The organism is Streptomyces achromogenes subsp. achromogenes, from assembly GCF_000720835.1.
GTDB classification, from domain to species: Bacteria; Actinomycetota; Actinomycetes; order Streptomycetales; family Streptomycetaceae; genus Streptomyces; species Streptomyces achromogenes.
Window position 1 is genome coordinate 224,404 of record NZ_JODT01000001.1, and the last position, 57,017, is coordinate 281,420.

Annotated in this window: 51 protein-coding genes and 4 tRNA genes (2 of these 55 only partly in view); 13 read left to right on the forward strand and 42 right to left on the reverse strand. The window is 69.8% G+C overall.

The genetic code is table 11. The annotated features are described in order from the left end of the window. Both IH25_RS0101115 and IH25_RS0101120 read right to left on the reverse strand, forming a co-directional pair. Positions 1-230 carry the 5' portion of a DUF397 domain-containing protein gene (locus IH25_RS0101115; protein ID WP_030601230.1) on the reverse strand. Its footprint begins 22 nt before the window's first position, so the window shows 230 of its 252 coding nt (coding positions 1-230); the start codon lies at positions 228-230; the stop codon falls past the left edge of the window. After that, positions 227-1,072, reverse strand: coding sequence for a helix-turn-helix domain-containing protein (locus IH25_RS0101120; protein WP_030601232.1), 846 nt, complete (start codon positions 1,070-1,072; stop codon positions 227-229). Before IH25_RS0101120 ends, IH25_RS0101115 begins: the two co-directional genes overlap by 4 nt. A 151-nt stretch (positions 1,073-1,223) precedes the next feature. Here IH25_RS0101120 and IH25_RS37195 point away from each other — a divergent pair, with 151 nt between their 5' ends. The 4 genes from IH25_RS37195 to IH25_RS0101140 all read left to right on the forward strand — a co-directional run bounded on the left by IH25_RS37195 (position 1,224) and on the right by IH25_RS0101140 (position 3,669). Next, a complete protein-coding gene (locus tag IH25_RS37195) occupies positions 1,224-1,700 on the forward strand; it encodes an ATP-binding protein (RefSeq protein ID WP_107058293.1) in 477 nt (158 codons plus the stop codon). 200 nt (positions 1,701-1,900) lie between these two features. Beyond that, entirely contained in the window at positions 1,901-2,746 is an 846-nt protein-coding gene (locus IH25_RS0101130) for a helix-turn-helix domain-containing protein (RefSeq protein WP_030601237.1), read from the forward strand. Between the two features lie 3 nt (positions 2,747-2,749). Further along, positions 2,750-3,325 carry a Uma2 family endonuclease gene (locus IH25_RS0101135; protein ID WP_030601240.1) on the forward strand — a complete coding sequence of 192 codons (576 nt, stop codon included), beginning with the start codon at positions 2,750-2,752 and terminating at the stop codon, positions 3,323-3,325. Further along, positions 3,322-3,669, forward strand: a complete 348-nt coding sequence (locus IH25_RS0101140; RefSeq protein ID WP_030601243.1) for a hypothetical protein — start codon at positions 3,322-3,324, stop codon at positions 3,667-3,669. Before IH25_RS0101135 ends, IH25_RS0101140 begins: the two co-directional genes overlap by 4 nt. A gap of 98 nt (positions 3,670-3,767) precedes the next feature. Here the strand turns inward: IH25_RS0101140 and IH25_RS0101145 are convergent, their stop codons facing one another. The 7 genes from IH25_RS0101145 to IH25_RS0101180 form a co-directional block, all read right to left on the reverse strand. Continuing rightward, positions 3,768-4,796, reverse strand: coding sequence for a serine hydrolase domain-containing protein (locus IH25_RS0101145; RefSeq protein WP_030601246.1), 1,029 nt, complete (start codon positions 4,794-4,796; stop codon positions 3,768-3,770). Continuing rightward, positions 4,793-6,109: a UDP-N-acetylglucosamine 1-carboxyvinyltransferase gene (locus tag IH25_RS0101150; RefSeq protein ID WP_030601249.1), complete on the reverse strand. Its 1,317-nt coding sequence runs from the start codon at positions 6,107-6,109 to the stop codon at positions 4,793-4,795. Before IH25_RS0101150 ends, IH25_RS0101145 begins: the two co-directional genes overlap by 4 nt. A gap of 2 nt (positions 6,110-6,111) precedes the next feature. Continuing rightward, the gene (locus tag IH25_RS0101155) at positions 6,112-7,092 is read right to left on the reverse strand and encodes an LbetaH domain-containing protein (protein WP_030601253.1); all 981 of its coding nucleotides are present in this window, start codon (positions 7,090-7,092) and stop codon (positions 6,112-6,114) included. A 104-nt stretch (positions 7,093-7,196) separates the two neighbouring features. Next, positions 7,197-8,513, reverse strand: coding sequence for a helix-turn-helix domain-containing protein (locus IH25_RS0101160; protein WP_167346002.1), 1,317 nt, complete (start codon positions 8,511-8,513; stop codon positions 7,197-7,199). Between the two features lie 346 nt (positions 8,514-8,859). Next, positions 8,860-10,794, reverse strand: coding sequence for a helix-turn-helix domain-containing protein (locus tag IH25_RS38915; protein ID WP_157846917.1), 1,935 nt, complete (start codon positions 10,792-10,794; stop codon positions 8,860-8,862). A gap of 745 nt (positions 10,795-11,539) precedes the next feature. Continuing rightward, complete coding sequence (locus IH25_RS40405; protein WP_245172652.1) at positions 11,540-11,980, reverse strand: hypothetical protein; 441 nt, start codon at positions 11,978-11,980, stop codon at positions 11,540-11,542. A gap of 47 nt (positions 11,981-12,027) precedes the next feature. Next, positions 12,028-15,102, reverse strand: a complete 3,075-nt coding sequence (locus tag IH25_RS0101180; RefSeq protein WP_107058294.1) for a glycosyl hydrolase 115 family protein — start codon at positions 15,100-15,102, stop codon at positions 12,028-12,030. Between the two features lie 173 nt (positions 15,103-15,275). Between IH25_RS0101180 and IH25_RS0101185 the strand changes: the two genes are divergently transcribed. Then, complete coding sequence (locus IH25_RS0101185) at positions 15,276-16,277, forward strand: hypothetical protein (RefSeq protein ID WP_030601267.1); 1,002 nt, start codon at positions 15,276-15,278, stop codon at positions 16,275-16,277. Positions 16,278-16,365: 88 nt separating this feature from the next. On the opposite strand, the gene tuf is transcribed toward IH25_RS0101185, so the two are convergent. From tuf to IH25_RS0101265, 16 genes are all read right to left on the reverse strand, one after another. Next, positions 16,366-17,559: an elongation factor Tu gene (gene tuf / locus IH25_RS0101190; RefSeq protein WP_030601270.1), complete on the reverse strand. Its 1,194-nt coding sequence runs from the start codon at positions 17,557-17,559 to the stop codon at positions 16,366-16,368. Between the two features lie 156 nt (positions 17,560-17,715). Next, complete coding sequence (gene fusA / locus IH25_RS0101195) at positions 17,716-19,842, reverse strand: elongation factor G (protein ID WP_030601273.1); 2,127 nt, start codon at positions 19,840-19,842, stop codon at positions 17,716-17,718. Between the two features lie 39 nt (positions 19,843-19,881). Next, on the reverse strand, positions 19,882-20,352 hold the full coding sequence (rpsG, locus tag IH25_RS0101200) for a 30S ribosomal protein S7 (RefSeq protein WP_003998848.1): 471 nt from the start codon (positions 20,350-20,352) through the stop codon (positions 19,882-19,884). A gap of 2 nt (positions 20,353-20,354) precedes the next feature. Next, the gene (gene rpsL, locus IH25_RS0101205) at positions 20,355-20,726 is read right to left on the reverse strand and encodes a 30S ribosomal protein S12 (protein ID WP_003948652.1); all 372 of its coding nucleotides are present in this window, start codon (positions 20,724-20,726) and stop codon (positions 20,355-20,357) included. Between the two features lie 272 nt (positions 20,727-20,998). Further along, the gene (locus tag IH25_RS41065) at positions 20,999-21,421 is read right to left on the reverse strand and encodes a hypothetical protein (protein WP_157846918.1); all 423 of its coding nucleotides are present in this window, start codon (positions 21,419-21,421) and stop codon (positions 20,999-21,001) included. A 538-nt stretch (positions 21,422-21,959) separates the two neighbouring features. Then, entirely contained in the window at positions 21,960-25,859 is a 3,900-nt protein-coding gene (locus IH25_RS0101215; RefSeq protein WP_030601286.1) for a DNA-directed RNA polymerase subunit beta', read from the reverse strand. 99 nt (positions 25,860-25,958) lie between these two features. Next, positions 25,959-29,444: a DNA-directed RNA polymerase subunit beta gene (rpoB, locus tag IH25_RS0101220; RefSeq protein WP_030601289.1), complete on the reverse strand. Its 3,486-nt coding sequence runs from the start codon at positions 29,442-29,444 to the stop codon at positions 25,959-25,961. A 548-nt stretch (positions 29,445-29,992) separates the two neighbouring features. Further along, complete coding sequence (gene rplL / locus IH25_RS0101225) at positions 29,993-30,379, reverse strand: 50S ribosomal protein L7/L12 (RefSeq protein ID WP_030601294.1); 387 nt, start codon at positions 30,377-30,379, stop codon at positions 29,993-29,995. Positions 30,380-30,490: 111 nt separating this feature from the next. Next, entirely contained in the window at positions 30,491-31,021 is a 531-nt protein-coding gene (rplJ, locus tag IH25_RS0101230; protein WP_030601305.1) for a 50S ribosomal protein L10, read from the reverse strand. Positions 31,022-31,580: 559 nt separating this feature from the next. Further along, positions 31,581-32,510: a hypothetical protein gene (locus IH25_RS0101235; protein WP_030601308.1), complete on the reverse strand. Its 930-nt coding sequence runs from the start codon at positions 32,508-32,510 to the stop codon at positions 31,581-31,583. A 165-nt stretch (positions 32,511-32,675) separates the two neighbouring features. Further along, complete coding sequence (rplA, locus tag IH25_RS0101240) at positions 32,676-33,401, reverse strand: 50S ribosomal protein L1 (protein ID WP_030601310.1); 726 nt, start codon at positions 33,399-33,401, stop codon at positions 32,676-32,678. Between the two features lie 109 nt (positions 33,402-33,510). Beyond that, positions 33,511-33,945: a 50S ribosomal protein L11 gene (gene rplK, locus IH25_RS0101245; RefSeq protein WP_030601313.1), complete on the reverse strand. Its 435-nt coding sequence runs from the start codon at positions 33,943-33,945 to the stop codon at positions 33,511-33,513. 131 nt (positions 33,946-34,076) lie between these two features. Beyond that, complete coding sequence (locus IH25_RS38395; RefSeq protein ID WP_051753600.1) at positions 34,077-34,526, reverse strand: hypothetical protein; 450 nt, start codon at positions 34,524-34,526, stop codon at positions 34,077-34,079. Between the two features lie 26 nt (positions 34,527-34,552). Beyond that, positions 34,553-35,443, reverse strand: coding sequence for a transcription termination/antitermination protein NusG (gene nusG / locus IH25_RS0101255; RefSeq protein ID WP_030601347.1), 891 nt, complete (start codon positions 35,441-35,443; stop codon positions 34,553-34,555). Positions 35,444-35,523: 80 nt separating this feature from the next. Further along, on the reverse strand, positions 35,524-35,808 hold the full coding sequence (gene secE, locus IH25_RS0101260; RefSeq protein WP_030601348.1) for a preprotein translocase subunit SecE: 285 nt from the start codon (positions 35,806-35,808) through the stop codon (positions 35,524-35,526). A 106-nt stretch (positions 35,809-35,914) separates the two neighbouring features. Further along, a tRNA-Trp gene (locus IH25_RS0101265) sits at positions 35,915-35,987 on the reverse strand. Between the two features lie 259 nt (positions 35,988-36,246). Between IH25_RS0101265 and IH25_RS0101270 the strand changes: the two genes are divergently transcribed. Together IH25_RS0101270 and IH25_RS0101275 are read left to right on the forward strand one after the other, a co-directional pair. After that, positions 36,247-37,473, forward strand: a complete 1,227-nt coding sequence (locus IH25_RS0101270; RefSeq protein ID WP_030601350.1) for a pyridoxal phosphate-dependent aminotransferase — start codon at positions 36,247-36,249, stop codon at positions 37,471-37,473. A 127-nt stretch (positions 37,474-37,600) separates the two neighbouring features. Then, positions 37,601-38,641, forward strand: a complete 1,041-nt coding sequence (locus IH25_RS0101275; RefSeq protein WP_030601352.1) for an adenosine deaminase — start codon at positions 37,601-37,603, stop codon at positions 38,639-38,641. Positions 38,642-38,663: 22 nt separating this feature from the next. Here the strand turns inward: IH25_RS0101275 and IH25_RS0101280 are convergent, their stop codons facing one another. Further along, on the reverse strand, positions 38,664-39,287 hold the full coding sequence (locus IH25_RS0101280; RefSeq protein WP_030601355.1) for a TetR/AcrR family transcriptional regulator: 624 nt from the start codon (positions 39,285-39,287) through the stop codon (positions 38,664-38,666). A gap of 114 nt (positions 39,288-39,401) precedes the next feature. Here IH25_RS0101280 and IH25_RS0101285 point away from each other — a divergent pair, with 114 nt between their 5' ends. After that, positions 39,402-40,034, forward strand: coding sequence for an NAD(P)-dependent oxidoreductase (locus IH25_RS0101285; protein WP_030601359.1), 633 nt, complete (start codon positions 39,402-39,404; stop codon positions 40,032-40,034). 54 nt (positions 40,035-40,088) lie between these two features. On the opposite strand, the gene IH25_RS0101290 is transcribed toward IH25_RS0101285, so the two are convergent. The 6 genes from IH25_RS0101290 to IH25_RS0101315 form a co-directional block, all read right to left on the reverse strand. Further along, on the reverse strand, positions 40,089-41,144 hold the full coding sequence (locus tag IH25_RS0101290) for a UDP-N-acetylmuramate dehydrogenase (RefSeq protein WP_030601364.1): 1,056 nt from the start codon (positions 41,142-41,144) through the stop codon (positions 40,089-40,091). Positions 41,145-41,316: 172 nt separating this feature from the next. After that, positions 41,317-41,745 (reverse strand): MaoC family dehydratase, encoded by a 429-nt coding sequence (locus IH25_RS0101295; RefSeq protein ID WP_030601366.1) that lies wholly within the window; start codon positions 41,743-41,745, stop codon positions 41,317-41,319. Between the two features lie 7 nt (positions 41,746-41,752). Continuing rightward, positions 41,753-42,205 (reverse strand): MaoC family dehydratase N-terminal domain-containing protein, encoded by a 453-nt coding sequence (locus tag IH25_RS0101300; protein WP_030601369.1) that lies wholly within the window; start codon positions 42,203-42,205, stop codon positions 41,753-41,755. A 174-nt stretch (positions 42,206-42,379) separates the two neighbouring features. Continuing rightward, positions 42,380-42,544 carry a 50S ribosomal protein L33 gene (rpmG, locus tag IH25_RS0101305; RefSeq protein ID WP_003948671.1) on the reverse strand — a complete coding sequence of 55 codons (165 nt, stop codon included), beginning with the start codon at positions 42,542-42,544 and terminating at the stop codon, positions 42,380-42,382. A gap of 90 nt (positions 42,545-42,634) precedes the next feature. Further along, positions 42,635-42,707 (reverse strand) — tRNA-Met (locus IH25_RS0101310). 46 nt (positions 42,708-42,753) lie between these two features. Beyond that, positions 42,754-42,826: transfer RNA gene (locus tag IH25_RS0101315), tRNA-Thr, on the reverse strand. Between the two features lie 266 nt (positions 42,827-43,092). Between IH25_RS0101315 and IH25_RS0101320 the strand changes: the two genes are divergently transcribed. Both IH25_RS0101320 and IH25_RS0101325 read left to right on the forward strand, forming a co-directional pair. Beyond that, positions 43,093-44,364 (forward strand): amidohydrolase family protein, encoded by a 1,272-nt coding sequence (locus tag IH25_RS0101320; protein WP_030601372.1) that lies wholly within the window; start codon positions 43,093-43,095, stop codon positions 44,362-44,364. Between the two features lie 121 nt (positions 44,365-44,485). Then, a complete protein-coding gene (locus tag IH25_RS0101325) occupies positions 44,486-45,142 on the forward strand; it encodes an NAD(P)H-binding protein (RefSeq protein WP_030601373.1) in 657 nt (218 codons plus the stop codon). Between the two features lie 20 nt (positions 45,143-45,162). On the opposite strand, the gene IH25_RS0101330 is transcribed toward IH25_RS0101325, so the two are convergent. The 3 genes from IH25_RS0101330 to IH25_RS0101340 form a co-directional block, all read right to left on the reverse strand. Further along, a complete protein-coding gene (locus IH25_RS0101330; protein WP_030601379.1) occupies positions 45,163-45,375 on the reverse strand; it encodes a hypothetical protein in 213 nt (70 codons plus the stop codon). A 120-nt stretch (positions 45,376-45,495) separates the two neighbouring features. Then, entirely contained in the window at positions 45,496-45,720 is a 225-nt protein-coding gene (locus tag IH25_RS0101335; protein WP_030601381.1) for a hypothetical protein, read from the reverse strand. A gap of 98 nt (positions 45,721-45,818) precedes the next feature. Then, positions 45,819-46,544 (reverse strand): class I SAM-dependent methyltransferase, encoded by a 726-nt coding sequence (locus IH25_RS0101340; RefSeq protein WP_030601383.1) that lies wholly within the window; start codon positions 46,542-46,544, stop codon positions 45,819-45,821. A 92-nt stretch (positions 46,545-46,636) separates the two neighbouring features. Here IH25_RS0101340 and IH25_RS0101345 point away from each other — a divergent pair, with 92 nt between their 5' ends. Next, complete coding sequence (locus IH25_RS0101345) at positions 46,637-49,288, forward strand: SpoIIE family protein phosphatase (RefSeq protein WP_030601388.1); 2,652 nt, start codon at positions 46,637-46,639, stop codon at positions 49,286-49,288. Positions 49,289-49,361: 73 nt separating this feature from the next. Here the strand turns inward: IH25_RS0101345 and IH25_RS0101350 are convergent. Continuing rightward, a tRNA-Tyr gene (locus IH25_RS0101350) sits at positions 49,362-49,443 on the reverse strand. 226 nt (positions 49,444-49,669) lie between these two features. Here IH25_RS0101350 and IH25_RS0101355 point away from each other — a divergent pair. Then, positions 49,670-50,158, forward strand: coding sequence for a YajQ family cyclic di-GMP-binding protein (locus IH25_RS0101355; protein ID WP_030601390.1), 489 nt, complete (start codon positions 49,670-49,672; stop codon positions 50,156-50,158). Positions 50,159-50,287: 129 nt separating this feature from the next. On the opposite strand, the gene IH25_RS0101360 is transcribed toward IH25_RS0101355, so the two are convergent. Continuing rightward, on the reverse strand, positions 50,288-50,554 hold the full coding sequence (locus tag IH25_RS0101360) for a GlsB/YeaQ/YmgE family stress response membrane protein (protein ID WP_030601392.1): 267 nt from the start codon (positions 50,552-50,554) through the stop codon (positions 50,288-50,290). A 157-nt stretch (positions 50,555-50,711) separates the two neighbouring features. On the opposite strand from IH25_RS0101360, the gene IH25_RS0101365 reads away from it, so the two are divergent. Further along, positions 50,712-51,965, forward strand: coding sequence for an APC family permease (locus tag IH25_RS0101365; RefSeq protein ID WP_030601394.1), 1,254 nt, complete (start codon positions 50,712-50,714; stop codon positions 51,963-51,965). Between the two features lie 28 nt (positions 51,966-51,993). Here IH25_RS0101365 and IH25_RS0101370 read toward each other — a convergent pair whose 3' ends face one another. The 5 genes from IH25_RS0101370 to IH25_RS0101390 form a co-directional block, all read right to left on the reverse strand. After that, positions 51,994-52,386 (reverse strand): YccF domain-containing protein, encoded by a 393-nt coding sequence (locus tag IH25_RS0101370; RefSeq protein WP_030601396.1) that lies wholly within the window; start codon positions 52,384-52,386, stop codon positions 51,994-51,996. Further along, positions 52,383-53,243 (reverse strand): zinc metalloprotease HtpX, encoded by an 861-nt coding sequence (gene htpX, locus IH25_RS0101375; protein WP_030601398.1) that lies wholly within the window; start codon positions 53,241-53,243, stop codon positions 52,383-52,385. Before htpX ends, IH25_RS0101370 begins: the two co-directional genes overlap by 4 nt. 189 nt (positions 53,244-53,432) lie before the next feature. Continuing rightward, a complete protein-coding gene (locus IH25_RS0101380; RefSeq protein WP_030601400.1) occupies positions 53,433-54,950 on the reverse strand; it encodes an NADH-quinone oxidoreductase subunit N in 1,518 nt (505 codons plus the stop codon). Then, positions 54,947-56,521, reverse strand: coding sequence for an NADH-quinone oxidoreductase subunit M (locus IH25_RS0101385; protein ID WP_030601402.1), 1,575 nt, complete (start codon positions 56,519-56,521; stop codon positions 54,947-54,949). Before IH25_RS0101385 ends, IH25_RS0101380 begins: the two co-directional genes overlap by 4 nt. A gap of 6 nt (positions 56,522-56,527) precedes the next feature. Beyond that, positions 56,528-57,017, reverse strand: partial view of an NADH-quinone oxidoreductase subunit 5 family protein gene (locus IH25_RS0101390; protein WP_030601404.1) — the final stretch only. 1,505 nt of this gene lie beyond the right edge of the window; only the last 490 of its 1,995 coding nucleotides appear in the window; its start codon lies off the right edge, out of view; its stop codon occupies positions 56,528-56,530.

Below are 57,017 nucleotides of genomic sequence, written 5' to 3' on the forward strand. Positions count from 1 at the left end.
ACGAAGTCGGCCCAGGCGGCCGGGGCGACGGTGAGGCAGGGGCCGTCGGCGTTCTTGGAGTCGCGGATGTGGATGGTGGAGGGGGTGGGGGCTACTTCGAGGCAGTCGTGTCCGTTGCTGCTGTCGCTGTAGCTGCTCTTGGACCAGGTGAGAGCCGCCTCGATGCAGTCGTTGCCGTTACTGCTGCTGCTGTAGCTGCTCTTGAACCAGCGGAGTTCCGGGGTGCTCATAGTTCTCCCAGCGCTTTCTCGATGATGTCCAGAGACTCCTCTGGTGGGAGCGCCTGAGCCCGGATGATGCCATAGCGCAGGTCGAGGACGCGGAGCTGCCTCGGGTTCGAGACGGGTCGGCCCGAGAAGTCACCGTCGGTACGACCCATTCCCGTACCATCAGCGAACTTCAGCACTTGGATGCGGCCTCCCGTGCCAGGGTGATTCGCGCGACTGGTCGGCATCACCTGAAGCTCTACGAACGGCAACTGGGCCACCTCCAGCATGTGTTCGAGTTGTCGACGCAGCACCATTCTGTCTCCGACCGGGCGTCGCAGCGTCACCTCTTCCTGGACGAAACTCAGCTCGGGTGCGGGCGAGCGGTCGAAGACGGACTTGCGGGCCATCCGGGCACCCACCATGCGCTCCAACTGGTCGGGCGAGTAAGCCGGGCGCCAAGTGCGAAGCAGCGCTCGCGCGTACTCCTCCGTCTGCAACAGCCCATGGATGTTGTGGTTGCTATAGAGGAGCATCTCCACCGCACGCCCCTCCAGCTCCGCCAGCTCCCGTACCTTCTTCGGATACCGCGCCTTCCTCATGTCCTCCCGGAAGGCCCGTAGATGCCCCTGTGCCTTCAGGAACGTGTCCGCGTTGTCCAGGAACTCGGGCCTCGGGATACGCGCCCCGCGTTCGATCTTGCGGATCATGTCCTCGCCGTAGCCCAGGGCCTCCGCCAGTTCGGGGACGCTCACACCGGCCGACTCGCGGCAGACCCTGAGCAGTCGGCCCACCGCCTGGACCACCGGCTCGATCTCGTCGCCCGGCTCGACGTCCCAACCGGCCTCGTCCACACCCTCACCCATTGGCTCCTCCTTCGGCGCGCAGTCGTACCCGTACAACGCCGGAGACAGCCGAGACAGCCGAGACAAAACGGGAGACAGTGACTGTACGTACAGGCGTTGTCACTCCCCTACGGAACCAGCCTTCGCCACGCTCTGTGATGTGAACCAAGAAATGGGTGCCCCTGAAAACCACCTCACCGGCCACATCCCCACCTTCGACATCCGGCTGTCCCCCACACCCCGCGGTGCCCGACTCGCCCGGCTGCTCGCCGAACAGCATCTGCGGTCGTGGGCGCTGCCGGTGGAGCAGGTGACGCAGATCGTCGCCGAGCTGGCGGCGAACGCCGTCACGCACGGTCGCGTACCCGGCCGGGACTTCCAGCTCCTGATCTACGTCGTCGGCCACACGCTCCGTATCGAGGTCACCGACACCCGCGACGACCGCTTCCCCCGGCAACGCCCCCCGAGCGAGGACGGCGAGGCCGGGCGCGGACTGCTCCTCGTGGAGGCGCTGGCCGACAAGTGGGGCGTAGCCGTGGGCCGTCGCCCGCGCAAGACGGTGTGGGCCGAGGTGACCCTCTCCCACCGGGACCCGGCGGGCCGTGCTCCGGTGACGCGGGCGGCCACTACCCAAGGAACACCAGGGTGAAAGAACCCCACCAAGCCCCACCCCTCCCGCCCACGGCCCAAACTCACTCGCGGGGGTGAACATCACCAACTTGGCTGGATTTGGGGCTGGTTGTCTGCCCTACGCTCAGCGCAACACCACCGCAGACATGCGTCGGCCCTCGCCGGGAGTAGCGATCCCAATGCGAGGGCCTGACCACCGAGGAAGGCATCAACTTCCCGATGGATACCGAAGACCCTAGCGCGCCCGCGCGCGCCCAGTCCCGAGTTACCGCCAACAACCACCCGAACCGGGGCCGTCACACCGGCGGACTCGTCCACGACCACACCCGCCACACCACCCGCTTCACGGTGATCGGCAACCACCTGGTCCAGCACGCGGAGTTGTCCCTGCTCGCGATCGGCCTGGCGTGCCACATCCAGTCGCTGCCGTCCGGCGCCCGCGTCGACATCAAGACCCTGGCCGCCCGGTTTCCCGAGGGCGCGATCCGCATCGCGGCGGCTTTGCGGGAGCTGGAGACCCACGGCTACCTGCGCCGCGAACGCACCCGCGTCCCCGGCGGCCGGATCATCACCCGCACGATCTCCTGCAACCAGCCCGGCCGCCGCGCCGAGGAACCACCCGCACCCCGGCGTCGGCAACAATCCCGGCGTACGGCCCTCCCGGCGGTACCGAAGCCCGCGTACCCCTCCCCGGAGCTACTCCGCTCGGCCACGGACGTCCTGGCCGGTCTACGCCGCAGGGACCCCCGCCTGCTCCTCTCCGCCACGGAGGCCGAACACCTGGCGCCCGGGGTCGCGGCCTGGCTGGAACGCGACGTGCCCCCCACGGCGGTACGCGAGGCCCTGACCACCAACCTCCCACCGGCCCCCCTGACCCGCCCGGCCGCCCTCCTGGCCCACCGCCTGACGACGGGCCTCCCCCCGCTTCCCCCTTACCGCACCCCCGAGCCACCCCCACCGGCCCGCCACCCCCTCCAGACCTGCGAGACCTGCGACCGAGCCTTCCGCTCCCCGAACCCCGGCCACTGCCGCGACTGCCGGACCGCCGTGCTGGAAGCCGCGTAGAGCATGAAGGCGCCGCGCGACCGCTACCGAGCCATGCGTGATGTCCTCCAGTCGATCGACGACACCCTCCCCGGCAAGTTCGAGATCACCCGGGAAGGAATCGTCCGCGACCTGGTCTCGCCCAACGGCCACCACGAGCTGACGCGGGCGCTTCTCCGTAGACGCCTGGAGAAGGTCATGCCGGACGAGCTGCTGGCCCATACCGGCACACCGGACGTGGAGGACGAGCCCGAGGCGATTCTGCGACACCCCGACGTCATGGTGATCGCCTGGGAAGACCTCGACACCGAAGGCTCCATCGACCCCCGTACCGTCCTCGCCGCCATCGAGATCGTCTCCCGCTCCAACCCGGACAACGACTGGGTGGGGAAGGTCCGCGACTACGCCCTGATGGGCATCCCCGTCTACGCGGTCTTCGATCCGCGCACCGGCACGGGCGCCGTCTTCACGGACATCCACCCCACCCCTTCCGGCCCGCGCTACGCCACCCGGAAGGACTTCGTCTACGGCGAGGACGTGACGATCGCCGACTGGACGATCCCGACCCAGGGCCTGCCGCTGCACGACCGGAAGACATGAACACGCGAGCCGACCACGGGCACGAGCTGATCCCCCGCCCCGCGCCGACTCCTGATGCCCTCCGCGCGGCCCTCACCGTGCTGGCTCCCGACCGCCTCAACGAGATGCAGGCCACGAAGGACGACGCCTTCGCCAAGGCGGTCGAATGGCAGTCCCTGAGCCCGGTACAGAGCTGGGTCCTGATGTGGGCCAGAGACATCGAGATCGTGCGCCGCCCAGGCATAACCTCCCGTTACACCCGCGCACAGTCGAACCTGGAACACGAGGACCCCGTCATCGCGCAGGAGGCATTGAAGGAACTGAGCGCCGTCCTCGACAAAGCCATGAAGGCAGCCCGGACGTGAGCCGGGAAGTGGAGTACCAAGTCCCGGCCGGTCCGCCTGGTCGTAGCCGCAGGGAGGTCAGGGGTGCCGGCGTGGTCGGAGCCACGGCCGGCTGCTCCCTAGGGTTCGGCGGTGATCGCCTTGAGGGCGAGGTCCCGCAAGGGCGCGAGGCGGGTGCGGTTGTCCTGGTGGTGGTAGACCGCATTGGTGCAGATCACCAGGTAGCGGCCGGTGGCCGGGGACAGGTAGAGGCTGGTGCCGGTGAAGCCGTGGTGGTAGGCCACCCGGCCGTCTGCGGTGAGGATCCAGGCCAGGCCCCGGTCCAGGCCCGGCTCGATCGCGGCCTGCGGGACCATGCTGCGGGCCAGCCAGCGGCCCAGCTCGGTGTCATCGCGGTGCCCGGCCAGCTGGGCGGTCGCATAGGTGGCCAGGTCGGCGGCGGTGGTGAAGACGCCCGCGTGTCCGGCGACGCCGCCCAGCAGGGCCGCGTTGTCGTCATGCGGGATCCCCCACAGCCGTGGGGCCCCGGCGAGCCGCTGTTCGGTCGGCGCGACCCGGCTGGACCGGCCGATCGGCCCGTAGCCGGTGCTGGGCATGCCGAGCCGGGTCCACAGGTCGGCGGCCAGCTCGTCCAGGCGGCGGCCGGTGACCTGGGCGAGCAGGAGGCCGGCGAGGATGAACCCGCGGTTGATGTAGCGGTGCCCGGTGCCGGGGCAGGCGATCAGGTCTTCGCCGCAGATCAGGGCAGCCAGGTCCTCGGTCCGGTTCCGGTACTGGTCGAGGCGGGTGTCGGGCCGCAGCCCGGTGGTGTGGGCGAGGATCTGTCCCACCGTCACCTGACCGCCCGGCGCCTCGGCCGTGACCGTGGGCAGGAAAGTGTGGACCGGGGTTTCGAGGTCGATGCCGGTGGTGCCGATGAGCGGCCAGGTGGCGACCACCTTGGTCAGGGAGGCCACGTCGTACACGGTGTCCGGGCCGGGGCGGGCGGCACCGCACTCGGGTGCGACGACCCCCGCCGTCAGGAAGCCGGGATCCCCGTCGAGGGCGCCGTGGGCGATGACGCCGCCGGGCACGGTCCCGTCGGCGGTCGTCAGCTCCAGGCACTCACGCAGGCCGGCGAGCGGGGCGGGCTTCCACGAGGTGGTCACGGCGACTCCTGATCAATCGTCAGCTTGGCACCGAGCGAGACGAGTTTGGGCAGCAGGGTGCCGTAGCCGCGTCGCAGGTGGTACATGCCTCGGATCGTAGAGGTGCCCTCGGCTGCGAGGGCGGCGATCAGCGCGGCGGTGGCCGCCCGGATGTCCTCCCCGGCCACGTCGGCGGCGGCCAGCGGGGCGGGGCCGCGGACGGTGATCGTGGCGCCGTCGGTGTTGACGGCGGCGCCGAGGGCCCGCAGCGGGCCAACGTGGGTGGTGCGGTCGGTGTAGACGCGTTCCTCGATCCTTGAGGTGCCGGGGCCCTGGGTGAGGAAGGCGGTCAGCTGGGGCTGCGCGTCGGTGGGGAAGCCGGGGTGGGGGCCGGTGGCCACGTGTACGGCCTTCGGGCCGGCTGGGCAGCGGGCGAGGGTGCCGCCGTTGACCGGGGCCAGCTCGATCCCGGCGTCGGCGAAGACGGCCACCAGGCCCGTGGGAAACGCGGTGGTCGGGAAGTTGTCGAGTTGGACGGTGCCGCCGGTGACGGCGGCGGCCAGGGCGAGGGTGGCGGCCTCCAGCCGGTCCGGCGGGACCTGGAAGGTGCCTCCGGTGATCCGGTCGGTGCCGGTGACGTGCAGGGCGGTGGTGCCCTCCCAGGTGATGCCGACCCCGCCGGCCGCCAGCACCGAGGCGGTGACCAGCACCTCCGGTTCGACGCTGGGGTTGAGGATGGTCGATGTGCCCCTGGTCCGGGCGGCCAGCAGCATCGCGGTGACGGTGGCGCCCAGGCTCGGGCCCCAGGAGCGGGTGTTCACGTCGGTGGTGAAGAGCGCCCGTCCCGGCCTGGTGATGCGGGCCTTCACCTCGGTGCCGGTCACGGCCACGGTGGCGCCGGCGGCCTCCATCGCCGCGAGGTGGCGGTCGATCAGGCGGCGGCAGAAGGCATCGCCGCCCGGCAGCGGGAAGCTGACCTGTCCGGCGCGGGCGAGCAGGGCGGCGGCCATGACGGCGGTGGTGCGGACGCGGCGGCCGAGCCGGTCGGGGATGACCGGGTACCTGGCGGCAGCCGGGGTGGTCTCGAAGCGGTCGCCGACGACCTTGGCCGGGGTGCCGGTGTCGTTCAGGATCTCCGCGCAGACCAGGGTGTCCAGGATCTCCGGGGCACCGGTCAGGGTCAGCGGCTCGTCCGCGAGCAGGGCGGCGGCGTACAGGTGCAGGGCGATGTTCTTGCTGCCCTGGACCGTCACCGTGCCCTCCATGCGGTGGCCGCCGGTGATGTGGACTGCACGGGAGTCGGTGGCGGGCGGCAGGTTGGGCTGCTCGTCCATGGTCACCTTCCTTGGCTACCGGCAGGGAAGAAGCCCCCGACCTGGGTCTTGGGGTAAAGCATGGTGTGGGGACCGATCAGGGTGGCGGGCTGCAGGACTGTGCCGGCTGGAATGATGACGCCGTCACCGATGACGGCACCGCACTTGGTCTGGCCGGTGGCGATGCGGTGCCCGTCCAAGTGGGCGCACACCTCCTCGGTGGCCGGCTCGGTGACCGGGCCGGAGGTGACCCGCAGGCCCGTGGTGGAGACGAAGGCGCCGATGTTGACGCCCAGCCCGAGGACGGAGTCGCCGACGAAGCTGGTGTGCTTCATGAAGACGCCACCGACCAGCAGGGAGCGGGTGACCTCGGCGCCGAAGCCGATCCGGCAGCCGGGACCGATGACGCAGTTGTCCCGCACGCGGGCGCCGGCCTCGATCACCGCACCGGGGCAGACCAGCACGGGGCCGGTGACGAACGCGCCCTCGGCGATGACGGCTCCAGCCGCCACGATCACCTCGCCTCGGACGGTCGCGCCGGGCTCGATGACTCCCTCCGAGGCGGGCAGGGCGATCCCGTTCCGGCCGGCGAGCAGGTCGGCCACCGCCTTCTTGAGGCCGAACACGGTCGGGCACAGATCGAGCAGGCGCAGTACGACCGGGTCGGTGACGCGCTCGGTCTCGAAGTAGTACTCGGGGGTGGTGCGGTAGTCCGCGCGCGTGAACTCGGCGCTGACCGTGGGGGCTCCGGTGATGTTGTGCATGGCTGTTCTCCTCTCGGACGAGCGAGTGAAGAGGTGCCGGACCTGAACCAGGGGTAGGCCCGGGGTGGTGGCGGCCGGGGCCACCGAGGGCGCGGCCGGCTCGGCCTGGTGGGCGACCAGGCCGAGCAGCACGAGCACGGGGACGTGCAGCACCGCCCAGGAGGCGATCAGAAAGCCGCCGAGCCGGTCGCCGTAGGGCGGGCCGCAGACGGCCGGGGCGGAAGGACTGTTCGTCGGCATACGCGGGTTTTCCTCAACGGGGACGGGAGTGAGTGTCCCCAGTGAAAGGCTCCGGCGAAGACCGGATCCGTAATCGGCTTACGGGCCCGTAAGCCGATTACGGCTCAGCCGAGTTGCACTCCGGATCGGGCGGCGAAGTCGCGGATGCCGGGCAGCGAGCGGTCGTGGCGGAGCAGGTCGGTGGCGACCTCGCGAACCGCGCGGCGGCGGATCTCCTGCGGGGCAGCCTGCTCGGCGGCCAGCAGGGCGCGGAAGGCCTGCTCGGGTTTGCCCCACTGGTCGAAGACTCGGGCCACGTCGGTGAAGAACCGGGCCTGGCGCTCGGCGGTCGGCAGTGCGGCCGGGTTGATGGTGCGGGCCAGCTCGATCGCCTGCCCGGAGTCGCCGAGTTCGTAGTGCACGGACAGGTGGTGCAAGGCAATCCCCTGGCTTCCGTCCACCTGGCCGGAGGCCCGGCCGGCCGCGCGGGCGTTGTCGGCGGCCTCGCCGATCAGCGAGTGCGCGTAGGAGCGGTCGCCGAGCTTCGCGGCGGTGTACGCGGCGGTGGCGAACAGGTCGCCCCGGGCGGCCAGGCGGGCCGACTCGGGGACGCTCGCGTCGCGCTGCAGGTCGTGGGCCGCGCGGACCACGATATCGGTGGCCCGGCTCAGATGGCCCTGGCGCCGCCAAGCGCTGGAGACCATGCGCTGGGCTTCGGCGATGATCAGGCCGTCGCCGCCCGCCAGCGCGGCGGTCAGGGCCCGGTCCGAGGTGATGGCGACCAGCCCGTTGTCACCGATCTTGATGCACAGCCGGGCCGCGATGTTGTAGAGCGCGGCCACGTTCCGGGCCGACTCCTCGGCAGACCCGGTGCTCTGAGCTGCGGCGATCCATCCCGGAAGGGCCTGGGCAAGGGCGTCGTAGCGGGCCGCGCGGAAGTCCTGACGTGCGGTCATGATCGAGGAGTGGACCGAGGCCGCGGTGGGCTCGCGCCGGCCCGGGATGCCGGCGGTGCCGTAGAGCAGCAGGTCTTCCAGCGGGGTCAGCGGGGCCGGGCTCGCGGCGGCCGCCGGGGCGCCGACGACCGGCGTGAAGACGGCGGCAGCGGCGGCGGCCAGCAGTTCACGGCGTCGCACCTCGTCGTCATCCTCCTCGGCAGCCGGACTGGGCGTCAGCCTAGCGGAGCTGGCCTTTCGTCGAGGTGAACTGGGCGCGGCCCGCACGGGCCGAGGGTGGGCCAGCAGTTCTTCCAGGGTCGTGCCGAGCACACGTGCGAGGAGGGTGAGCATCTCGACGTTGCGGACCGGGATCAGGCCCCGCTCGACCCCGGACACCCACTCCTCGCTCCGGCCTGCCTCGGCAGCGAGATCGCGCTGGTACCAGCCCTTGCGCGTACGTAACTTGGCGATGAACTCGCCGAAGGTGACCTCGCCCCCAGCCACGGCCTGCCCCCGCCGCTCGGTATCCGGACAGCTACAGTAAGCAACTGTACCGACTAGCGTGAACTCGATGCAGGGGCCTACTCTAAAAAGGGCAAGCACCGTCGTTCAACCGGCCAGGCGTTGCTGATAGTACGAACGGCTTATTCGCCGCCCGCCAAGTCGTTTCAGCAGTGCCCGTGTCCTGCACTGATCACGTCTCATCTACCAAGTTCAAGGCGGAGACTGGTGTTGCATTGTTGCAGAGCACCTGTGTCTCGATGGGAGCTCTTCGACCGTCACCCCTCTGCGATGGTTGATCAGGGCGGTATCGACTCCTGGGCTCGTAACTGGCCATCCGATAGTCGAGCTACCCATCCATCACATGATCATGAGGATCCCAGCCGGATCCGCCAGATGTAGCGATTCGATCATGCGCTTGGGCCGCTCGATACCACACTTCATCACTTTGATATTCCATCACTCCATCATGAAAAAGACGCGCCCATTCAACAGTTTGCGAGTGAATCGCCCTCCTTCCATCGCCGGGGGTTAGCCACTTAAGGCCCGGATCATTGCGATAGAATCCCTTGAAGATTTCGGAGAGCGGGCTACTACTCTCCGGATAACCGCTCCTTCGGCGAAGAATCGGCCGCAATGGCCCTTCACCGCGCACGATTGCCACAACCGCTTGCCACTCGTTGCCGTTCCGATCGAAATCGTCTTTTTTGTAAGTCACAGGGACATGATCGCAGTGGATTTCACCAACGATCCGTCCTCGATTTCCAAGCTCCAAAGGGTACTCTTGGATAGCGACGGAAGACTCCGGATCTCTCCAACTGAAAAGACTCTTATCCCTCCTAAGGATTTTTCGACCGTTGCGCACAAAGTCGATCCCATAGTCGCTTGAGTGCGCGTAACGTTGGACGCCAATCCAACCCCAAACTCTCCGTCGCTGCACTACGAGATCAGAGTTTTCGCAATACTCACAAGCTATTGAATTTAGGGGATTTAGGCGTTCACAGTCGAGGCACAGTGCTGCATCACTAAGCGGGACATCTATCTTGACCATCGCGCCGACATCGCCTCCACGCCTAGGCACAGAGCGATTTTCTCCCCAGATGCACGGTCGTCGGGGACTCACCTGACGACCGTTCACTTCAATCGCCAGCCTACCCGATCTAATCGGATAGCTGTATAGGTCCCCTAAATGCGCACACAACATTTCCCCTTTGGACTCCCGCCAAGGTTCACGCAGACCTCTAATTGTGATTTCGGTACCATGATCACCCGACTCGACCTTCTCCTGTGAAACTACTGGCACTTCCCATTTTCCGCTGCGGTTCATGCTTGGGATATCGATCGTAACTACCGTCCATGCGGGGCTGTCAATCTTGGCACTTCGGATTGTAATGTGCCGACCAAGGCGAGCAGTGGCCATGCTGAAGCCCAGGCTCAGCCCTTTTTTTCTGGCTCGCCCCACCCAGGATAGGGCTACAGCATGCGTCAGAGTCTCGTAATCCATTCCTGGGCCATTATCCCGGATGACAACTGCGTCCTGTCGGCGCTGTGCGGCCTCTTTCTCAAAACTGATCGATATCCTAGGAGTTTCCCCTGCCGGCTCGCCGTCTTCCACACAGGCGTCAATAAAGTTATCCACCAGCTCGGCCAAACAGTTGGCCTCACTCATGTCGATGTCGCCCAGAACACTCAAAATTCGGGGAGAGGGTGTCACGAACATCGTCTGATGCGGTTTTATCCATCCGGCACCTCGGCTGGCGCGAACCCTCCGCCAAGCCGCCGTCCACGCGGACAACTCTCCTTCTCCATCCAACGTTCGGACGAAGGAGAGCAACATCTCTTCGCGAGGTTGACGCTTACCCCGGAGAACCTCGTTCACCGTAGTTCTCGGCAACTTCCCAAAACCTGCTCGTGATTCAAGTTGCCGCAAGCTCATCCCGCTTCTAGTCAGCAGCGCCTGCATTGCCGAGGAGAGATCTTTCCACGTATTTATAGCGTTAGGATTAGGCCCTGATGGTACCGGTGAAGGAGGACCTTGCACTGAAAGCCACGCTTCTTCAATTTCCGATACATTTGCGCCGCACGCATTCGCGATTGCCTCGACGACTTCCCACGGGCAGCGTTTACCTGTCAGGGCTCGATGCAATGTCGACTTGCTATATCCGGTAACCTTGGACAGCTGACCATAAAAAAGTGCAGCTTCGTGGCGCGACAGATCAAGCTGTCGCGCCACATCACGCAAGCTGCGAACTGGAGCCGTCGATACCTCAACGTAGCGCTCCATCACTCAACTCGTCATGCGCTCTGGGACTTCAGCCGAGATGCCAGCACAACGAGAAGTCCAATTAGGGCAGAGATCATGCTGACGACGGCGGTGATCAGCTCAATCCCAGCCGTGGACAGACTTGCCCGAATTGTGCCGCAAAAGACGAAGACCACGACGATGACCACGGTCGCAGTAATGCCAAATGATTTGGCTCGGGGGATGGTCGAACCGATACGGGAACCTCGACTCACTATGGAGCCTTTCTAGGACGGACGGCTTTCTCGGACGCCACCGCAGTCCACGCTTACAGGGTTAGGAGCCCTCAATGGTGCGGCGTGTGCAGTAGATACTGCCCCACGGTGCACGCCGGGGACCAACCGGAATCCGACATTCAAAAGTCCGTTCCTAGCTGTCCCAAGGACTGCTTGACGGCTGTTTGCGCTGGTCATGGCCGTCACCATGGGGAGCGAAGGGAGTTATGCCCCGAGCGCGTTCCAAGGTGTCCCGGGTTGAACTTGCCTGCTGGAGCCTGGTCGGGGACGCTGCTTGAGGGATCGCTAGTCTCGGACGCCACCGTGCAACGCATCCTAGGCAGACGTATTAGGAGTGCGTCAGCCATCTGCGCGCCTGCCTTGACCTGCGTCGAGGCAGGCGCGGGCCTCGTAGTTGGCCCTGATAGATCAGCCGCTGGAATCGGCAGTTGTGAAGCCGCGAGGAACACCGACACTGAGCGCCGTCCTCGACGAAGCCATGAAGGCCCCGCTCAAAGCCTGAGCACCCCCCGCCACACCCAGCCCGCGCCGAGGACCGTATCCCGTAGGGGGTCCGTCATCTCCCGGGTGTCGAAGCGGAACACCTCCGCCCGGTGCTCCTGGCCGTCCGGACCCCGTTGCATCTCCCACTGCCGGTACACGGCGGGCGCGTGCCCCCGGCCGTACTGCGCCTCGGTCTGGCCGGAGGTCCGCTTCTCCCACCGCTCCTCCAGCGCGCGCACCTCCCGTTTCCCGGGGATCAGACGCATTCGCACCGTAAGGGTCAGCCCCACCCTCGGCACCCGGCACTCCGCCACCAGGTCGGCCTTCTCGTCGGGCGAGGCGGCGCGCACGCGGTACGGCACGTCCGGACCGTTAAGCGCCAGGAGGGCCGCCCGGACCTCCGGGGCCGGCAAGGGGGCGGCACCCGCGTCGGGACGCCTGGTGCCCATCAGCCTGTTCCACAACTGCCCCATCGCCGGCCCCTTCCACACAGCCCTTACAACCGCTTGCTCTCCAGCGGCCCCAAGTACAGCTCCGGAAGCCCGCCCGTGTCGATCAGCAGGCGCTGCACCACCACCGTCGGGTCGACCATCCAGAACTTCAGGCGGTGGACGCCGGGTGAGGTCACCGTGTGGCGGGTGGCCGTGCGGTTGATGTTGTCCGAGGTGTTGCGGGCCCACACCGCGTTCAGCGCGCCGTCGTCCGCGCCCTCGGTGATGTCCACCGTGCGGATCGGGCCGTCGTCCAGGGAGACGCCGTAGCGCAGGCCCGCGACGCCGGGGAGCGCCGGGTTACGGGGGGACAGGTACGCCCAGACCGTCACCTCGCCGGGCGCGGACAGCAGCGTCACCTCGTACTCCAGGCGGGGTGAGGTACCTCCCGGTGTGCGGCTCGGGGACGTGACCGGCCACGGCGTCACCCCCGCTCCCGTACGGCCGATGCCGTCGATGCGGCGCCACCGGCCGACCGCCCGGTCATAGTGCTCGGCGTCGATCGCCACGTAACCGCCGGCCTCCACGAAGCCCCGCGCCCGCACGCCCGACGGGCGTTCCGCCACGACGCGGACCGGCACCGACGCGCCCGCGCCCCGCACCGTCAGGGTCGCCTCCGCGCGCCCCTCGGGGGCCCGGGACCAGTCCACCTCCACCTCCAGGCGGACCTGCTTCTCCACCCGGCCGCGCGGACGGTCCACCCGCAGCCAGGGCGCCGAGACCGAGACCTCGTAGGGGAAGGGAGTACGGCCCCGGTTGAAGAGCTCCACGTACTGGCGGGGGCGGGTCTGGTACGGGCTGAAGGGCGGGAGGGCCGCCGTCCGGGAAGAGCCTCCGGGCCACCACTCGCCCTTGTCCTCCGCGCCGTCCACCGACACACCCAGCTCCGCCGCCTCCGGCACCTCGATGCGGCGCACCGCCGGGAAGAGCACGTCGGGTATGGCCACGTTGTCCTTCTCCGGCTGCTGCCAGGGCGCGTTGGGGCCGTAGCGGTCGACGTCGCCGTAGTCGATGTGCGGCTGGGTCTGGAAGCCCTTCCACTTTCCGTTCGCCACACGGGAGTTGAAGCGGTCGGCGAGGGCGAAGTCCCGGGCGAGGCCCGCCTCCGCCTGGGCCGCGCGGTCGTTCGTCGCGGCCCGGCCCTGCGCCGCGTAGAGCAGGTTGGTGAACTCCGCCTGCCGCAGCTCGTACAGGTTCGCGGTCGCCGTCACCTCGTAGCCGGCCAGTTCGAACCACGCGTCCCGCAGCCGCTCCGGCAGCCGGCGCTCGACGCGTTCGGCGCGCCGGCCGAGCTCGCGCCACTCCTCGGTGACCCGCTCCAGCTCCCGGTGCGCGAAGTAGTACGGGGTCTGCTGGTCGTCGTTGACGATCCGGTCGCCGGAGCGGGTGATCCGCCGGTTCAGCAGCTCCGGTTTGCGGCGGGCCTGGAGCCGGCCGTACTCCGCCAGCAGCGCCGCGATCTCCTTCGCCTGCGCCTCGCCGAAGTTCTGCCGGGCGTACCGTTCCTCCCACTCACCGAGGCGTTCCAGCGGCAGGCGGTCCGGGTTCCAGGCGTAGTCGAGGAAGAACTCCGTCGGCAGCTCGTTGCCCTTCAGGTCGCCGACGTTGACCACCCACAGGCCGTGGTTGCCGTAGGCGTGCGCCTGGTGGAGCTGGTCCCAGACGTTGCGGAGGTTCGCGGTGTCGACCCACTTGTAGTTGCGGCCGGCGCCGACGTAGTCGAAGTGGTAGTACAGGCCGTAGCCGCCGGCCCGCGGGCCATCCGGGTGCTTGCGGATGTTGCCCCAGTTGTCGTCCGTGAGGACCACGGTGACGTCGTCGGGGGCGCGCAGGCCCCGGTCCCAGTAGCGCTGCACCTCCTTGTACAGCGTCCACACCTGGGGGGTCTCGGCGGCCGGTTTCCCGGTCACCTCCTCGATGATCTTCCGCTGGTCGGCGATGATCTGCTGCATCAGTTCGATGCCGTCGCCGTCGGGCAGGCTGGTGTCGCCGTTGCCGCGCATGCCGAGGGTGACGACGCCCTCGAAGCCCTCGTCGACCATGCGCTGGATGCCCGCGCGCCAGTACGCGCGGATCGCGTCCGCGTTGCGGCGGTACGACCATTCGCCCGTGCCCCCGTAGGGGTCGGACCCCGAGCCCGCGTGCCGGTTCCACTCCTCGATGCCGCGCATCATCGGCGCCTCGTGGGAGGTGCCCATGACGATCCCGTACTGGGCGGCCCTGCGGTGGTTCTCCGGGTCGTCCTCGGCGAACGCCCTCCCCCAGACCGCCGGCCAGAGGTAGTTGCCCTTCAGCCGCAGCAGGACCTCGAACACCTTCGCGTAGAAATCGGCGTTGAAGCCGTTGGGGAATCCCGGTGCCTTTCCGGAGCCGAAGTAGGCCGGGGCCCAGGTGCCGAGCGCCGGGTTCTCGTCGTTGATGAAGACGCCCCGGTACTTCACCGTCGGGGTGCCCTGGGTGAACCGGCCGGGCTTCACCCACACGTGCTCGCGCCGCGCCGGCGGCACGTCGTCCCACCAGTGCCAGGGCGAGACCCCGATGCCGTACGAGACGTCGTACGCCCCGAAGATCGTGCCCCGCGGATCACTGCCCGCGATGACGAACGCCCGCTCCACGCCGGGCATCGGGTGGTCCACGACGGTCTGGAGCGAGGTCTCCCACTTGCCGCGCACACCGCTCACGTCGAGCTTGCCGGACCGGATCAGGCCGTCGATCAGCGGACTGCGGCCGATCGTGCCGACCAGCACCGGAAAGCGGCCGATGGTCGTACCCGGACGGACCCCGGTCACCCGCGCGAGGTCGTCCCGGAGGTCCCCTGCGACCCGTACGACTCCCGGGTGATCCTCCTGGCTGACCACCACCGGCGCGCCCACCAAGGAGAACACCCCACCGGTGAACGAGATGTACGACCCCGGGTCCGTCACCCGCAGCCCTCCCCCGGAACCGGCCCCGGCCCCGGACACGGCCCCGGATTCCGGCCCGGACGCGGCCCCCGCCACCGGCCCCGACACCGCGGCCAGCCCGGCGCCCAGAACCGTCCCGCCCAGGACCGTCCTACGGCTGACGTGCGCAGACGACATACAACACCCCTCCGGCTCCCACATGCCTCGCTATTTGCTCAGCGGCATGACAAATAGTGGGCGAGGCGACGGCACCGGGGAACGGGTCGTACGCACCGAATAGTTTCGAGGCCCGTAAGGGGCGCCCCGGGAAGGCCGGCACCGGTGTCGGCGGGGGCCGCTACCCTCCGGGCATGCCCCGTACGACTCCCCCACGCCCCGTGGACATCACCGTCCCCTTCCCCGAGCTGGCCCCGCTCGCCCGCACCGCCGTACGGCTCCACCCGCGGGCCGGCACGCCCACCCCCGCGGACAGCTCGCTCGGCGGGCCGCTGCTGTGGCCGGCCGGACAGGCGTGGCCGGGCTGCCCGGAGCACACCGGGCCATGGCACAGGGGCGTGGCCCCCGACGACGTACGACGGGCCCGGCGCGTGCTGCGCGAGGCGTGGGCCCGGCCCCGCGCGGAGGGCGCCCCGCTGCTGACCGAGGAGGAGAAGGCCGTCGTGGACCGGGGGCGGGAGCGGGTGCGGATACCCGTGGACGGACCGCTCCCGATGGTGCCGGCGCTCCAGCTGTACGCCGCCGACGTGCCCGCGCTGCCCCGCCCGGACGGCACCGATCTGCTCCAGCTGCTGTGGTGCCCGTTCGATCACGACCCCGGGTACCTGCCCCGCATCGAACTGCGATGGCGCGACTCCGCCGCCGTGACCGCCCCGCTCACCGCGCCCCCACGGCCGGCCGTCGTCGGCGACCGCGACTACCTGCCCGAGCCCTGCGTGCTCCACCCGGAGACCGTCACGGAGTACCCGGCCCCGCACGAGCTGCCCGAGGAACTGGCCGAGCGGATCGAGGCATGGGAGGACGCGCGGGAGGACACGGGCCTGTGCTACCAGTACGACCTCTCCGTGGCCCCGGGCACCAAGCTGGGCGGGCACGCCCCCTGGAGCTTCTCCGACCCCTTCCCGATGGCCTGCGCCGAGTGCGGCTCGCCGGTGCGGCCCCTGCTCACCTTCGACGGCGCCGAGTGGGACGGCGGCAGCCGGAGCTGGCGCCCGCTGGAGGACGCCGGGTACTCGGGGCCGATGTTCCAGGGGCCGTCCGGGCAGACCGAGCTGAACTTCGGCCGGGGGTACTGCATGCAGATCTACGGGTGCGAGGCGTCGTACGACCACCCGCCGCTGACGAACATGCAGTGAGCGCCCCGGAAAAGCCGAAGAGGCCCGTACGACCGGAGTCGTACGGGCCTCCCCTTAGGTCAGGTGCTGACCCTCAAGCAAGCGGAACTTACTTGACGATCTTGGTGACCTGGCCGGCGCCCACGGTGCGGCCACCCTCACGGATGGCGAACTTCAGGCCCTCTTCCATGGCGACGGGCTGGATGAGCTCCACCTTCATCTCGGTGTTGTCACCCGGCATGACCATCTCGGTGCCCTCGGGGAGGGTCACCACGCCGGTCACGTCCGTCGTGCGGAAGTAGAACTGCGGACGGTAGTTGTTGAAGAACGGCGTGTGGCGGCCACCCTCGTCCTTGGACAGGATGTAGGCCTGCGCCTCGAACTCGGTGTGCGGGGTGACCGAGCCCGGCTTGATGATGACCTGGCCGCGCTCGACGTCCTCGCGCTTGATGCCACGGAGGAGCAGACCGACGTTCTCACCGGCCTGGCCCTCGTCGAGCAGCTTGCGGAACATCTCGATGCCGGTGACCGTGGTGGAGGTCTTCTCGGTCTTGATGCCGATGATGTCGACGTTCTCGTTGACCTTGAGGACACCACGCTCGATACGGCCGGTGACGACCGTACCGCGACCGGTGATGGTGAAGACGTCCTCGATGGGCATGAGGAACGGCTTGTCGACGTCGCGCTCCGGCTGCGGGATCGACTCGTCGACGGCCTTCATCAGGTTGAGGACGGAGTCCACCCACTCCTGCTCGCCCTCGAGGGCCTTGAGCGCGGAGACCTTGACGACCGGAACGTCGTCGCCGGGGAACTCGTACTCGGAGAGGAGCTCACGGACCTCGAGCTCGACGAGCTCCAGGATCTCCTCGTCGTCCACCATGTCGGCCTTGTTCAGCGCGACGACGATGTACGGAACGCCGACCTGGCGGGCCAGGAGCACGTGCTCCTTGGTCTGCGGCATCGGGCCGTCGGTGGCGGCGACCACGAGGATGGCGCCGTCCATCTGCGCCGCACCCGTGATCATGTTCTTGATGTAGTCCGCGTGACCAGGGCAGTCGACGTGGGCGTAGTGACGCGCCTCGGTCTGGTACTCGACGTGCGCGATGGAGATGGTGATACCGCGCTGACGCTCCTCGGGCGCCTTGTCGATGTTGTCGAACGGGGTGGCCTCGTTCAGGTCCGGGTACGCGTCGTGCAGCACCTTGGTAATGGCGGCCGTGAGGGTCGTCTTACCGTGGTCGATGTGACCGATGGTGCCGATGTTGACGTGCGGCTTAGTCCGCTCGAACTTCGCCTTCGCCACTGGGGTCCTCCTGTGGAGTGGTTCTGTACGCCTTACTTCATCGGCGCCAGGTGATCTTTGCTGTAAAGGCCCGGAACCCGGGGCAAACACCTGCGATTGCGGACGTTTGCCCCTGGAGGCTCCGGAGTCAAGCCTACGGCGTGTTTACGCGGTGCGTTACTCGCCCTTGGCCTTCGCGATGATCTCCTCGGCGACGTTCCGCGGAACCTCGGCGTAGGAGTCGAACTGCATCGAGTAGCTTGCGCGACCCGACGTCTTGCTGCGGAGGTCGCCGACGTAGCCGAACATCTCCGACAGGGGCACGAGGCCCTTGACGACGCGGGCACCGGCCCGCTCCTCCATGGCCTGGATCTGGCCACGGCGGGAGTTGATGTCGCCGATGACCTCACCCATGTAGTCCTCGGGCGTGGTGACCTCGACGGCCATCATCGGCTCGAGCAGCACGGGGCTGGCCTTGCGCGCGGCCTCCTTGAAGGCCTGCGAACCGGCGATCTTGAAGGCGAGCTCGGAGGAGTCGACCTCGTGGTAGGCGCCGTCGTGGAGGATGACACGGACACCGGTCATCTCGTAGCCGGCGAGGATGCCGAACTGCATGGCCTCCTGCGCACCGGCGTCCACCGAAGGGATGTACTCCTTCGGGATACGGCCACCGGTCACCTTGTTCACGAACTCGTACGAGGTGTCGCCACCCTCGAGCGGCTCGATGCCGATCTGCACCTTCGCGAACTGACCGGTACCACCGGTCTGCTTCTTGTGGGTGTAGTCGACGCGCTCGACGGCCTTGCGGATCGTCTCACGGTAGGCCACCTGCGGCTTGCCGACGTTGGCCTCGACCTTGAACTCGCGCTTCATGCGGTCCACGAGGACCTCGAGGTGAAGCTCGCCCATACCGCCGATGACGGTCTGGCCGGTCTCCTCGTTGGTGTGCACCTGGAAGGAGGGGTCCTCCTCCGCGAGACGCTGGATGGCGACACCCAGCTTCTCCTGGTCACCCTTGGACTTGGGCTCGATCGCGACCTCGATGACCGGCGCCGGGAAGTCCATGGACTCCAGGATTACCGGGTTCTTCTCGTCGCAGAGCGTCTCACCGGTGGTGGTCTGCTTCAGGCCCATGACGGCGACGATGTCGCCGGCGCCCACCGACTCGATCTCCTCACGCTTGTTCGCGTGCATGCGGTAGATCTTGCCGATGCGCTCCTTGCGGCCCTTGACGGAGTTCAGCACGGCGGTGCCGGACTCCAGGCGGCCGGAGTACACGCGGACGAAGGTGAGCTTGCCGAGGTGCGGGTCGCTCATGATCTTGAACGCCAGCGCCGACAGCGGCTCGTCGTCGGACGGCTTGCGCTTGACGACCTCGTCCGCGTTGTTGACCGCGTGGCCCTCGATGGCCTCGATGTCGACCGGGGACGGGAGGTAGCGCACGACCGCGTCGAGCAGGGGCTGGACACCCTTGTTCTTGAACGCGGTACCGCAGAACACCGGGGTCACGGTGGTGCCGTCACCCTTGCCGGAGGCGATGGTGATACGACGGATCGCGGCGTACAGCTGTTCCACGGAAGGCTCCTCGCCCTCCAGGTACAGCTCCATGATCTCTTCGTCGTTCTCGGCCACGGCCTCGAGCAGCTTGCCGCGCCACTCCTCGGCAGCCTCGGTGTGGGTGTCCGGGATGTCGACGATGTCGTACATCTCGCCCTTGGTGGCCTCGGCGGACCACACGAAGGCCTTCATCGTCACCAGGTCGACGACACCCTTGAAGTCCGCCTCGGCGCCGATCGGCAGCTGCATGACCAGCGGCTGCGCGCCCAGACGGTCGGAGATCATGTCGACGCAGCGGTGGAACTCGGCACCGGTACGGTCGAGCTTGTTGACGAAGCAGATGCGCGGAACGCCGTAGCGGTCCGCCTGACGCCACACGGTCTCGGACTGCGGCTCCACGCCGGCGACGCCGTCGAACACCGTCACGGCACCGTCGAGCACGCGCAGCGAGCGCTCCACCTCGACGGTGAAGTCGACGTGACCCGGGGTGTCGATGATGTTGATGGTGTGGTCGACGTTCTCCAGCGGCCAGTGGCAGGTGGTGGCAGCAGAGGTGATCGTGATGCCACGCTCCTGCTCCTGCTCCATCCAGTCCATGGTGGCAGCGCCGTCGTGGACCTCACCGATCTTGTAAGACACACCGGTGTAGAACAGGATCCGCTCGGTGGTGGTCGTCTTGCCCGCGTCGATGTGGGCCATGATCCCGATGTTGCGGACCTTGGCCAGGTCAAGTGAAGTGGTAGCCATAAGGCTTCAGTCTTCTCTCGGTCTCGATGTGGGTAGCGACTACCAGCGGTAGTGCGCGAAGGCCTTGTTGGACTCGGCCATCTTGTGGGTGTCCTCGCGCTTCTTCACGGCCGCACCGAGGCCGTTGGAGGCATCGAGAAGCTCGTTGAGGAGACGCTCGGTCATGGTCTTCTCGCGACGGGCGCGGGAGTAACCGACCAGCCAGCGCAGCGCCAGGGTGTTGGCGCGGCCGGGCTTGACCTCGACCGGCACCTGGTAGGTGGCGCCACCGACACGGCGGGACTTGACCTCGAGGGTCGGCTTGATGTTCTCGAGAGCGCGCTTGAGCGTGATGACCGGGTCGTTGCCGGTCTTCTCGCGCAGGCCCTCCATGGCGCCGTAGACGATGCGCTCGGCGGTGGAGCGCTTGCCGTTCAGCAGCACCTTGTTGATCAGGGAGGTCACCAGAGGAGAGCCGTAGACCGGGTCGATGATGACCGGGCGCTTCGGGGCGGGGCCCTTACGAGGCATTCTTACTTCTCCTTCTTGGCGCCGTAACGGCTGCGAGCCTGCTTGCGGTTCTTGACACCCTGGGTGTCGAGCGAACCGCGGATGATCTTGTAACGAACACCCGGCAGGTCCTTCACACGGCCGCCGCGCACGAGCACGATCGAGTGCTCCTGCAGGTTGTGTCCCTCACCCGGAATGTAAGCGGTGACCTCGATGCCGCTGGTCAGACGCACACGCGCGACCTTGCGGAGGGCCGAGTTCGGCTTCTTCGGGGTGGTCGTGAACACACGCGTGCAGACGCCGCGACGCTGGGGGGAACCCTCGAGTGCGGGCGTCTTGTTCTTTTCGACCTTGTCCTGCCGGCCCTTGCGGACCAGCTGCTGGATCGTAGGCACTACTTCTCCGGTTTCTGTGTGCCGATGGGTACAGCTAACCTGGAACGTCGCCGACCCACGCGGTCGGGTGTGTCGAATCCGCCATGCTCCCCGCCGCAAGGCGAAAAGGGCGCGAATTACGGTGGCCGCTCGTGACTCGCCGCGCGGTGTGGAGGCACGCACAGGAGCCAGGGCACACCCCAGGCACAAGGTCTGAGCGTACCTACCTCATTCGCTGCGGTCAAAACAAATGGGGTCCACCGCAACCGGTCAGGCCCGGGGTGTGCGCACGGTCACTTCTCCGACATCTCCAGGTGACGCCGGATCAACCGGATGTCCTCTCGGTCCTTCGGCCGGCCGAGCCTCTCCTTCCAGGCCAGGACCTCGCCCAGCGGGGTGAAGGGAATCCCCTCCACCCATTCCGCGGCCTCGATCATCGCGTCCGGCCCCGGGGAGCCCGGGAGCCAGCGGTCGAACACCTCTATGTCCCCACCGAAGAGCGGCACCAGGCAGCCGTACCCGGACAGCGGAACGGCGGGCTCCCCGAGGCGGAGAGCGGCCTTCCACGCATCGCCCCTCGCCACGATGTCGAGATCGCGTTCCACGGTGCGCAAACCGTGCGCGAGAAGCGGGCCGCTGCCGGTCACCACGTAGTCCGCCGCCGGCAGGGCGAGCGAGCACAGCTCTCGGACAAGGCGGTGCCTGGACAGTTCCAAGGCATCCTCCCACCCCTGGAGGACAGACAGCCCAGCCGCCGACCGCGCCGCCATGCCCATGGCCAAAGCCGCTAGGACACCGGCCAGCGTACCGATCGGAAGGCATTCGGACGCGTGCTTGCCGTGATCGGCGTTCGGCACCGAGTCTGCGCGGCGAGCGTCCGGGACCGCCACGAGCCGACGTCGGGGAAGCCGAAGCGTTCCGAGTCCTCCGGGGATCGCCGGAGGATCACCCCCAGAGCGGCCAGAACGGTGGCACAGAGCGCCGGCCGGGGCCGTACGCGGTCGAGGTACGTGGAGATGGTGTAGCCGCCGTACGGGACCACCGGAAGGACCGCCGGCCCGGGGCGTGAGCGATGCCGGCCCAGGCCCGGCGGCACGACCAGCGCAGCCGCCGGACCGAAGGACACCCGCGGCACTTCCACCGACGCCCTGGACTCCCCTGCCGCGCAGAGAAGTTCGCCCCGCAGGTCATCGTGCCCGGACACGCCGAAGGGCGGCCACCCCCAACGGAGTGGCCGCCCTTCAGGCTGCTCGCTTACTGGTTGTACGGACCGTAGTCGTAGTCCTCCAGCGGGACGGCCTGGCCGGAGCCGGTGCCGAACGGCGAGTAGTCGATGTCGTCGTAGCCGACGGCCGAGTACATCGCGGCCTTGGCCTCCTCGGTCGGCTCGACCCGGATGTTGCGGTAGCGGGACAGACCCGTACCGGCCGGGATGAGCTTACCGATGATGACGTTCTCCTTGAGGCCGATGAGGCTGTCGGACTTGGCGTTGATCGCCGCGTCCGTCAGGACTCGGGTCGTCTCCTGGAAGGAGGCGGCCGACAGCCAGGATTCCGTCGCCAGCGAGGCCTTGGTGATACCCATCAGCTGCGGACGACCGGAGGCCGGGTGACCGCCCTCCTGGACCACACGACGGTTCTCCTGCTCGAAGCGGGAGCGCTCGACCAGCTCGCCGGGCAGCAGCTCGGCGTCGCCGGACTCGATGATCGTCACGCGGCGCAGCATCTGCCGGATGATGATCTCGATGTGCTTGTCGTGGATCGACACACCCTGCGAGTTGTAGACCTTCTGGACCTCGCCGACCAGGTGGACCTGGACGGCACGCTGGCCCAGGATGCGCAGCACGTCGTGCGGGTTGGTGGCACCCACGGTGAGCTGCTGGCCCACCTCGACGTGGTCGCCCTCGCGGACCAGGACCTTGGCACGCTTCGAGATCGGGTACGCCGTCTCGTCGCTGCCGTCGTCCGGGGTGACGACGATCTTCTTGGTCTTCTCGGTCTCCTCGATGCGGACGCGACCGGACGCCTCGGAGATCGGGGCGACACCCTTCGGGGTACGGGCCTCGAAGAGCTCGACGACACGCGGCAGACCCTGGGTGATGTCGTCACCGGCCACACCACCGGTGTGGAAGGTACGCATCGTCAGCTGGGTACCGGGCTCACCGATGGACTGGGCGGCGATGATGCCGACCGCCTCACCGATGTCGACCAGCTTGCCGGTGGCGAGCGAACGGCCGTAGCACATCGCGCAGGTACCGACGGCGGACTCGCAGGTCAGGACCGAACGGGTCTTGACCTCCTCGACGCCACGGGAGACCAGTTCCTCGATGAGGACGTCGCCCAGGTCGGTGCCGGCCGGGGCCAGCACCTGGCCCTCGACCACGATGTCCTCGGCGAGGCAGCGCGCGTACACGGACGTCTCGACGTTCTCCGCCTTGCGCAGCACGCCGTCGGCGCCGCGCTCGGCGATCCGCAGCTTCAGACCGCGCTCGGTGCCGCAGTCCTCCTCGCGGATGATGACGTCCTGCGAGACGTCGACCAGACGACGGGTGAGGTAACCCGAGTCGGCGGTACGCAGAGCGGTGTCCGCCAGACCCTTACGGGCACCGTGGGTGGAGATGAAGTACTCCAGCACGGACAGGCCCTCACGGAACGACGCCTTGATCGGACGCGGGATCGTCTCGTTCTTCGCGTTCGACACCAGACCACGCATACCGGCGATCTGACGCATCTGCATCATGTTGCCTCGTGCACCCGAGTTCACCATCATGAAGATCGGGTTGGTCTTCGGGAAGTTGTCGTTCATCGCCTCGGCGACCTCGTTGGTCGCCTTGGTCCAGATCGCGATGAGCTCCTGCGTGCGCTCGTCCTTGGTGATCAGACCGCGCTCGTACTGCTTCTGGACCTTCTCGTCCTGCGCCTCGTAGCCCTTGACGATCTCCTTCTTCGCCTCGGGGACGACGACGTCGGAGATGGCCACGGTGACACCGGAACGGGTCGCCCAGTAGAAGCCGGCCGCCTTCAGGTTGTCGAGCGTCGCCGCCACGATGACCTTCGGGTAGCGCTCGGCGAGGTCGTTGACGATCTCGGAGAGCTGCTTCTTGCCCACCTCGTAGTCGACGAAGGGGTAGTCCTCGGGCAGCAGCTCGTTGAAGAGCGCGCGGCCCAGCGTGGTGTTCAGCCGGAAGCTGTCACCCTGCTGCCACTCCGGCTCGCCCTCCTCGCGGGCCGGCGGGGTCCAGCCGCGCGGCGGGATGGTGCCCACCGGGAAGCGGATGTCCACGCGCGACTGCAGCGACAGCTCGCCGGCGTCGAACGCCATGATCGCCTCGGCCACGGACGCGAACGAACGGCCCTCGCCCTTGACGTTGCGCATCTCGCCGTCGGTGGTGAGGAAGAACAGACCGAGGACCATGTCCTGGGTCGGCATCGTCACCGGACGGCCGTCGGCCGGCTTGAGGATGTTGTTCGAGGACAGCATCAGGATGCGGGCCTCGGCCTGCGCCTCCGCGGACAGCGGCAGGTGCACGGCCATCTGGTCACCGTCGAAGTCCGCGTTGAACGCGGTGCACACGAGCGGGTGGATCTGGATGGCCTTGCCCTCGACCAGCTGCGGCTCGAAGGCCTGGATGCCGAGGCGGTGCAGGGTGGGAGCACGGTTCAGCAGCACCGGGTGCTCGGCGATGACCTCTTCGAGGACGTCGTACACGACCGTGCGGCCGCGCTCCACCATGCGCTTGGCGCTCTTGATGTTCTGCGCGTGGTTCAGGTCGACCAGGCGCTTCATCACGAACGGCTTGAACAGCTCCAGCGCCATCGCCTTGGGCAGACCGCACTGGTGCAGCTTCAGCTGCGGGCCGACGACGATGACGGAACGCGCCGAGTAGTCGACACGCTTGCCGAGCAGGTTCTGCCGGAAGCGACCCTGCTTACCCTTCAGCATGTCCGACAGCGACTTCAGCGGACGGTTGCCGGGGCCCGTGACCGGGCGGCCACGACGGCCGTTGTCGAAGAGCGCGTCGACGGCCTCCTGGAGCATGCGCTTCTCGTTGTTCACGATGATCTCGGGCGCGCCGAGGTCGAGAAGCCGCTTCAGGCGGTTGTTGCGGTTGATCACACGGCGGTACAGGTCGTTCAGGTCGGAGGTCGCGAAGCGGCCACCGTCCAGCTGCACCATCGGACGCAGGTCCGGCGGGATGACCGGGACGCAGTCCAGGACCATGCCCTTGGGGCTGTTGGAGGTCTGCAGGAACGCGGAGACGACCTTCAGCCGCTTCAGGGCGCGGGTCTTCTTCTGGCCCTTGCCGGTGCGGATGATCTCGCGGAGCTTCTCGGCCTCCTCGTCGAGGTCGAAGGACTCCAGGCGCTTCTGCAGCGCGGCGGCGCCCATCGAGCCGTCGAAGTAGGTGCCGAAGCGGTCGCGCAGCTCGCGGTAGAGCAGCTCGTCGCCCTCCAGGTCCTGGACCTTGAGGTTCTTGAACCGGTTCCACACCTCGTCGAGGCGGTCGATCTCGCGCTGCGCGCGGTCGCGCAGCTGCTTCATCTCGCGCTCGGCACCCTCGCGCACCTTGCGGCGCACGTCGGCCTTGGCGCCCTCGGCCTCCAGCTCGGCCAGGTCGGTCTCGAGCTTCTTGGCGCGGGCCTCCAGGTCGGCGTCGCGGCGGTTCTCGATCTGCTGGCGCTCGACCGAGACGTGCGCCTCCAGGGAAGGCAGGTCGCGCTGACGGCGCTCCTCGTCGACGTACGTGATCATGTACGCCGCGAAGTAGATGACCTTCTCGAGGTCCTTCGGCGCCAGGTCCAGCAGGTAGCCGAGGCGCGAGGGGACACCCTTGAAGTACCAGATGTGGGTGACGGGGGCGGCGAGCTCGATGTGGCCCATCCGCTCACGGCGCACCTTGGCGCGCGTGACCTCGACGCCACAGCGCTCGCAGATGATGCCCTTGAAGCGGACGCGCTTGTACTTGCCGCAGTAGCACTCCCAGTCCCGGGTCGGACCGAAGATCTTCTCGCAGAAGAGTCCGTCCTTCTCGGGCTTGAGGGTGCGGTAGTTGATGGTCTCGGGCTTCTTGACCTCGCCGTGGCTCCACTGACGGATGTCGTCAGCGGTGGCCAGGCCGATCCGGAGCTCGTCGAAGAAGTTGACGTCGAGCACTATGCGTCAATCCCTCTCAGGGTCGTAAGTCTGTGGTCTGTACGGGGGCCTGGGGGTCGGCGGGGCCCCTGGTGGGTCAGGGGCCCCGCCGGACTCCCGTCAGACCTCTTCGACGCTGCTCGGCTCGCGCCGGGACAGGTCGATACCGAGCTCCTCCGCAGCGCGGAAGACGTCCTCGTCGGTGTCGCGCATCTCGATGGACATACCGTCGCTGGACAGCACCTCCACGTTCAGGCAGAGCGACTGCATCTCCTTGATGAGCACCTTGAAGGACTCGGGGATGCCGGGCTCGGGGATGTTCTCGCCCTTGACGATGGCCTCGTAGACCTTCACGCGGCCGGTGACGTCGTCGGACTTGATGGTCAGCAGCTCCTGGAGCGCGTAAGCGGCGCCGTAGGCCTCGAGTGCCCACACCTCCATCTCACCGAACCGCTGGCCACCGAACTGGGCCTTACCACCCAGCGGCTGCTGGGTGATCATCGAGTACGGGCCGGTCGAACGGGCGTGCAGCTTGTCGTCGACCAGGTGGTGCAGCTTCAGGATGTACATGTAGCCGACCGAGATCGGGTCCGGGAACGGCTCACCGCTACGGCCGTCGAACAGCCGCGCCTTGCCGGACGGGAGCACCATGCGCTCGCCGTCGCGGTTCGGGATGGTGTGCTGCAGCAGACCCGCCAGCTCGTCCTCGCGGGCACCGTCGAAGACCGGGGTGGCGACGTTGGTGCGCGGGGCGACCTTGTCGGCACCGATGGCCTGCAGGCGCTGCGCCCACTCGTCGGCGAGGCCGGAGACGTCCCAGCCGCGGCTGGCGAGCCAGCCGAGGTGGATCTCCAGGACCTGTCCCGGGTTCATTCGGGACGGCACACCCAGCGGGTTGAGGATGATGTCGACCGGGGTGCCGTCCTCCAGGAACGGCATGTCCTCGATCGGCAGGATCTTGGAGATGACACCCTTGTTGCCGTGGCGGCCGGCGAGCTTGTCACCGTCGGTGATCTTGCGCTTCTGCGCGACGTAGACGCGGACCAGCTGGTTCACGCCCGGCGGCAGCTCGTCGCCCTCCTCGCGGTCGAAGACGCGCACGCCGATGACCTTGCCGGTCTCGCCGTGCGGCACCTTCAGCGAGGTGTCACGGACCTCACGGGCCTTCTCACCGAAGATCGCGCGCAGCAGGCGCTCCTCGGGGGTCAGCTCGGTCTCACCCTTCGGGGTGACCTTGCCGACGAGGATGTCACCGGCGATGACCTCGGCACCGATGCGGATGATGCCGCGCTCGTCGAGGTCGGCGAGGACCTCCTCGGAGACGTTCGGGATGTCCCGGGTGATCTCCTCGGGGCCGAGCTTGGTGTCACGGGCGTCGACCTCGTGCTCCTCGATGTGGATCGAGGAGAGGACGTCGTCCTGCACGAGGCGCTGCGACAGGATGATCGCGTCCTCGTAGTTGTGACCCTCCCACGGCATGAACGCCACGAGCAGGTTCTTGCCCAGGGCCATCTCGCCGTTCTGGGTGGCCGGACCGTCGGCGAGGACCTGGCCCTCGATGACGCGGTCGCCCTCGTTGACGATGACCTTCTGGTTGACCGAGGTGCCCTGGTTGGAGCGGGCGAACTTGGCCAGGCGGTACGTGATGTACGTGCCGTCGTCGTTGGCGGTGGTGATGTAGTCCGCGGAGACCTCCTGGACCACACCGGCCTTCTCGGCCTTGACGACGTCGCCGGCGTCGACGGCGGAGCGGTACTCCATGCCGGTACCGACGAGCGGGGCCTCCGACTTAATCAGCGGAACGGCCTGGCGCATCATGTTCGCGCCCATGAGGGCACGGTTGGCGTCGTCGTGCTCGAGGAACGGGATCATGGCGGTCGCGACCGACACCATCTGGCGCGGCGAGACGTCCATGTAGTCCACGTCCTCGGGGCCGACGTAGTCGACCTCGCCGCCACGACGGCGGACCAGGACGCGGCTCTCCTCGAAGCGGAGGTCGTCCGTCAGCGGCGCGTTGGCCTGCGCGATGACGAAGCGGTCCTCCTCGTCGGCGGTCAGGTAGTCGACCTCGTCGGTGACCTGACCGTCGATGACCTTGCGGTACGGGGTCTCGACGAAACCGAACGCGTTGACCCGGCCGTAGGAGGCGAGCGAGCCGATCAGACCGATGTTCGGGCCTTCGGGCGTCTCGATCGGGCACATGCGGCCGTAGTGCGAGGGGTGCACGTCACGGACCTCGAAGCCGGCCCGCTCACGGGAGAGACCACCCGGACCAAGAGCCGACAGACGGCGCTTGTGGGTGAGACCCGACAGCGGGTTGTTCTGGTCCATGAACTGCGACAGCTGGCTGGTGCCGAAGAACTCCTTGATGGAGGCGACGACCGGCCGGATGTTGATCAGGGTCTGCGGCGTGATCGCCTCGACGTCCTGGGTCGTCATGCGCTCGCGCACGACGCGCTCCATACGGGCGAGACCCGTACGGACCTGGTTCTGGATCAGCTCGCCGACGCTGCGCAGGCGGCGGTTGCCGAAGTGGTCGATGTCGTCGGTCTCGACGACGACCGTCTCGCCGTTGTCACCGGTGGTCTCGGTCTCGCCGGCGTGCAGCTTCACCAGGTACTTGATCGTCGCGATGATGTCCTCGACGGTCAGGATGCCCGCGTCCAGCGGGGTGTCCGTACCCAGCTTCTTGTTGACCTTGTAGCGGCCGACCTTGGCGAGGTCGTAGCGCTTGGGGTTGAAGTAGAGGTTCTCCAGCAGCGTCTGCGCGGCCTCGCGCGTGGGGGGCTCGCCCGGGCGCAGCTTGCGGTAGATGTCGAGCAGCGCGTCGTCCTGGCCCTGGGTGTGGTCCTTCTCCAGGGTGGCGCGCATCGACTCGTAGTCGCCGAACTCCTCGAGGATCTGCTCGGTGGTCCAGCCGAGCGCCTTCAGCAGCACGGTGACCGACTGCTTGCGCTTGCGGTCGATGCGGACACCGACCATGTCACGCTTGTCGATCTCCATCTCCAGCCAGGCACCCCGGGACGGGATGATCTTGGCGGAGAAGATGTCCTTGTCGGATGTCTTGTCGATGCTGGAGTCGAAGTAGACACCGGGGGAACGGACCAGCTGCGACACCACGACACGCTCGGTGCCGTTGATGACGAAAGTGCCCTTGTTCGTCATGAGCGGGAAGTCGCCCATGAAGACGGTCTGGGACTTGATCTCACCGGTCTCGTTGTTGGTGAACTCGGCGGTGACGAAGAGCGGGGCGGCGTACGTGAAGTCGCGCTCCTTGCACTCGTCGATGGAGTTCTTCGGCGGCTCGAAGCGGTGGTCCCGGAACGTCAGCGACATCGACCCGGAGAAGTCCTCGATCGGGGAGATCTCCTCGAAGATCTCCTCCAGACCGGACTTGGTGGGGACGTCCTGACCGTTCTCCAGAGCCTCCTCGACCCGAGTCTGCCAGGCGGTGTTGCCGAGCAGCCAGTCGAAGCTCTCGGTCTGCAGCGCGAGCAGGTTCGGAACCTCGAGGGGCTCCTTGATCTTTGCAAAGGAGATGCGCAGCGGGGCGGTGCTGGCGCCGTTGTTCGTATTCGCGGTCGAGGCAGTGCGCGAGGCGGCCAAGAGGGGGTCCTTCCGAGGGCTCGGACTCACTACGCGCGTACCGGTCCCTCTCCTGTACACAGGGACGGAAACCCCAGGTCGGGGGGCATCGGTCGACTGTGCTCAAGTGAGGGCAGACCCCTGGTGACGGGCAGGGGACAGCTAACAGGCAGCGCAAAGGGTCAGTGTAGCCACTTGGCACACTGATGTCCAGCGCGGGTTCTCGACGACCCTCGTTGTGCTCAACGCCTCTCTCAACGCCCTCGGCATCCTGCCCTCAACGCACGTTGATACTGCCCTCTTCGTCGTCGATCCATGCCTCGGATTCGGATCCATGTGACGACGCGTCCTGAGAATTGCGCGCTGCGTGCGGTTCGTCAAGGGCTCCTTGCCGGAACCGGGGCGTCCGAAGACACGACGAAGATCACCTTACCCCGCACGAACACAGGTGCAAGGCAGCCCTCGCCGGGCTCCGGGGAACGCCGAAGGGCGACCACCCGGATGGATGATCGCCCTTCGGTGCGTTCGCGTTACAGCCCTAGCGGGCCGTTGTGGCGCTCGCGAGGGTCTTACTTGACCTCGACGGAGGCACCGGCGCCCTTGAGGGCCTCGGCGGCCTTGTCAGCGGCCTCCTTGTTGACCTTCTCGAGGACCGGCTTCGGGGTGCCGTCGACGAGGTCCTTGGCCTCCTTCAGACCCAGGGAGGTCAGCTCACGCACGACCTTGATGACCTGGATCTTCTTGTCGCCGGCGCCGGTGAGGATGACGTCGAACTCGTCCTTCTCCTCCTCGGCCTCGGCGGCAGCGCCACCGGCGGCACCGCCGGCCACGACGACCGGGGCGGCAGCGGCAGCGGTGACGTCGAACTTCTCCTCGAACGCCTTCACGAACTCGGAGAGCTGGATCAGGGTCATGCCCTCGAACTCGGCGAGCAGTTCGTCCTGGGTGAGAGCCATGATGGCTTTCCTTCCACTAAATCGGCTGGTGCCGGATGTACATGAATGGCGGGCGTACGTTCGGCCCGCTACGACCGCTGCCGTCAGGCGGCGGTCATGATGCGAGCCGAATTACTCGGCACCGCCCTGCTCGGCCTGCTTGGCGCGCAGCGCGTCCACGGTGCGGACGAGCTTCGACGGCAGCGCCTGGAAGACGGAGGCAGCCTGGGACTGCTTCGCCTTGAAGGCACCGGCCAGCTTGCTGAGCAGAACCTCGCGGGACTCGAGGTCCGCAAGCTTCTTGATCTCGTCGGCGGACAGCGCCTTGCCGTCAAGGACACCGCCCTTGATGACGAGATTCGGGTTCTCCTTGGCGAAGTCACGCAGACCCTTCGCCGACTCCACCGGGTCACCGGTGACGAAGGCGACGGCCGTCGGGCCAGCGAAGAGCTGGTCCTCCAGCGTGATCCCGGCCTCCTTGGCCGCAATCTTGGTCAGCGTGTTCTTCACCACGGCGTACTGGGCGTTCTCACCGAGCGACCGGCGCAGCGTCTTGAGCTGCGCCACGGTGAGACCGCGGTACTCGGTCAGCACGGCGGCGTTGGAGCTGCGGAACTTGTCCGTCAGCTCCGCAACCGCGGCAGCCTTGTCGGGCCTCGCCATAGAGCCTCGGCCTCCTTCCGGGTGATTCGGACCGCGCGGACCCGAAGGAGGACTGGGTAAAACGAAACGCCCCGGCGCAGGCGCACGGGGCGGACTCGACCGGTCTTGCACGCGCGGGGCGCGCACTTCCGGGAGTACTTCCACTGACACCTGCGCGGGTCGTCCACTTTTCAGCGGATCCTTCGGCCACCGCACCCTCACGCGAGCGCACGGCAACGACCAGCGGTCTTTGGCTTCCCCGAGAGAGTACGGGACCGTCTCCCCCCAGAGCAAATCGGACCGTTTACGGCGCGGGTGCGGTGGGGATAGGGCGACGGATCGCGGTGGCGTCTCGCCGGTACGGCGCGGAGACGTGATGCGGGCCGGGGCGGTGCGAGCCGGGACGGGCCGTAGGGCGTGACGGGCCGGGGCAGGCTTCTGCGTGGCCTCACGTGGGCGGTGGGCGCCCGGGGCGGGGCGCCGGGCTCCCCCGGGCGCCGGTCGGCGTGCGCAGGGCTCTGCGTGGCCGTGGGGCGGCTCCGGGGGATGCCGGTCGGGCTGGGGGGAGTCGGGCTCAGGCTCAGGAGGCCGTGCCCGTGCCGCCCGTGGTCATGCCGCTGGACTTCATCATGTCCGCGAAGTCCTTGGTGTCGGCGGCCGGCGGGGCCTCGGCGTCGACCTTCACGCCGTAGTCCGAGTACAGCGTGGTGTTGTTCAGGGTGCCATTGGCGGTGTCGGCCTTCTCGGTCTTCTTGACCAGCAGGTCCTGGTCGTTGACCCAGATGTCGATGGTCTCCGTGGTGATGCCGGCCTGGCTGAGCTGCTTCTTCAGGGCCGCCATCTGGTCGGCGTCGAGGTTGCTGGTCTTGTCGGCGAGGTCGGCGACCTTCACCTTGCCCGAGTAGTGCGTGGTGTGGGCGCCGTCGACGCTCTCCTCGCCGACCTTCTTGACGTCGCCGGAGGCCAGCAGCATCTTCACCGACTGGTTCGGCGTGGCGTTCTGCAGCTGGTCCTTCATGTACGACCCCGACGCGCCGCCGAGCTTGGCGAGGTCGTCGTAGGAGTACTTGATCCAGTGCTTGCCGCCGCCCGCCTGCTGGGCGTAGGTGTCGCTCATGTGCGCGTAGTACGCGTCCTGGAGGTACCGGGCCTCCATCGACTGGTTGCCGGCCTTCTTCATCAGCTCGGCCATCTGGCCGCCGGTGTAGGTGATGGTCAGGTTGCCCTTGAGGCCGTCGCTCCAGGTGAGGGCGCCGTTCGCCGTCATCGCCATGAGGTCGCCGAGGGACGTCGTGGAGCGCACCTTGGCCGAGTCGGCCTGGTCGGTGGACTTCTCCACGGACCGCAGCGCGGCGATCGGGCTGAGGTGTATCGCGCCCTTGCCGGCCGCCTTGTCACCGCCCTTGTCGCCGCCCTTGTCCGAGTCGGAGGAGCCGCAGGCGGCCACTCCGGTCAGCGCGGCGACCACCGCGATCGAAAGGGTCGCCCGGCGCACGGTCGTGCTCTTCATCTGTTCCCACCCCTGTTGAGTGTCCTGTGCCTGCACCGTAGCCCAGGCCACTGACAGTCGTTCGAAAGGACGTACACAGAAAGGACGGGCCCGGAACCGGAGAGGTTCCAGGGCCCGCCCTTTTGTCTACGCGTCCCTGACGCGGCTACCACGCTGAGCCAGGGCTCAGACGGCGGCCGGGTCCTCCTCGACGAGGAGGTTGCGGGTGCGGTTCGGGTCGACCGGGATGCCGGGGCCCATCGTGGTGGTGATGGCGGCCTTCTTGATGTAGCGACCCTTGGCGGCGGACGGCTTCAGACGGAGGATCTCCTCCAGCGCGGCGCCGTAGTTCTCCACCAGCTTGGCGTCGTCGAAGGACGCCTTGCCGATGATGAAGTGCAGGTTCGAGTGCTTGTCGACGCGGAACTCGATCTTGCCGCCCTTGATGTCGGTGACGGCCTTGGTGACATCGGGGGTGACGGTGCCGGTCTTCGGGTTCGGCATCAGACCACGCGGGCCGAGGACGCGGCCGAGGCGGCCGACCTTGCCCATGAGGTCCGGGGTGGCGACGACGGCGTCGAAGTCCAGACGGCCCTTCGCGACCTCGTCGATCAGCTCGTCGGCACCGACGATGTCGGCGCCCGCGGCACGCGCGGCCTCGGCACGGTCGCCGGTCGCGAAGACCAGGACCCGGGCGGTCTTACCGGTGCCGTGCGGAAGGTTCACGGTGCCACGGACCATCTGGTCGGCCTTGCGCGGGTCGACACCCAGACGGAAGGCGACCTCGACGGTGGCGTCGAACTTGGTCGTGGAGGTCTCCTTGGCGAGACGGACGGCCTCGAGCGGGGCGTACAGCTTCTCCCGGTCGATCTTGGCGTCCGCAGCGCGGAGAGCCTTGCTGCGCTTGCTCACAACTTGCTCCTGTGTGTTCTGAAAGGAGTCGTGGTCCCTGGGCCGAGCAGGCCCTGCCACGTGCGGCCGCTAAATGCGGGCAGCCGCATGACTGCTACGAAGGTGGGGTTCAGCCCTCGACCGTGACGCCCATGGAACGCGCGGTACCGGCGATGATCTTCGCGGCGGCGTCCAGGTCGTTCGCGTTCAGGTCGGGCATCTTGGTCTGGGCGATCTCGCGGACCTGCGCCTGGGTGATCTTGGCGACCTTGGTCTTGTGCGGCTCGCCGGAGCCCTTCTCGATGCCCGCGGCCTTGAGGATCATCTTCGCGGCCGGCGGCGTCTTGGTGACGAAGGTGAAGGAACGGTCCTCGTAGACCGTGATCTCCACCGGGATGACCCAACCGCGCTGCGACTCGGTCGCGGCGTTGTAGGCCTTGCAGAACTCCATGATGTTGACGCCGTGCTGACCCAGCGCCGGGCCGACCGGCGGAGCCGGGTTGGCGGCGCCGGCCTGGATCTGGAGCTTGATGAGCCCCGTGACCTTCTTCTTCTTGGGAGGCATGCTCTCTCCGGGTCCTTACTGAGAGGTTGATGGCCGTCTGCGACTGCCGGATCCATGCCGATGCACGATCCCGCAGATGGCATACCGCACAACGATAGCCGCTGTCCCTACGAGACAAGAAATCCCCCAGGTCAGGCGTCCTGTGCGGATTCTTCGGGGCGCCGATCGCGCAACACGTGCACGGCCGCGGCGAGCAGCGCGAGCAGGGTCGCGCCCACGGGCACGGCGAGCAGCGCGGCGACGGTCCCGCGCCCGGTGTCGGCGGCGAGCGCCACCCGCTCCGGATCGCCCGGCTCGGCGCGCACGGACACCGTGTCGCCCTCGGCGTGGCCCCGCGCGCGCGTGCCGACCGGCAGGCCGGCCGTCACCCGCTCCCCCGCGACGGCGTACGTCACCGTGCAGCGGCCGAGGAGGCAGGCCCCGTCATGGAAGGTGGCCGCGACCGGCTCGGCGCCGCGCAGGCCGGTGCGCTGCCAGGCCGCGGGTACGCAGACGGCGTACAGCAGGACCAGCGGCACCAGCACGGCCACGGCGACGAGGGCGGGCCGGACACGGCGGAAGCGCCCCGGGCCGGTGTTCACCGGCGGGGCGCTCCCGGGATGTGTGCTCAGTTCTTCTGGATCTGGTCGAAGGACAGCTCGACCGGGGTCTCCCGGCCGAAGATCTCGACCAGGCCCTTGACCTTCTTGGAGTCGGGGTTGATCTCGTTGATGGTCGCCTGGAGCGTGGCGAACGGGCCGTCGGTGACGGTGACCGAGTCGCCGACCTCGAAGTCCAGCACCTGGACCTCGACCTTGCGCTGCGGGGCGGGCTTGCCCTCGGCCTCGGCGGCCTCGCGGGCGGCCTTCTCCTCGGCCTCCGGGGCGAGCATCTTGACGATCTCGTCCAGGGTCAGCGGGTAGGGGTCGTAGGCGTTGCCGACGAAGCCGGTGACGCCCGGGGTGTTGCGGACGACGCCCCAGGACTCGTTGGTCAGGTCCATGCGGACCAGGACGTAACCCGGCAGCTTGTTCTGCTTGATCGTCTTGCGGTCGCCGTTCTTGATCTGGACGACCTCCTCCTGCGGCACCTCGGCCTGGAAGATGTAGTCCTCGACGTTCAGCGAGACGGCGCGCTGCTCCAGGTTGGTCTTCACGCGGTTCTCGTAACCGGCGTAGGTGTGGATGACGTACCACTCGCCGGGCAGGGTGCGCAGTTCCTCGCGCAGGGCCTGGACCGGGTCGACCGGGGCGGCGGGCTCGGCCTCGGCGGCCTCCGCGACGGCTTCCCCGTCGGTCTCGTCGCCCTCGCCCTCGTCCTCGGAGTCGTCCGCGTCGGAGTCGTCCTCGTCCTCGGCGTGCACGGCGGCCTCCTCGGCCGGCTCCCCCGCCTCGGCCTCGGCAGCCTCGAACTCGTCCTGGTCGTCCGCGCCCTCGACGATGTCGAGCTCGTCGTCCACCGTCTCGGCAGCCTGCCCGCGGGGCTCAGTGGCGTCGTCGTTCAGGTTCGGGTCAGACACGATGGCTGCTTCTTCCTGGATACATAGGGGTGGAACATGCGAAAAGGGGCGCCGGTACCACGGCGCCCTTCGCTTTTGGCTCAGCCGAAGACGTACTTGGCCGCGTGGTCGAGCCCATAGTCAATCACGGTCACCAGAGCGATCATGATGACGACGAAGAAGATCACCACGGTGGTGTACGAAGTCAGCTGGTTGCGCGTCGGCCAGACGACCTTGCGGAGCTCCGCGATGATCTGGCGGTAGAAGGTGGCGAGGCGCTTCAGCGGGCCCTTCTTGGCGCGCTTTCCGCCCTTGCGGGCCTTCTTGGACTCGGGCACCTCGTCCTGGGCGTCAGGCGTGTCGATGGAGCCTACGGCGTCCGTCATAGTCCTCACCTGATCCCGGGTCGTGGCCGTGCCGCGCCCGGTTTCTGAGCCGCACGGCGGTGCATTGCTGTACGTACATGCGCACACATCCTGGCGGTGTGTGTAGCAGGGCCGGAGGGACTTGAACCCCCAACCGCCGGTTTTGGAGACCGGTGCTCTACCAATTGAGCTACGACCCTTTGGTGTCCCCCAACGTACCGCATCCGACCGGGTGCCCGATGTGCACCGGCTCGGCGGCGTCCGCGAGAGGCCAACGAGGTGAGAGTGTACGTGGTCCGGGGCCCGGCGTCGAACAGAAAGTGCCCGTCGGGGTCGCGGAAGGGAAGATCGTCCTGGCCGGGGGCCGGATTCGGACCCCTGTTCACCCCTCGGCCGCCGGCTGCCCAGTCTGTGAAACCCGTGTGCCGGGGACATTTCCGGTCTGGAACGATGGGCCGCATGAGCGCTGCAATCCCTCCCACCGAGCGCCGGGTCTCCGCCCGAGTCGGCGCGATCTCCGAGTCCGCCACCCTCGCCGTGGACGCCAAGGCCAAGGCCCTGAAGGCCGCCGGGCGTCCGGTGATCGGCTTCGGCGCCGGTGAGCCCGACTTCCCGACCCCGGACTACATCGTCGAGGCGGCCGTCGAGGCCTGCAAGAACCCCAAGTTCCACCGCTACACCCCGGCCGGCGGCCTGCCCGAGCTGAAGGCCGCGATCGCCGCCAAGACGCTGCGCGACTCCGGCTGGGAGCCCGACGTCTCCCAGATCCTGGTCACCAACGGCGGCAAGCAGGCCATCTACGAGGCCTTCGCCGCGATCCTGGACCCGGGCGACGAGGTCATCGTCCCGGCGCCGTACTGGACGACGTACCCGGAGTCCATCCGCCTGGCCGGCGGTGTCCCGGTGGAGGTCGTCGCGGACGAGACCACCGGTTACCGGGTCTCGGTGGAGCAGCTGGAGGCGGCGCGCACGGAGCGGACGAAGGTGGTCCTCTTCGTCTCCCCGTCCAACCCGACCGGCGCGGTGTACTCCGAGGCCGAGACCGAGGCGATCGGCCGCTGGGCCCTCGAGCACGGCCTGTGGGTGCTCACCGACGAGATCTACGAGCACCTGGTCTACGGCGACGCCGCCGCGGTGTCCCTGCCGGCGCTCCTGCCCGAGCTGCGCGACAAGTGCGTCGTGGTCAACGGCGTGGCGAAGACGTACGCCATGACCGGCTGGCGCGTGGGCTGGGTCATCGGCCCGAAGGACGTCGTCAAGGCCGCGACGAACCTCCAGTCGCACGCCACCTCCAACGTCTCCAACGTGGCCCAGGCGGCCGCCCTGGCCGCCGTCTCGGGCGACCTGGAGGCCGTGGCGAGGATGCGCGAGGCGTTCGACCGGCGCCGCAAGACCATCGTGCGGATGCTCAACGAGATCGACGGCGTGGTCTGCCCGGAGCCCGAGGGCGCGTTCTACGCCTACCCCTCGGTCAAGGCGCTGCTCGGCAAGGAGATCCGCGGCAAGCGCCCGCAGGACACCGTCGAGCTGGCCGCGCTGATCCTGGAGGAGGCCGAGGTCGCGGTCGTCCCGGGCGAGGCGTTCGGCACGCCGGGCTACCTGCGGCTGTCGTACGCGCTCGGCGACGAGGACCTCGTCGAGGGCGTGAGCCGCATCCAGAAGCTGCTGGCGGAGGCGCGGGACTAGTTCCCGGCCGCCACGCGCGCGTGCGGGCCGTCTCCCTGCGGGGAGGCGGCCCGTTCGTGTGTGCGGGCAAGCCCACCTACGGTGAAACGGCTACCGGGAAGGCGGTGGCGTACGGCAGGATCTGGGAATGGAGCGTGTACGTGATCTCTCTGAGCTGCCGAAAGCCCATCTGCACCTGCACTTCACCGGGTCGATGCGACCAGGGACCGTGCTGGAGCTGGCCGACAAGTACGGCGTACGGCTGCCCGACACGCTGAGGGACGCCCTGGTCAGCGGGGATCCGCCCCGGCTGCGCGCCACGGACGAGCGGGGCTGGTTCCGTTTCCAGCGGCTGTACGACGCGGCCCGCTCCTGCCTGCGCACCCCGGAGGACATCCAGCGCCTGGTCCGGGAGGCCGCGGAGGAGGACCTGAAGGACGGCTCGGGCTGGCTGGAGATCCAGGTGGACCCGACGTCGTACGCGCCCCGGCTCGGCGGTCTGATCCCGGCGCTGGAGGTCATCCTGGACGCGGTCGACACGACCTCCCGGGAGACCGGCCTCGGCATGCGCGTCCTGGTCGCCGCGAACCGCATGAAGCACCCGCTGGACGCGCGCACGCTGGCCCGGCTGGCGGTGCGCTACGCGGACCGCGGCGTGGTCGGCTTCGGGCTCTCCAACGACGAGCGGCGGGGTCTGGCGCGGGACTTCGACCGGGCCTTCCACATCGCCCGCGAGGCGGGTCTGCTGTCGGCCCCGCACGGCGGCGAGCTGGCCGGCCCGCCGTCGGTGCGGGACTGTCTGGACGACCTGCACGCCTCCCGGATCGGGCACGGGGTGCGGGCCGCGGAGGACCCGCGGCTGCTGAAGCGGCTGGCCGACCGGGGCGTGACCTGCGAGGTGTGCCCGGCCTCGAACGTGGCGCTCGGCGTGTACGAGAAGCCGCAGGACGTCCCGCTGCGCACCCTCTTCGAGGCGGGCGTGCCGATGGCGCTGGGCGCGGACGACCCGCTGCTGTTCGGCTCGCGGCTGGCCGCGCAGTACGAGATCGCCCGGCACGTCCACGGCTTCTCGGACGCGGAGCTCGCCGAGCTGGCCCGGCAGTCGGTGCGGGGCTCGGCCGCGCCCGAGGAGGACAAGGCGCGGCTGCTGGCGGGCGTGGACGACTGGCTGGCCCGTCCGGCCGCCTAGGCCGCCCGGCGGGGCCGTGGGATCACGTGGCGGGGTCCTGCGGGGTCCGGATGCCGCCGAGCAGGGTCCGGGCGAGGCGGGTGGCGAACTCGTCCACCGGGGGCCGCCGCCCGGTCTCGGTGGCGTCGTAGGCGAAGGCCCGCTGGGCGCAGGCGCCCAGGAGGAGTGAGGCGGCGGCGTAGGTGTCGGCGTCGGCGCGGACCCGGCCGGCGGCCTGTTCGGCGCGGAGGTAGGCGTCCACGCCCTGGATGGGCAGGTGGGGGCCGGAGCCGAGGGCGCGCAGGGTGTCGTCGTGGCGCCGTTTGAGGTGGGTCTCGGCGTACAGGGAGGCCACGATCGGGAAGCTCTGCTCGTAGAAGAGCGCGGCCTGCCGGGCGATCTCGGTGAGGTTCTCCTCCAGGGTGGCCCGTCCCGGGGCGGCGGCGAGGCCGTCGAGCAGCGGGGTGAGCCGGGGCAGCCGCTCGGTGAGGACCCGTACGAACAGCTCTTCCTTGCTGTCGAAGTACTTGTAGAGGGCCGCTTCGGAGCAGCCGGCCGCGCGGGCGATCTCCTTGGTGGTGGCGCGGGCGAGCCCGACGGTGAGCATCAGCTCGTGGGCGGCGTCGAGGATGCGCACACGCGCGGGCTTCGTCTCCACGGGCTCCATGGGATTCCTCTCGGCCTTGACGGGTGGGTGAGTGCTTACCCACTCTAGGAGGGGGAGGGGTGAGTGAGTGCTCACCCACCCGCTGTCGGGGCGGGGTACGGGAGGAAAGTCACCATGAAGCTCACTGTTTTCGGCGCCACCGGGGGAACCGGCCGCGAGCTGGTCCGCCAGGCCCTGGACGCCGGTCACGAGGTCACGGCGGTCGTCCGGGACCCCGCCAGGCTCCCGGTGTCCGGGGACCGCCTGGAGGTCGTCCGCAGCGGCCTGGACGACCCCGAGGAGCTGCGCGCCGCCGTCCGGGGCCGGTACGCCGTCCTGTCCGGCCTGGGGCCGCGCGGCCGCAAGGCCGACGGGGTGACCGCGCGGCTGACCCGTGCGATCACCGGTGCCATGGAGGCGGAGGGGGTGCGCCGGCTGCTGGTGGTCAGCGCCAGCCCGGTCGGCCCGGCCCCCGAGGGCGACGGCCCCCTGGACCGCGCGGTGCGGGGCATCGTGTCGGCGGTCCTGAAGGACGTGTACGCCGATCTGCGCGAGATGGAGGCCGATCTGGCCCGCAGCGACACCGACTGGACGTGCGTACGGCCGCCGCGGCTCCAGGACAAGCCGCTCACCGGCCGCTACCGCACGGTCGTCGGCGGCACCCCCGTCAAGGGCCGCTTCCTCGCGCGCGCGGACGTCGCGCACGCGATGCTGTCGATGATCGACGCCAAGGAGACCGTGCGGCAGGGCGTGGGAGTGGCGTACTGAGCCGGTACGGCGGCTCGCGCGAGACCCGTCCCCACAGATTCGCGAGACCCGTCCCTACAGGCTCACGCCGACGGTCACCGGCTCGTTGACGAGCGTGACGCCGAAGGCCGCGCGGACCCCGTCGACCACCTCGCGGGCCAGGGCGAGCAGGTCCTCCGTGGTGGCCTCGCCCCGGTTGGTCAGGGCGAGGGTGTGCTTGGTGGAGATGCGGGCGGGCCCGGTGCCGTAGCCCTTGGTGAAGCCCGCCTTGTCGATCAGCCAGGCCGCGGAGGTCTTCGTACGGCCCTGCCCCGCCGGGTAGGCGGGCGGTTCGACGCCCTCGCCCAGCCGCTCGCGCACGCGCGCGTGGAAGGCGGCGAACTGTTCGTCGGTGAGGATCGGGTTGGTGAAGAAGGAACCGGCGGACCAGGTGTCGTGGTCCTCGGGGTCCAGCACCATGCCCTTGCCGGCGCGCAGCCTCAGCACGGTCGCGCGGGCGTCGGCGAGCGGCACCCGGTCGCCGGTCGCCACGCCGAGCGCGCGGGCGGTCTCGGCGTACTTCAGCGGCGCGGACAGCCCGTGCGCGTCCTCCAGCTCGAAGCGGACCCGGAGGACGACATAGCGGTCCGGGTCGGCCTTGAAGCGGCTGTGGCGGTAGGAGAAGGCGCACTCCTCGTTCGTCAGGGTGACGGTCTCGCCGGCCCGGCGGTCGTACGCGATCACCTCGGTGATCGTCGAGGAGACCTCCTGGCCGTAGGCGCCCACGTTCTGGATCGGCGTGGCGCCCGCGGAGCCGGGAATGCCGGCCAGGCACTCGATCCCGGCGAGCCCGGCCTCCACGGTGCGGGCGACGGCGTCGCTCCACACCTCGCCGGCCGCCAGCTCCAGCGTGGTGCCGCGCAGTTCGCACCCGCGCGTGGCGATGCGCAGCGCGGTGCCGTCGAACCCCTTGTCGCCGATGACCAGGTTCGAGCCGCCGCCGATGACCAGCAGCGGCGTGCCGCTGTCGTCGGCCTCGCGGACCGCGGCGATCACCTCGGCGTCGGTGCCGGCCGTGACCAGCCGGGTAGCGGTGCCGCCCAGCCGGAAGGTGGTCAGCGGGGCAAGGGGGGCGTCGTGGAGTACCTGCACGGGGCCAAGCGTACGAGACGTCACCGAGGGGGCCGGGCAGGCGGGGACCCCTGCCCGCGGTCGGCCTGCGGGGCCGCGAAGGCGGACCGGCACGTAAGGCGCGCGACATGTAACGCGACAGGTAAGGGGCGCCCTCACGACAAGGACGCCCCTTACCTCTGCTCCGGACCCGTCAGGCCAGGCGTACGACCGCCCGGGACATGCCCAGCACCTTCTGGCCGGCGCTCATAGCCGTCAGGTCCACCCGGACGGTGTGGTCGTCCAGCTTGGCCGCGACCTTGCCGCTGACCTCGATCAGCGCGCCCTGGTCGTCGTTCGGGACGACGACGGGCCGGGTGAAGCGGACGCCGTACTCCACGACCGCGCCCGGGTCCCCGGTCCAGTCCGTGACCACCCGGATCGCCTCGGCCATGGTGAACATGCCGTGCGCGATGACGTCCGGCAGGCCCACCTCCTTGGCGAACTTCTCGTTCCAGTGGATCGGGTTGAAGTCCCCCGAGGCACCGGCGTAGCGCACCAGCGTGGCGCGCGTCACGGGGAAGCTCCGCGCCGGCAGCTCGGTGCCGACCTCGACCTCGTCGTACGCGATCTTCGCCGTCATCGGATCCTCACGCCTCCTCGGCCGCGCGGGCCACGAGCTTGGTCCAGGCGGTCACGACGAGTTCGCCGGACTCGTCGTGGACCTCGCCGCGGATGTCCAGGATGTCGTTGCCCGCGAGGGACTTGATCGCCTCGATGGTGGAGGTGACCGTGAGCCGGTCGCCGGCGCGCACCGGGCGGGCGTAGGCGAACTTCTGGTCGCCGTGTACCACGCGGCTGTAGTCCAGGCCGAGCTGCGGGTCCTGGACGACCTGTCCGGCGGCCCGGAAAGTGATGGAGAACACGAAGGTCGGCGGGGCGATCACATCGGGGTAGCCGAATTCCTTGGCGGCCTCGGGATCGGTGTACACCGGGTTGGTCTCGCCCACCGCCTCGGCGAACTCGCGGATCTTCTCCCGGCCCACCTCATAGGGCGCGGTGGGCGGGTAGGTCCGTCCCACGAAGGACTGGTCGAGCGCCATGGCCCGGCACCTCCTGATCTTTGCTGTGATGGCCCCAAATTAGCCGGAAACCGGCCGGGGAATGCGCACGGGGCCGCTGGGGCGCTCGCTACGGAGTCGCTACGGAGGACGAGCCGGGGAAACGCCGTGAGGCCGCCCCCTCGGAAGGGGACGGCCTCACGAACGAGCCTGAATTTATCGCGTTTCGCGGTGCGCGGTGTGCGCGTTGCAACGCGGGCAGTGCTTCTTCATCTCAAGACGGTCCGGGTTGTTACGCCGGTTCTTCTTGGTGATGTAGTTCCGCTCCTTGCACTCCACGCAGGCCAGCGTGATCTTCGGGCGGACGTCGGTGGCAGCCACGTGAGTGCTCCTAAGACGAACGGATGGACTGGTTCAACGCAAGAAAGAGTAGCCGATCGAAGGACCGACCCCGCAATCGGCTACTGTCAGTAGCGGTGACCGGACTTGAACCGGTGACACAGCGATTATGAGCCGCTTGCTCTACCGACTGAGCTACACCGCTTTGATGAGATCAGCTCCCGCCTTGCGGCGGGAACCTCTCACACCAGAGCCCCAAAACGGAATCGAACCGTTGACCTTCTCCTTACCATGGAGACGCTCTGCCGACTGAGCTATTGGGGCGAGCGATGAAGACATTACACGGTCCGCCGCCGTTCGCCCAAATCCGTATCCCGCCGCCCGCCGGAGTGCCCTTCGCGGCCCGTCCGGCAGCCCCCCGCGGGGGGCCCGGCAAGGGCGGACCACGCCGGTACGACTATTGCGCTCCTGCCGGATCCGCGCGGCTCACGAGCCTAGGCTCGACTCGCCCTGCGTGATCTTGGGGCGACCCACGCGCCCCGCCCTCACGCCGGCCCGCCCGAGCCCCTCCCGCCCGACCCTGGAGCGCGATGCCCGACAGCCAGCCGCAGCCGCAACCGCCGTCGAACCCGCCGCGCCCGCCGGGGGTCCCGGGGCCGTCCGGCCCGGCCCTGCTGCTGTGCGGGGCGCGGCTGACCGACGGCCGGACCGTGGACGTACGGCTCGGCGGCGGGCGCATCGAGGCGGTGGGCACGGCCGGCAGTCTCGCGCCCGGCCCGGCGCGCACAGGGGTCACGCGCGTGGACCTGAGCGGCTATCTGCTGCTGCCGGCCCCGGCCGAACCACACGCCCACGGGGACACCGCGCTGTCCGCCGAGCACCCCGGCCCGGTGTCGTACGCCCCCAAGGACGTCCAGCGCCGGGCGACCCAGGCGGCCCTGCTGCACCTCGGGCTCGGTGCGACGGCGGTGCGCGCGCACGTGCGCGTGGGCGACGTCCAGGGGCTCGGCGCGCTCGGCGCGGTGCTGCGGGCCCGGCACTCGCTGCGGGGGCTCGCGGAGCTGACGACGGTGGCGATGCCCCGGCTGCTGACCGGGCTGGCCGGGGCCGACGGGCTGGCGATGCTGCGGGACGCGGTGAAGATGGGCGCGTCCGTGGTGGGCGGCTGCCCGGACCTGGACCCGGATCCCGCCGGCTATGCGGAGGCGGTCCTGGAGCTGGCCGCCGCGCACGGCTGTGCGGTGGACCTGCACACCGACGCCGCCGACCCGGCCCGGCTCGCCCGGCTCGCGGCCATGGCCGGGGGCCTGCGCCCCGGCGTGACGATCGGACCGTGCGCCGGTCTCGCGCGCCTGCCCGCCCAGCTCGCCTCGCGCGCCGCCGACCAGCTCGCGGCGGCCGGCGTGACGGTGGTCTGCCTGCCCCAGGGCGGCTGCGGCGGCGCCGGCCGGCGGGGCACGGCACCGGTACGGCTGCTGCGCGCGGCCGGGGTGCGGGTGGCGGCCGGGAGCGGGGCCCTGCGCGACGTCTCCAACCCCGTCGGCCGCGGCGACCCCTTGGAGGCCGCGTACCTCCTCGCGTCCGCCCACGGACTGCGCCCGGAGGACGCCTACGACGCGGTGTCCGCCTCGGCCCGTGCGGCGCTGGGCCTGCCCGAGATGCGGGTGGAGGCGGGCTTCCCGGCCGAGTTGCTGGCCGTACGCGGCGACCGGCTGGCCGGGGCGCTGTCCCTGGCCTACAGCCGGATCGTGGTGCACCAGGGGCGCGTGGTGGCCCGTACGAGCGCCGTACGCGAGTACTGCCACTCGACGGGGACGGGGGAACCGGGGCTGCCCCGCCAGGGCCGCGGAGAGCTGTCGTGAGGGGGCGGCGGGCGAGGTCCGGCAGTGACGCACGCGCGCGTGCCGACGCTCGTACGCGGGCCGGTGTCACGCCGGTCGACTCGTGCGGCGGGCGTGGCCCTTCGGGCGTACGGTCGGAGTCATGCGCATAGTCATCGCTGGTGGTCATGGTCGGATCGCGTTGCGGCTGGAGCGCCTGCTCTCCGCGCGCGGTGACGAGGTCGCGGGGATCATCCGCACCCCGGAGCAGGGTGACGACCTGCGCGAGGCCGGCGCCGAACCGGTCCTGCTGGACCTGGAGTCGGCGCTGCTGGAGGAGGTCGCGGCGCATCTGCAGGGCGCTGACGCGGCGGTCTTCGCGGCGGGCGCGGGTCCGGGCAGCGGCGCGGCCCGCAAGGACACGGTGGACAGGGCGGCGGCGGTGCTGTTCGCGGACGCGGCCGTACGCGCGCGCGTGCGGCGCTTTCTGGTGGTGTCCTCGATGGGCGCGGACCCCGCGCATCAGGGGGACGAGGTCTTCGACGCGTATCTGCGCGCCAAGGGCGAGGCCGACGCGTACATCACCCGTCAGGAGGCGCTGGACTGGACGATCCTGCGCCCCGGCGCGCTGACGGATGATGCGGGAACCGGACTGGTCCGCATGGAGGCGCACACCGGGCGCGGGTCCATCCCCCGGGACGATGTCGCCGCCGTCCTCGCGGAGTTGGTGGACACCCCCGCGACGGCCGGCCTCACGCTGGAGCTGATCAGCGGTTCCACGCCGGTGTCGGTCGCGGTCAAGTCGGTGGCCGGGAACTGAGCGGACCCGGGACGGCGGGCTCAGAACAGGGGCAGCTGGCCGGGGAAGTCCGGCAGGACGTAGCCGTCCAAGGAGGGCTGGGCGGCACCCAGTTGCGCGGGCCGCCGGGATCCGGCGCAGGAGACGAGGTCGCCGTTCGTCCGCGCCCCGGGCGGGTCGTGGCGCGCGAAGCGGCCCGCGACGACGGCGATGTCACGGTGGCACACGGGACAGGTTCTGCGTCGGGAGGACATACCGCCAGTGTGCCCGCCGGCACGCCGGGACCTCGACCGGCCGTCAGGTCGCGTACGGGCGGGCGCGGAACGGACGCGTTGACGGGGCGAGTTCCGCGGGGCGGGTGTGGTCGCCGGTGCTCAGGTCCGGGTCTCCGCCTCCCACCGGTCGGGGCCCACTCCGCGCCAGTCGATCAGCGGCGAGTCGGCTACCTCCTCCGGTTCCATCTCCAGCCCCGCCCGGCGCAGGAACTCCACGAGGTCCCGCACGTTGTGCGCGAGGCCGAGGATCTCGCCGTCCACCCGCACCCGGCGACCGCCGGTCGGGGACGGCAGGTGCACGATGATGGGACGCTTCCCGGCCATGGCTCCAGCATCGTCCGGACCACCCCGACGCGCACCCGGGCCGGTCGTCCGGCCCCTGACTGTCCCCGCGAGGCCGGGCGTGGTGGCCGTTTCGGAGTTCATGGGCGGCGGGCCACGAAGACGAGCTCCCTTCCCGGTCGGTCGGGGGCGTCACGAACCTCCTCCACCGCGTAGCCGTGCGCGAGCAGGTCCCGCTCGACCTCCGCCCGCTCCCGGAAGCGCAGCGTCGAGTCCGAGGTGAGCACCTGTCCGTCCGCCGCGAAGGCGTAGCTCTGGCGGAAGGTCACCAGCGGCCCGTTCACCTCGATCAGCTCGACCCAGTACGCGACCGTTCCGGCGCCGGGGACCTCCGTCACGAGGTACGACTGCTCACGGGTCCACTCCGTCCAGCCGCGCCGGGCCGGATCGCGGGTCTCGAAGACCAGCCGCCCGCCGGGCCGCAGCGCCTCCCGGGCTCCGCGCAGCGTCTCCCGCCACGCGTGCGGGTCGGCGATGGCCTGGGCGACGTTGCCCGTCATCGTCGCCAGGTCGGCCCGGAGCGGCGGCAGGCCGGTGGCGTCGCCGTGGATCCAGCGGACGCGCTCACCGCCCGGTTTCGCCCGGGCGACGTCCAGACAGGCCCGGGCCGGGTCGACGCCGACGACCTCGATGCCGCGGTCGGCCAGAAGGAGGGCGAACACGCCGGTTCCGCAGCCGATGTCCAGGACGCGGCGCGCTCCGGACTCCTCCGCCATGCCCAGGTACGCGTCGAGGTCCGTGCGGCCGTGGTGGAGCGGGTCGTAGAGGGCGGCGAGGCGTGGATGCGCGAAGCAGTCGTCGGCCATGCGGGCGAACGTACGCGGCGCCGGGCCCGGCCGGCGAGCGGTTTTCCCGGGCGGGCGGAGTTCAGGTGCGGGGTTCTGGGCACCCAGCCGGTATGGGCAGCCCGATTCCTCCGGGAGCTCCGGCACGGCGCCTGGCTCCGTCGCCGGAGAACGTCGTGGTGGCCCGGAGATTCGTACGGTCGGTGCTGGGCGGTCTGGTGCCGGACGTGGTGGACACCGCCGAGCTGCTGACCGGCGAGCTCGTGACCAACGCGGTCCTCCACGCACGCACCGGCATCGAGGTCGAGGCCTGGACCGTCGAGGGCCAGGCCCATGTGCGGGTCAGCGATCACCGCCCGGACTACGGGCTGGTGCCGCACGCACGCCACCTGTACGCCTCCACCGGCAGGGGCCTGGCCCTGGTCGAGGAGCTGGCCACCAGCCACGGCGTCCACAGCGGCAGGGACCGCAAGACGGTCTGGTTCGAGGTGTGGCCGGAGGCACCGGCGCCGCCGGCGTCCGCGTGGGAGACCGTGGCACCGCCCGGCCGGACCGTCACCGTGACGCTGAACGACGTACCGTACGCCCTCTACTGGGCGGCCCAGCAGCAGTGGGAGGGCCTGCTGCGCGAGCTGTTCCTCGCCCGGTCCGGCGCCTCCTGGGCCGGGGTGTGCCCGGAGGACCTCGCCGTCGCCCAGGACACGAGCAGCATGATCTGCGCGTCCATGACGGCGGCGGTGGAGCAGGAGACCCCCGACAGTTCGACGCTCTCGCTGCGGGTGGCGTTCGCGGCGGACGCGACGCCCCGCATCACGACGCTGCGCCGGGTCCTCGAAGCCGCCGACACGGCGGCGCAGCAGGAGAGCCTGCTGGCCCTGCCGCCCCTGCCGCACATCCGGGCCTTCCGGCACTGGCTGCTCGACCAGATCACCGGTCAGTTGTCCGGCGGGCAGCCCGCCTCGTGGACCCAGGTCACCGGCGCCCCGGGCGCCAACCCGACGGATCTGGCGCCCTGGGACGCGAGCGAGGTGGAGTCGGCCCTCGTGCCGACCGTCGCGGCCGACGACACCAACCGGATCGTCGCGGTGAACGACGCCGCGTCGGGCCTGCTGGGCTGGCCGGCGCACGCTCTCGTCGGCCGGCCGCTGACCGTGCTCATGCCCGAACACCTCCGCCGGCGCCATGTGTCGGCCTTCACCTCGCTGCTGCTCACCGGCGCGTCCCGCATCCTGGGCCGCCCGATACCGGTTCCCGCGCTGCGCCAGGACGGCCGGGTGGTCCCGATCCGGCTCACCATCCAGGCGCAGGAGGCGATCGACGGGCGGACCGTGTTCGTCGCCCAGCTCACCACGACGACGGCTCCCCCCGTCCCGCCGGACGCCCCCGGGGACGCCCGCCCCGCCACCCGGCCGGTGCCGGGCCCGGTGCGCCTGCCGACCACCACCAGGAAGACGAGGACGCTGGGCACGGAGACGGCGGCGCCGGAATGGCTGTCCCTGTTCGCCGACACCGGCATAGCGCTGACCAGCACCCTCGATCCGGAGGAGCGGCTACGCCGGGTGTGCCACGTCCTGACCCGGAGCCTGGCCGACTGGTGCATGGCGGACCTGGTCGACGAACAGGGGCGGCTGGAGCGGGTCTGTGTCGTGCACCGCGACCCCCACGTGTCGGTGTCCGGGAATCACCTCGGCATGATCCCGCCGCCGTCCGAGATCACCCAGGACTCGCTGCCCAGGGTGCTGCGCGGCGCCGGCCCGCTGCTGGTCACCGACATCGCCCCGCCGGACGACCCGCTGAGCCCCCTGGACACCCGGCAGCGGGACCTGGTCGAGCGGCTGGGCGCGAACAGCGCGGTCGTCGCTCCGCTGCGGGCCGAGCGCGCGGTCTTCGGGGCCCTGACCATGGTCCGTACCAGGGCCGGGCACCCGTTCGCCAAGGAAGACGTCCCCTTGATCGGGGAGCTGGTCCGCGCGGTCGCGCTCGGGGTGGACAACGCCCGTCTGCACCAGCACGCCCGCTCCAACGCCGAACACCTCCAGCGCGCGCTGCTGCCCGAACTGCCCCGCGCCGACCATCTGGAGCTGGCCGCCCGCTATGTGCCGTCCAGCACCACCGCGGAGGTCGGCGGCGACTGGTACGACGCCTTCACGCTGCCGGGTGGTGACATCGTGCTGGTCATCGGGGACGTGGCCGGTCATGATCTCCAGGCCGCGGTCGCCATGAGCACCTTGCGCAACATGCTGCGCGGTATCGCCGTCGACCGGCAGGAACCGCCCGAGGAAGTCCTGCGCCGCCTGGACCTGGCGAGCCAGACCCTGAACCGGCAGTCCACCGCCACCTGCGTGTACGGCCTGGTCAAGAGCGACGGCCGCACGACGTACCTGCACTACTCCTCGGCCGGCCATCTGCCGCCCCTGCTGACCACCGAGGAGGGCGCGACGCGTTACCTGGACGCGGGCCGGGGCCTGCTGATCGGGATGGACCCGCAGCTGCCCCGCCGGTCCGCCTGGGAGCTGCTGCCGCCGCACTCCACGCTGCTGTTCTTCACGGACGGCCTCATCGAGCGCCGCGGTGAGTCGCTGGACGAGGCCATGGGCAGGCTCCGCCGCTCCACCGCCGCCCAGGCGCGGGCCCCGCTGGACGTCTTCTGCGACGAGCTGGTCCTCCGGTTCGGCCGCGACACCACCGACGACATCGCCCTGCTGGCCCTGCGCCCGGGCCCACCGGCCCGACCCGCGTACGACGAGAGCCCTGACCACCGATGACGAGGCCCCTGCCCACGCATGACGAGAGCCCCGTGACCTGCGTATCGCAGGTCACGGGGCTCTCGTTCCCGTGTGGCGGCGCCAGGATTCGAACCTGGGAAGGCTGAGCCGGCAGATTTACAGTCTGCTCCCTTTGGCCGCTCGGGCACACCGCCGGGTATCGCTGCCGTTTCGAACCCCGCTTGCGGCGGTGTTCCCCGGCAACGACGTAAACAATACCCGATGCACGGGGGTGCTTCGCCACCCGGTTGATCTCCGCATCCCAAGGCGCGGGGTGGCTAGGCTGGTGCGGATGCGGCCCGGTGCCCCACCGGGCCCGGCGGTCGCCGCCGCGCGCCGGCACCCACCCCATACGCACCCCGATACAAGGAGCCACAGGACATGGCCGACTCCAGTTTCGACATCGTCTCGAAGGTCGAGCGGCAGGAGGTCGACAACGCCCTCAACCAGGCCGCCAAGGAGATCTCGCAGCGCTACGACTTCAAGGGCGTGGGGGCTTCGATCTCGTGGTCCGGCGACAAGATCCTCATGGAGGCGAACTCCGAGGACCGGGTGAAGGCCGTCCTCGACGTCTTCGAGTCCAAGCTCATCAAGCGCGGCATCTCCCTGAAGGCGCTGGAGGCGGGCGAGCCGCAGCTCTCCGGCAAGGAGTACAAGATCTTCGCGTCGATCCAGGAGGGCATCTCCCAGGAGAACGCCAAGAAGGTGGCGAAGATCATCCGCGACGAGGGCCCGAAGGGCGTCAAGGCGCAGGTCCAGGGTGACGAGCTGCGCGTCAGCTCCAAGAGCCGCGACGACCTCCAGACCGTGATCGCCCTCCTGAAGGGCAAGGACTTCGACTTCGCGCTGCAGTTCGTGAACTACCGCTAGGCGAACGGAACGCGGAAAGGGCGGGTGCCGTGGGGTACCCGCCCTTCCGTGCTGCCCGAGGACCGCCTCCGGCCGCGTTCGGTCGCCTCCGGTCGCGTTGGGTCTTGTCCGGTCGACCGCGTCGCCGGATCAGTCGCGTGAGTTGCCGAACAGGATGCGGTAGACGATCAGCAGCACCAGGGAGCCGCCGATGGCCGCCGCCCAGGTCGCGCCGTCGTAGAAGTGCTTGCCGACCGGGTGGTCCAGCCAGCGGGCCGAGATCCAGCCGCCGAGGAACGCGCCCGCGATGCCGATGAGGGTCGTACCGATGAAGCCGCCCGGATCGCGGCCCGGCAGCAGGAGCTTGGCGATGGCTCCGGCCAGCAGCCCCAGGATGATCCAGCTGATGATGCCCATGCCGTGAACCTGCCCTCCCGCGCTGTGCCCGCACCGTCCGCACCCCGGCTGTCCGCCGTGGGCCCGGTGTGCGGCACGCGCGCGTGTTCGTGCCGTGTCGAAGAGGAGGACGCCGGCGGCCCGTCCGCCGGTTGCCGCGCTCAGTAGGGTGCGGCGCATGACACGTACGGATGCCGGTCTGCGCCGCCGGCTGGGCCTGCGGGACGCCGTGGTCGTGGGCCTCGGGTCGATGGTCGGCGCCGGGGTGTTCGCCGCGCCGGGGCCCGCCGCGCGGGCGGCCGGGTCCGGGCTGCTCGCCGGGCTCGCCCTCGCCGCCGTGGTGGCCTACTGCAACGCGCTGTCCTCCGCCCGGCTGGCCGCCCGTCATCCGGCGTCCGGCGGCACGTACGTGTACGGCAGGGAGCGGCTGGGCGCCTTCTGGGGGTATCTGGCCGGCTGGGCCTTCGTGGTCGGCAAGACGGCCTCCTGCGCGGCCATGGCGCTCACCGTGGGCGCGTATGTGTGGCCGGGGCAGGCGCACGCGGTGGCGGTCGCGGCCGTGGTGGTGCTGACGGCCGTGAACTACGGCGGCATCCAGAAGTCGGCGTGGCTGACGCGGATCATCGTGGCCGTCGTCCTGGCCGTCCTCGCGGCCGTGGTCGTGGTGTGCCTGGCCTCGGGCCGGGCGGACGCCGGGCGGCTGGGCGCCGGTCCGCCGGCGGGCCCGGGTGGGGTGCTGCAGGCGGCCGGGCTGCTGTTCTTCGCGTTCGCCGGGTACGCGCGGATCGCCACCCTCGGGGAGGAGGTGCGCGATCCGGCGCGCACGATCCCGAGGGCCGTTCCGCTGGCGCTGGGGATCGCCCTGGTGGTGTACGCGGCCGTGGCCGCCTCGGTGCTCGGCGTGCTCGGCGCGGACCGGCTCGGGCACGCGGCGGCACCGCTGGCCGACGCGGTGCGGGCGGCCGGGGCGCCGGGGCTGGTGCCGGTGGTGCGGGCCGGGGCGGCGGTGGCGGCGCTGGGCTCGCTGCTGGCGCTGATCCTCGGGGTGTCCCGTACGACGCTCGCCATGGCCCGCGACGGGCATCTGCCGGGCGCGCTGGCGGCCGTGCACCCGCGGTTCCGGGTGCCGCACCGGGCGGAGGCGGCGGTGGGCGCGGTGGTCGCCGTCCTGGCCGCGACGGTGGACGTGCGCGGCGCGATCGGTTTCTCGTCCTTCGGCGTGCTCGTCTACTACGCCGTCGCCAACGCCTCGGCCTGGACGCTGAGCGCGGCCCCGCGCGCCCGCGTGGTGCCCGCGGTGGGCCTGCTGGGCTGCGCCGCGCTGGCGTTCGCGCTGCCGCCGGTCTCGGTGGCCGTCGGCGCGGGCGTGCTCGTGCTGGGCGTGGCGGTCTACGGCGTACGACGGTGGTGGGCGGGCCGGCGCGGGGCCTGATGCCTCTCCAGGGCGCCCCGCGGTGGGCTCAGCGGGCGGCGAACGGCCGGTCGGTGGGGACGATCTCGCGGCCCAGGGGCAGCAGGGAGACCGGTATCAGCTTGAAGTTGGCGATGCCGAACGGGATGCCGATGACCGTGACGCACAGCAGGGCGCCGGTGACGATGTGGGCGAGCGCCAGCCACCAGCCGGCCAGGAGCAGCCACAGCACGTTGCCCACGCAGGAGGGCGCGCCCGCGTCGCGCCGCTCGACCGTGGTGTGCCCGAAGGGCCACAGGGCGTAGGCGCCGATGCGGAAGGCGGCGATCCCGAAGGGGATGCCGATGACCGTGACACACAGCAGGACGCCGGCGAAGAGGTACCCGAGGAACAGCCAGAAGCCGGACAGGACGAGCCAGATGACGTTCAGGATGGTCTTCACTGCTGTCCTGCCATCCTTTCGAGGCGGGCGATGCGCTCCGCCATCGGCGGGTGCGTGGAGAACATCTTGGACATCCCCTGGCCCGGGCGGAAGGGGTTGGCGATCATCATGTGGCTGGCCGTCTCGATCCGGGGCTCGGGGGGCAGCGGAAGCTGCTTGGTGCCCGTCTCCAGCTTGCGCAGGGCGCCGGCGAGCGCGAGCGGGTCGCCGGTGAGGTGGGCGCCGGAGGCGTCCGCCTCGTACTCCCGGGAGCGGCTGATGGCCAGCTGGATCAGGGAGGCGGCGAGCGGGCCGAGGATCATGATCAGCAGCATGCCGAACAGGCCGGGTCCCTCGTCGTCGTCCGAGCGGCCGACCGGGATCAGCCAGGCGAAGTTCACCAGGAACATGATCACGGAGGCGAGCGCCCCGGCGACCGAGGAGATGAGGATGTCCCGGTTGTAGACGTGGCTCAGCTCGTGGCCGATGACACCGCGCAGCTCGCGTTCGTCCAGCAGGCGCAGGATGCCCTCGGTGCAGCAGACGGCCGCGTTGCGCGGGTTGCGGCCGGTGGCGAAGGCGTTCGGGGCCTCCGTCGGCGAGATGTACAGCCGCGGCATGGGCTGGCGGGCCTGCGTGGACAGCTCCCGCACCATCCGGTACAGCGCCGGGGCCTCGAACTCGCTGACCGGGCGGGCCCGCATCGCGCGCAGCGCCAGCTTGTCGCTGTTCCAGTACGCGTACGCGTTCGTGCCCAGGGCGACCAGGACGGCGACGACCAGCCCGGTGCGGCCGAAGAAGCCTCCGATGACGATGATGAGTGCGGACAGCCCCCCGAGGAGTACGGCCGTCCTGAGCCCGTTGTGCCGGCGGTGCACGGTGCGCCCTCCAAGTCGTGCTGCTGGGGATCACTCCGATCCAGTGGACCCTCCCGCCTCGACAACGCGAGGCGGGGCCCACGAGTTCCCGCGCGCCTGCGACCGCCCGCCCCGGCCGGGCGGGTGACGTGCCCTTTCGGCCGTACGCGCGCGGAACGCGACGAGTGCCCCGCGCGCGCGTGCCGACTCCTAGAACAGTCCGCCGGCCGCGAACCGGAGGACCAGCTGGGGCGCTCCGGACAGGGCGACGCCGACGACTCCGGTGAGGGCGAGCGCGGCCGTGAGGGGGGCCGGGACCCGGTGCCGGACGGGCTCGCCCTCGGGGGCGCGGAACAGCAGGGCCGTCCACTGGAGGTAGTAGAAGAGGGCGATCACCACGTTGACGGCCATGACGACCGCGAGCCAGCCGAGGCCCGCGTCGACGGCCGCCGAGAACACGGTGACCTTGGCGAACAGGCCGATGACGCCCGGCGGCAGCCCGGCCAGGCAGAGCAGGAAGAAGGCCAGCAGCAGCGCGCTGAGCGGGTTGGTGGCGTACAGGCCGCGGTAGTCGGCGATCCGGTTCAGCGCCCGGCCACGGCCCACCAGGGCGGCCACGGCGAAGGCGCCGAGGTTCACGGCGGCGTACATCAGGGCGTACGCGACGGTGGAGCCGATCGCCCGCTCGGCGTCCTTGGTGTAGCCGGCGGCGGCGATCGGCACCAGCAGATAGCCGGCCTGGCCGACGGAGGACCAGGCGAGCAGCCGTACGGCGCTGTACGCGCGCGTGGCCCGCTGGCGCAGGGCGGCGACGTTGCCGGCGGTCATGGTGAGGGCGGCCAGGACGGCGAGCGCGGGCCCCCAGACGTCGGCGTACGACGGGAACGCGACGACGGTGACGAGGATCAGGCCGGAGAAGCCGACCGCCTTGCCGACGACCGACAGATAGGCGGCGACGGGCAGGGGCGCGCCCACGTAGGTGTCGGGCACCCAGAAGTGGAAGGGCGCGGCGGCCGTCTTGAAGGCGAAGCCGACGAGGGTGAGCACGACACCGGCCTGGGCGAGGGTGTGCAGCTGCCCGTCGACGTGCGTCAGGCGCTGGGCGACCCGGGTGAGGTGGAGGGTGCCGGTGGTGGCGTAGACGAAGCTGATGCCCATCAGGCTGACCGCGGTGGCGGTGACCGAGGACAGGAAGAACTTCAGCGCGGCCTCGGAGGACCGCTTGTCGCCGTGGCGGATGCCGACGAGGGCGAACGCGGGCAGGGAGGCGGCCTCCAGGGCGACGATCAGCGTGGCCAGGTCGCGGGAGGCGGGCAGCAGGGCGGCGCCGGCCGCGGAGGACAGCAGCAGGAACCAGAACTCGCCCGCCGGGACGCGCCGCCGCTCGTCGTCCAGGTGGGTGACGGACAGCAGGGCCGCGAGTAGGGCGCCGCCGAGCACCAGGAACTGGATGACGAGGGTGAAGTGGTCGGCGGTGTAGCTGCACGCGCGCGCGGGGGCGTCGGTGCAGAAGGTGGCGCGGTCGCCGTCCAGGAGGGGCAGCAGCAGCGCGGTCGCCGCGGCGAGTCCGGCGACCGAGACCCAGCCGAGCACGGCCTTGCGGGGCTCGGGCACGAACAGGTCGGCGACGAGGACGGCGAGCGCGACGACGGCCGCGAGGGTGGGCGGGGCGATCGCGAGCCAGTCGACGGACTGGACCAGCGACTCGGCAAGCGGCTGGGCGCTCATCGGGGGCCTCCTGCGAGGAGCTGCTGCACGGCCGGGTCGGTCAGGCCGAGCAGGGCCTTCGGCCACAGTCCGGCGAGGATGGTGAGGGCAACCAGCGGGGTCCAGGCGGCGAACTCGTAGCCGTGGACGTCGGCGAGCTGCGCCGTCTCCCGGTCCGCGCCGCCCATGCAGACGCGGCGGACCACGATCAGCATGTACGCGGCCGTGAGCAGGGTGCCGAACGCGCCGATCGCCATGAAGGTGAGGAAGGCCGGGCGGCTCAGGCCGGCGGCGGGCCGGAAGGAGCCGAACAGGGCGAGCATCTCGCCCCAGAACCCGGCGAGGCCGGGCAGGCCGAGGGAGGCGACCGCGCCGAAGGCGAGCAGACCGCCGAGGCGCGGGGCCCTGCCGTACAGGGCGGCGCCCGTCTCCTCGGCCAGGGTGTCCAGGTCGGTGCTGCCGGTGCGGTCCTTGAGCGCGCCGACCAGGAAGAACAGCAGGCCGGTGATGAGGCCGTGGGCGATGTTGGCGAACAGGGCGCCGTTCACGCCGGTCGGGGTGGTGCTGGCGATGCCGAGCAGGACGAAGCCCATGTGGCCGACGGAGGAGTAGGCGATCAGCCGCTTGAGGTCGCCCTTGGCGCCCTGCCGGGCGAGGGCGAGGCAGGCCAGGGATCCGTAGACGATCCCGACGACGGCGAGCGCGGCGAGGTACGGCGCGAAGGTGCGGAAGCCGTCCGGCGCGACCGGCAGGACGATCCGGACGAAACCGTACGTGCCCATCTTCAGCAGGACGCCGGCCAGCAGGACCGAGCCGACCGTCGGCGCGGCGGTGTGGGCGTCGGGCAGCCAGCTGTGCAGCGGCCACATCGGCGTCTTCACCGCGAGCCCGATCCCGATCGCCAGAACCGCGATGACCTGCACGGATGTGGTCAGCGACCGGCCGTTGTCAGTGGCGAGTGCCACCATGTCGAACGTGCCCGCCTTGATCCCGATCAGGAGCAGGCCGAGCAGCATGACCACGGAGCCGAGCAGCGTGAACAGGATGAACTTCCACGCGGCCCGGGTCCGGCCCGCACCGCCCCAGCGGGCGATGAGGAAGTACATCGGGATGAGCACCATCTCGAACGCGAGGAAGAACAGCAGCAGGTCGAGCACGGCGAAGGTGGCGAGGGTGCCGGACTCCAGCAGGAGCAGGAGTGCGACGAACGCCTTCGGGGCCGGGCCCGCCGGCGGCTTGAAGTAGGAGTAGAGCGCGCAGAGGAAGGTCAGCAGCGCGGTCAGGACCAGAAGGGGGAGGGAGATGCCGTCGATGCCGAGGTGGATCCGCACGTCGAGCGCGGGGATCCAGCTGATGTCGGTCGTGGCCTGCATCCTCGACGGATGGTCGTGGTCGAAGCCGAGCGCGAGGACGATCGCGGCGGCGAGGATCGCGCCGGTGACGGTCACGCCGTGCCGCAGCACGGCCTGCCCCGGCGACTTCCCCTTCAGTCCGGGCGGGGCCGGGAGGAGCGCGGCGACGGCGCCGAGGAGCGGGCCGGCGACGACGAATGCCAGAAGGAACTGCATCACGGACTCGTTGATATCGATCACGCCTGCTCACGCTCCCGTGGCGACGAGGAGGACGGCGACCGCCAGGACGACGGTGCCGGCGAGCAGCGCGCTCACATAGGTCTGCACATTGCCGGTCTGCGCACGCCGTACGGCGGCCCCGAGCAGCCGGGGCAGGGCGGCGGCGCCGCGCACGTAGGTGTCGACGACCTCGCGGTCCAGGAACCGCACGAGGCTCGCCCCGGCCCGCACCGGGCGGACGAACAGCGCCTCGTACACGGCGTCCAGGTGGAAGCCCGCCGCGGCGGGCCGGTGCAGCGGGCCGAGCAGCAGCCGTCCGGGATCCGCCGGGTCGGGCGCGTAGGCGATGTCGCCGTAGGCCGGCCGGTGGGTGGCGATGGCCTCGGCCTCGACCAGCCCGGCGTCGGCCTCGGGGTGGGCGGCGACCGCGCCCAGCGGGGGGCGGGCGGCCAGCGCGGTGCCGCGCTGCCAGGCGCCGTAGGTGAGCAGCCCGCCGACCAGGGCGAGGCCCGTGCCG

Excerpts from the sequence above, each read along its gene's own strand:
- IH25_RS0101140 (WP_030601243.1), top strand. The coding sequence starts at position 3,322 with ATGAACACGCGAGCCGACCACGGGCACGAGCTGATCCCCCGCCCCGCG.
- IH25_RS0101280 (WP_030601355.1), bottom strand. The coding sequence starts at position 39,287 with ATGGAGCCCGTGGAGACGAAGCCCGCGCGTGTGCGCATCCTCGACGCC.
- IH25_RS0101150 (WP_030601249.1), bottom strand. The coding sequence starts at position 6,109 with ATGGACGAGCAGCCCAACCTGCCGCCCGCCACCGACTCCCGTGCAGTC.
- IH25_RS0101340 (WP_030601383.1), bottom strand. The coding sequence starts at position 46,544 with ATGGCCGACGACTGCTTCGCGCATCCACGCCTCGCCGCCCTCTACGAC.
- IH25_RS0101120 (WP_030601232.1), bottom strand. The coding sequence starts at position 1,072 with ATGGGTGAGGGTGTGGACGAGGCCGGTTGGGACGTCGAGCCGGGCGAC.
- IH25_RS0101180 (WP_107058294.1), bottom strand. The coding sequence starts at position 15,102 with ATGTCGTCTGCGCACGTCAGCCGTAGGACGGTCCTGGGCGGGACGGTT.
- IH25_RS0101360 (WP_030601392.1), bottom strand. The coding sequence starts at position 50,554 with ATGGGCATCATCAGCTGGATCATCCTGGGGCTGCTGGCCGGAGCCATC.
- IH25_RS0101355 (WP_030601390.1), top strand. The coding sequence starts at position 49,670 with ATGGCCGACTCCAGTTTCGACATCGTCTCGAAGGTCGAGCGGCAGGAG.
- IH25_RS37195 (WP_107058293.1), top strand. The coding sequence starts at position 1,224 with ATGGGTGCCCCTGAAAACCACCTCACCGGCCACATCCCCACCTTCGAC.
- IH25_RS40405 (WP_245172652.1), bottom strand. The coding sequence starts at position 11,980 with ATGGGCACCAGGCGTCCCGACGCGGGTGCCGCCCCCTTGCCGGCCCCG.
- IH25_RS0101365 (WP_030601394.1), top strand. The coding sequence starts at position 50,712 with ATGACACGTACGGATGCCGGTCTGCGCCGCCGGCTGGGCCTGCGGGAC.
- IH25_RS0101275 (WP_030601352.1), top strand. The coding sequence starts at position 37,601 with ATGGAGCGTGTACGTGATCTCTCTGAGCTGCCGAAAGCCCATCTGCAC.
- IH25_RS0101330 (WP_030601379.1), bottom strand. The coding sequence starts at position 45,375 with ATGTCCTCCCGACGCAGAACCTGTCCCGTGTGCCACCGTGACATCGCC.
- rplK (WP_030601313.1), bottom strand. The coding sequence starts at position 33,945 with ATGCCTCCCAAGAAGAAGAAGGTCACGGGGCTCATCAAGCTCCAGATC.
- IH25_RS0101285 (WP_030601359.1), top strand. The coding sequence starts at position 39,402 with ATGAAGCTCACTGTTTTCGGCGCCACCGGGGGAACCGGCCGCGAGCTG.
- IH25_RS0101235 (WP_030601308.1), bottom strand. The coding sequence starts at position 32,510 with ATGAAGAGCACGACCGTGCGCCGGGCGACCCTTTCGATCGCGGTGGTC.
- IH25_RS0101300 (WP_030601369.1), bottom strand. The coding sequence starts at position 42,205 with ATGGCGCTCGACCAGTCCTTCGTGGGACGGACCTACCCGCCCACCGCG.
- IH25_RS0101155 (WP_030601253.1), bottom strand. The coding sequence starts at position 7,092 with ATGCCGACGAACAGTCCTTCCGCCCCGGCCGTCTGCGGCCCGCCCTAC.
- rplJ (WP_030601305.1), bottom strand. The coding sequence starts at position 31,021 with ATGGCGAGGCCCGACAAGGCTGCCGCGGTTGCGGAGCTGACGGACAAG.
- secE (WP_030601348.1), bottom strand. The coding sequence starts at position 35,808 with ATGACGGACGCCGTAGGCTCCATCGACACGCCTGACGCCCAGGACGAG.
- IH25_RS0101335 (WP_030601381.1), bottom strand. The coding sequence starts at position 45,720 with ATGGCCGGGAAGCGTCCCATCATCGTGCACCTGCCGTCCCCGACCGGC.
- IH25_RS0101270 (WP_030601350.1), top strand. The coding sequence starts at position 36,247 with ATGAGCGCTGCAATCCCTCCCACCGAGCGCCGGGTCTCCGCCCGAGTC.
- rplL (WP_030601294.1), bottom strand. The coding sequence starts at position 30,379 with ATGGCTCTCACCCAGGACGAACTGCTCGCCGAGTTCGAGGGCATGACC.
- IH25_RS0101135 (WP_030601240.1), top strand. The coding sequence starts at position 2,750 with ATGAAGGCGCCGCGCGACCGCTACCGAGCCATGCGTGATGTCCTCCAG.
- rpsG (WP_003998848.1), bottom strand. The coding sequence starts at position 20,352 with ATGCCTCGTAAGGGCCCCGCCCCGAAGCGCCCGGTCATCATCGACCCG.
- IH25_RS0101130 (WP_030601237.1), top strand. The coding sequence starts at position 1,901 with ATGGATACCGAAGACCCTAGCGCGCCCGCGCGCGCCCAGTCCCGAGTT.
- IH25_RS0101185 (WP_030601267.1), top strand. The coding sequence starts at position 15,276 with ATGCCCCGTACGACTCCCCCACGCCCCGTGGACATCACCGTCCCCTTC.
- IH25_RS0101380 (WP_030601400.1), bottom strand. The coding sequence starts at position 54,950 with ATGAGCGCCCAGCCGCTTGCCGAGTCGCTGGTCCAGTCCGTCGACTGG.
- fusA (WP_030601273.1), bottom strand. The coding sequence starts at position 19,842 with ATGGCTACCACTTCACTTGACCTGGCCAAGGTCCGCAACATCGGGATC.
- IH25_RS0101345 (WP_030601388.1), top strand. The coding sequence starts at position 46,637 with ATGGGCAGCCCGATTCCTCCGGGAGCTCCGGCACGGCGCCTGGCTCCG.
- IH25_RS0101325 (WP_030601373.1), top strand. The coding sequence starts at position 44,486 with ATGCGCATAGTCATCGCTGGTGGTCATGGTCGGATCGCGTTGCGGCTG.
- IH25_RS38915 (WP_157846917.1), bottom strand. The coding sequence starts at position 10,794 with ATGGAGCGCTACGTTGAGGTATCGACGGCTCCAGTTCGCAGCTTGCGT.
- IH25_RS0101295 (WP_030601366.1), bottom strand. The coding sequence starts at position 41,745 with ATGACGGCGAAGATCGCGTACGACGAGGTCGAGGTCGGCACCGAGCTG.
- IH25_RS0101320 (WP_030601372.1), top strand. The coding sequence starts at position 43,093 with ATGCCCGACAGCCAGCCGCAGCCGCAACCGCCGTCGAACCCGCCGCGC.